Origin of the sequence: Streptomyces sp. NPDC101178 (assembly GCF_044767965.1) — a bacterium.
Classification (GTDB): domain Bacteria; phylum Actinomycetota; class Actinomycetes; order Streptomycetales; family Streptomycetaceae; genus Streptomyces.
The window spans coordinates 771,943-828,078 of the sequence record NZ_JBIWOZ010000002.1 but is presented as its reverse complement, the minus strand read 5'-3'; the positions used below and the strand labels follow the sequence as shown (position 1 = coordinate 828,078).

General features: G+C 70.7%; 50 protein-coding genes (1 of these 50 only partly in view). 29 read left to right on the top strand and 21 right to left on the bottom strand.

Features of this window, described 5'->3' with window-relative positions; all coding sequences use genetic code 11:
- Positions 1-41 precede the first annotated feature (41 nt).
- From ACIRR8_RS07820 to ACIRR8_RS07810, 3 genes are read right to left on the bottom strand one after another with little or no spacing between them, the layout of a single operon-like run.
- Positions 42-3,308 carry a type I restriction endonuclease subunit R gene (locus ACIRR8_RS07820; RefSeq protein ID WP_404060309.1) on the bottom strand — a complete coding sequence of 1,089 codons (3,267 nt, stop codon included), beginning with the start codon at positions 3,306-3,308 and terminating at the stop codon, positions 42-44.
- Positions 3,305-4,540 carry a restriction endonuclease subunit S gene (locus ACIRR8_RS07815; RefSeq protein WP_404060307.1) on the bottom strand — a complete coding sequence of 412 codons (1,236 nt, stop codon included), beginning with the start codon at positions 4,538-4,540 and terminating at the stop codon, positions 3,305-3,307. The genes ACIRR8_RS07820 and ACIRR8_RS07815 overlap by 4 nt, the downstream gene beginning before the upstream one ends.
- A complete protein-coding gene (locus ACIRR8_RS07810) occupies positions 4,540-6,189 on the bottom strand; it encodes a type I restriction-modification system subunit M (RefSeq protein ID WP_404060750.1) in 1,650 nt (549 codons plus the stop codon). The genes ACIRR8_RS07815 and ACIRR8_RS07810 overlap by 1 nt, the downstream gene beginning before the upstream one ends.
- An 833-nt stretch (positions 6,190-7,022) precedes the next feature.
- Between ACIRR8_RS07810 and ACIRR8_RS07805 the strand changes: the two genes are divergently transcribed.
- The 5 genes from ACIRR8_RS07805 (at position 7,023) to ACIRR8_RS07785 (ending at position 10,787) form a co-directional block, all read left to right on the top strand.
- Complete coding sequence (locus ACIRR8_RS07805) at positions 7,023-7,823, top strand: tyrosine-type recombinase/integrase (RefSeq protein ID WP_404060304.1); 801 nt, start codon at positions 7,023-7,025, stop codon at positions 7,821-7,823.
- 413 nt (positions 7,824-8,236) lie between these two features.
- On the top strand, positions 8,237-8,521 hold the full coding sequence (locus ACIRR8_RS07800) for a hypothetical protein (RefSeq protein WP_404060302.1): 285 nt from the start codon (positions 8,237-8,239) through the stop codon (positions 8,519-8,521).
- On the top strand, positions 8,503-8,916 hold the full coding sequence (locus ACIRR8_RS07795; protein WP_404060299.1) for a DNA-binding protein: 414 nt from the start codon (positions 8,503-8,505) through the stop codon (positions 8,914-8,916). Before ACIRR8_RS07800 ends, ACIRR8_RS07795 begins: the two co-directional genes overlap by 19 nt.
- 286 nt (positions 8,917-9,202) lie before the next feature.
- Positions 9,203-9,640, top strand: a complete 438-nt coding sequence (locus ACIRR8_RS07790; RefSeq protein WP_404060295.1) for an NfeD family protein — start codon at positions 9,203-9,205, stop codon at positions 9,638-9,640.
- A gap of 37 nt (positions 9,641-9,677) precedes the next feature.
- Positions 9,678-10,787: an SPFH domain-containing protein gene (locus tag ACIRR8_RS07785; RefSeq protein ID WP_404060292.1), complete on the top strand. Its 1,110-nt coding sequence runs from the start codon at positions 9,678-9,680 to the stop codon at positions 10,785-10,787.
- A gap of 166 nt (positions 10,788-10,953) precedes the next feature.
- Here the strand turns inward: ACIRR8_RS07785 and ACIRR8_RS07780 are convergent, their stop codons facing one another.
- Both ACIRR8_RS07780 and ACIRR8_RS07775 read right to left on the bottom strand, forming a co-directional pair.
- The gene (locus tag ACIRR8_RS07780) at positions 10,954-13,602 is read right to left on the bottom strand and encodes a glycosyl hydrolase family 65 protein (protein ID WP_404060289.1); all 2,649 of its coding nucleotides are present in this window, start codon (positions 13,600-13,602) and stop codon (positions 10,954-10,956) included.
- A gap of 99 nt (positions 13,603-13,701) precedes the next feature.
- Positions 13,702-14,916, bottom strand: a complete 1,215-nt coding sequence (locus ACIRR8_RS07775) for an erythromycin esterase family protein (RefSeq protein WP_404060286.1) — start codon at positions 14,914-14,916, stop codon at positions 13,702-13,704.
- 69 nt (positions 14,917-14,985) lie between these two features.
- Here ACIRR8_RS07775 and ACIRR8_RS07770 point away from each other — a divergent pair, with 69 nt between their 5' ends.
- Positions 14,986-15,795, top strand: a complete 810-nt coding sequence (locus ACIRR8_RS07770; RefSeq protein WP_404060747.1) for a TioE family transcriptional regulator — start codon at positions 14,986-14,988, stop codon at positions 15,793-15,795.
- 50 nt (positions 15,796-15,845) lie between these two features.
- Here ACIRR8_RS07770 and ACIRR8_RS07765 read toward each other — a convergent pair whose 3' ends face one another.
- The gene (locus tag ACIRR8_RS07765; RefSeq protein ID WP_404060283.1) at positions 15,846-16,949 is read right to left on the bottom strand and encodes a threonine synthase; all 1,104 of its coding nucleotides are present in this window, start codon (positions 16,947-16,949) and stop codon (positions 15,846-15,848) included.
- Between the two features lie 238 nt (positions 16,950-17,187).
- On the opposite strand from ACIRR8_RS07765, the gene ACIRR8_RS07760 reads away from it, so the two are divergent.
- Entirely contained in the window at positions 17,188-18,780 is a 1,593-nt protein-coding gene (locus ACIRR8_RS07760) for a S8 family peptidase (RefSeq protein WP_404060280.1), read from the top strand.
- Positions 18,781-18,857: 77 nt separating this feature from the next.
- On the opposite strand, the gene ACIRR8_RS07755 is transcribed toward ACIRR8_RS07760, so the two are convergent.
- Positions 18,858-20,267, bottom strand: a complete 1,410-nt coding sequence (locus tag ACIRR8_RS07755) for a glycoside hydrolase family 18 protein (protein ID WP_404060278.1) — start codon at positions 20,265-20,267, stop codon at positions 18,858-18,860.
- A 344-nt stretch (positions 20,268-20,611) separates the two neighbouring features.
- Between ACIRR8_RS07755 and ACIRR8_RS07750 the strand changes: the two genes are divergently transcribed.
- The 5 genes from ACIRR8_RS07750 (at position 20,612) to ACIRR8_RS07730 (ending at position 25,944) form a co-directional block, all read left to right on the top strand.
- Complete coding sequence (locus ACIRR8_RS07750) at positions 20,612-21,364, top strand: GntR family transcriptional regulator (RefSeq protein ID WP_356746936.1); 753 nt, start codon at positions 20,612-20,614, stop codon at positions 21,362-21,364.
- 253 nt (positions 21,365-21,617) lie between these two features.
- A complete protein-coding gene (locus ACIRR8_RS07745) occupies positions 21,618-21,821 on the top strand; it encodes an SPOR domain-containing protein (RefSeq protein WP_404060276.1) in 204 nt (67 codons plus the stop codon).
- A 307-nt stretch (positions 21,822-22,128) separates the two neighbouring features.
- Entirely contained in the window at positions 22,129-22,533 is a 405-nt protein-coding gene (locus ACIRR8_RS07740) for an NUDIX domain-containing protein (protein WP_404060274.1), read from the top strand.
- Positions 22,534-22,673: 140 nt separating this feature from the next.
- The gene (locus ACIRR8_RS07735; RefSeq protein WP_404060271.1) at positions 22,674-23,183 is read left to right on the top strand and encodes an ATP-binding protein; all 510 of its coding nucleotides are present in this window, start codon (positions 22,674-22,676) and stop codon (positions 23,181-23,183) included.
- Between the two features lie 193 nt (positions 23,184-23,376).
- Positions 23,377-25,944, top strand: a complete 2,568-nt coding sequence (locus ACIRR8_RS07730) for a SpoIIE family protein phosphatase (RefSeq protein WP_404060745.1) — start codon at positions 23,377-23,379, stop codon at positions 25,942-25,944.
- A gap of 4 nt (positions 25,945-25,948) precedes the next feature.
- Here ACIRR8_RS07730 and ACIRR8_RS07725 read toward each other — a convergent pair whose 3' ends face one another.
- Both ACIRR8_RS07725 and ACIRR8_RS07720 read right to left on the bottom strand, forming a co-directional pair.
- A complete protein-coding gene (locus tag ACIRR8_RS07725) occupies positions 25,949-26,665 on the bottom strand; it encodes a PspA/IM30 family protein (RefSeq protein ID WP_404060269.1) in 717 nt (238 codons plus the stop codon).
- A gap of 121 nt (positions 26,666-26,786) precedes the next feature.
- Positions 26,787-28,937: a TPM domain-containing protein gene (locus ACIRR8_RS07720; protein ID WP_404060742.1), complete on the bottom strand. Its 2,151-nt coding sequence runs from the start codon at positions 28,935-28,937 to the stop codon at positions 26,787-26,789.
- Between the two features lie 223 nt (positions 28,938-29,160).
- Here ACIRR8_RS07720 and ACIRR8_RS07715 point away from each other — a divergent pair, with 223 nt between their 5' ends.
- Positions 29,161-30,681 carry a glycosyltransferase gene (locus ACIRR8_RS07715; protein WP_404060266.1) on the top strand — a complete coding sequence of 507 codons (1,521 nt, stop codon included), beginning with the start codon at positions 29,161-29,163 and terminating at the stop codon, positions 30,679-30,681.
- Positions 30,681-32,198, top strand: a complete 1,518-nt coding sequence (locus ACIRR8_RS07710) for a DUF6056 family protein (protein ID WP_404060263.1) — start codon at positions 30,681-30,683, stop codon at positions 32,196-32,198. Before ACIRR8_RS07715 ends, ACIRR8_RS07710 begins: the two co-directional genes overlap by 1 nt.
- Here the strand turns inward: ACIRR8_RS07710 and ACIRR8_RS07705 are convergent.
- The 3 genes from ACIRR8_RS07705 to ACIRR8_RS07695 form a co-directional block, all read right to left on the bottom strand.
- Positions 32,182-33,321, bottom strand: a complete 1,140-nt coding sequence (locus ACIRR8_RS07705; RefSeq protein ID WP_404060740.1) for an RNA polymerase sigma factor — start codon at positions 33,319-33,321, stop codon at positions 32,182-32,184. The two genes, ACIRR8_RS07710 and ACIRR8_RS07705, sit on opposite strands and share 17 nt — an antisense overlap.
- A 26-nt stretch (positions 33,322-33,347) precedes the next feature.
- The gene (locus tag ACIRR8_RS07700) at positions 33,348-33,755 is read right to left on the bottom strand and encodes a YciI family protein (protein ID WP_404060260.1); all 408 of its coding nucleotides are present in this window, start codon (positions 33,753-33,755) and stop codon (positions 33,348-33,350) included.
- Between the two features lie 350 nt (positions 33,756-34,105).
- Positions 34,106-34,711, bottom strand: coding sequence for a hypothetical protein (locus ACIRR8_RS07695; protein ID WP_404060258.1), 606 nt, complete (start codon positions 34,709-34,711; stop codon positions 34,106-34,108).
- Between the two features lie 167 nt (positions 34,712-34,878).
- Between ACIRR8_RS07695 and ACIRR8_RS07690 the strand changes: the two genes are divergently transcribed.
- Positions 34,879-36,042 (top strand): helix-turn-helix domain-containing protein, encoded by a 1,164-nt coding sequence (locus ACIRR8_RS07690; protein WP_404060738.1) that lies wholly within the window; start codon positions 34,879-34,881, stop codon positions 36,040-36,042.
- A gap of 226 nt (positions 36,043-36,268) precedes the next feature.
- On the opposite strand, the gene ACIRR8_RS07685 is transcribed toward ACIRR8_RS07690, so the two are convergent.
- Positions 36,269-37,252, bottom strand: a complete 984-nt coding sequence (locus ACIRR8_RS07685; RefSeq protein ID WP_404060256.1) for a glycoside hydrolase family 6 protein — start codon at positions 37,250-37,252, stop codon at positions 36,269-36,271.
- A gap of 320 nt (positions 37,253-37,572) precedes the next feature.
- On the opposite strand from ACIRR8_RS07685, the gene ACIRR8_RS07680 reads away from it, so the two are divergent.
- Both ACIRR8_RS07680 and ACIRR8_RS07675 read left to right on the top strand, forming a co-directional pair.
- Positions 37,573-38,241, top strand: coding sequence for a GPP34 family phosphoprotein (locus tag ACIRR8_RS07680; RefSeq protein ID WP_404060253.1), 669 nt, complete (start codon positions 37,573-37,575; stop codon positions 38,239-38,241).
- Between the two features lie 175 nt (positions 38,242-38,416).
- Entirely contained in the window at positions 38,417-38,878 is a 462-nt protein-coding gene (locus ACIRR8_RS07675; protein ID WP_404060251.1) for a hypothetical protein, read from the top strand.
- An 89-nt stretch (positions 38,879-38,967) separates the two neighbouring features.
- Here ACIRR8_RS07675 and ACIRR8_RS07670 read toward each other — a convergent pair whose 3' ends face one another.
- From ACIRR8_RS07670 to ACIRR8_RS07655, 4 genes are all read right to left on the bottom strand, one after another.
- Positions 38,968-39,777, bottom strand: a complete 810-nt coding sequence (locus ACIRR8_RS07670) for a D-Ala-D-Ala carboxypeptidase family metallohydrolase (RefSeq protein ID WP_404060249.1) — start codon at positions 39,775-39,777, stop codon at positions 38,968-38,970.
- 188 nt (positions 39,778-39,965) lie between these two features.
- The gene (locus ACIRR8_RS07665; protein ID WP_404060247.1) at positions 39,966-40,181 is read right to left on the bottom strand and encodes a DUF397 domain-containing protein; all 216 of its coding nucleotides are present in this window, start codon (positions 40,179-40,181) and stop codon (positions 39,966-39,968) included.
- Between the two features lie 5 nt (positions 40,182-40,186).
- Positions 40,187-40,393, bottom strand: coding sequence for a DUF397 domain-containing protein (locus ACIRR8_RS07660; protein ID WP_404060245.1), 207 nt, complete (start codon positions 40,391-40,393; stop codon positions 40,187-40,189).
- Positions 40,390-41,229, bottom strand: coding sequence for a helix-turn-helix domain-containing protein (locus ACIRR8_RS07655; protein WP_404060243.1), 840 nt, complete (start codon positions 41,227-41,229; stop codon positions 40,390-40,392). The genes ACIRR8_RS07660 and ACIRR8_RS07655 overlap by 4 nt, the downstream gene beginning before the upstream one ends.
- 95 nt (positions 41,230-41,324) lie before the next feature.
- Here ACIRR8_RS07655 and ACIRR8_RS07650 point away from each other — a divergent pair, with 95 nt between their 5' ends.
- From ACIRR8_RS07650 to ACIRR8_RS07625, 6 genes are all read left to right on the top strand, one after another.
- Positions 41,325-41,612: a hypothetical protein gene (locus ACIRR8_RS07650; RefSeq protein ID WP_404060240.1), complete on the top strand. Its 288-nt coding sequence runs from the start codon at positions 41,325-41,327 to the stop codon at positions 41,610-41,612.
- Positions 41,609-41,854: a hypothetical protein gene (locus tag ACIRR8_RS07645; protein ID WP_404060238.1), complete on the top strand. Its 246-nt coding sequence runs from the start codon at positions 41,609-41,611 to the stop codon at positions 41,852-41,854. Before ACIRR8_RS07650 ends, ACIRR8_RS07645 begins: the two co-directional genes overlap by 4 nt.
- The gene (locus ACIRR8_RS07640) at positions 41,851-42,255 is read left to right on the top strand and encodes a hypothetical protein (RefSeq protein ID WP_404060236.1); all 405 of its coding nucleotides are present in this window, start codon (positions 41,851-41,853) and stop codon (positions 42,253-42,255) included. The genes ACIRR8_RS07645 and ACIRR8_RS07640 overlap by 4 nt, the downstream gene beginning before the upstream one ends.
- Before the next feature lie 4 nt (positions 42,256-42,259).
- On the top strand, positions 42,260-42,724 hold the full coding sequence (locus ACIRR8_RS07635) for a hypothetical protein (protein WP_404060233.1): 465 nt from the start codon (positions 42,260-42,262) through the stop codon (positions 42,722-42,724).
- Positions 42,725-42,752: 28 nt separating this feature from the next.
- Positions 42,753-43,163, top strand: coding sequence for a hypothetical protein (locus ACIRR8_RS07630; RefSeq protein WP_404060735.1), 411 nt, complete (start codon positions 42,753-42,755; stop codon positions 43,161-43,163).
- Positions 43,164-43,277: 114 nt separating this feature from the next.
- Positions 43,278-43,634 carry a hypothetical protein gene (locus tag ACIRR8_RS07625; RefSeq protein ID WP_404060231.1) on the top strand — a complete coding sequence of 119 codons (357 nt, stop codon included), beginning with the start codon at positions 43,278-43,280 and terminating at the stop codon, positions 43,632-43,634.
- An 84-nt stretch (positions 43,635-43,718) separates the two neighbouring features.
- On the opposite strand, the gene eno is transcribed toward ACIRR8_RS07625, so the two are convergent.
- Positions 43,719-45,011 carry a phosphopyruvate hydratase gene (gene eno / locus ACIRR8_RS07620; protein ID WP_404060229.1) on the bottom strand — a complete coding sequence of 431 codons (1,293 nt, stop codon included), beginning with the start codon at positions 45,009-45,011 and terminating at the stop codon, positions 43,719-43,721.
- A 157-nt stretch (positions 45,012-45,168) separates the two neighbouring features.
- On the opposite strand from eno, the gene ACIRR8_RS07615 reads away from it, so the two are divergent.
- The 3 genes from ACIRR8_RS07615 (at position 45,169) to ACIRR8_RS07605 (ending at position 48,204) form a co-directional block, all read left to right on the top strand.
- Positions 45,169-45,606 carry a MarR family winged helix-turn-helix transcriptional regulator gene (locus ACIRR8_RS07615; protein WP_404060227.1) on the top strand — a complete coding sequence of 146 codons (438 nt, stop codon included), beginning with the start codon at positions 45,169-45,171 and terminating at the stop codon, positions 45,604-45,606.
- Positions 45,607-46,455: 849 nt separating this feature from the next.
- On the top strand, positions 46,456-47,307 hold the full coding sequence (locus ACIRR8_RS07610) for a helix-turn-helix domain-containing protein (RefSeq protein WP_404060225.1): 852 nt from the start codon (positions 46,456-46,458) through the stop codon (positions 47,305-47,307).
- Positions 47,308-47,430: 123 nt separating this feature from the next.
- A complete protein-coding gene (locus ACIRR8_RS07605) occupies positions 47,431-48,204 on the top strand; it encodes a 4'-phosphopantetheinyl transferase family protein (protein WP_404060223.1) in 774 nt (257 codons plus the stop codon).
- Here the strand turns inward: ACIRR8_RS07605 and ACIRR8_RS07600 are convergent.
- Positions 48,183-48,722 carry a flavin reductase family protein gene (locus ACIRR8_RS07600; protein ID WP_404060221.1) on the bottom strand — a complete coding sequence of 180 codons (540 nt, stop codon included), beginning with the start codon at positions 48,720-48,722 and terminating at the stop codon, positions 48,183-48,185. The two genes, ACIRR8_RS07605 and ACIRR8_RS07600, sit on opposite strands and share 22 nt — an antisense overlap.
- Before the next feature lie 314 nt (positions 48,723-49,036).
- Here ACIRR8_RS07600 and ACIRR8_RS07595 point away from each other — a divergent pair, with 314 nt between their 5' ends.
- Positions 49,037-49,960, top strand: a complete 924-nt coding sequence (locus ACIRR8_RS07595) for a LysR family transcriptional regulator (RefSeq protein ID WP_404060219.1) — start codon at positions 49,037-49,039, stop codon at positions 49,958-49,960.
- 49 nt (positions 49,961-50,009) lie between these two features.
- On the opposite strand, the gene ACIRR8_RS07590 is transcribed toward ACIRR8_RS07595, so the two are convergent.
- Positions 50,010-51,554: an amino acid adenylation domain-containing protein gene (locus ACIRR8_RS07590; RefSeq protein ID WP_404060217.1), complete on the bottom strand. Its 1,545-nt coding sequence runs from the start codon at positions 51,552-51,554 to the stop codon at positions 50,010-50,012.
- Between the two features lie 246 nt (positions 51,555-51,800).
- On the opposite strand from ACIRR8_RS07590, the gene ACIRR8_RS07585 reads away from it, so the two are divergent.
- Positions 51,801-54,188: a condensation domain-containing protein gene (locus ACIRR8_RS07585; RefSeq protein WP_404060215.1), complete on the top strand. Its 2,388-nt coding sequence runs from the start codon at positions 51,801-51,803 to the stop codon at positions 54,186-54,188.
- Here the strand turns inward: ACIRR8_RS07585 and ACIRR8_RS07580 are convergent.
- Positions 54,181-54,738 carry a CGNR zinc finger domain-containing protein gene (locus ACIRR8_RS07580; protein ID WP_404060213.1) on the bottom strand — a complete coding sequence of 186 codons (558 nt, stop codon included), beginning with the start codon at positions 54,736-54,738 and terminating at the stop codon, positions 54,181-54,183. The two genes, ACIRR8_RS07585 and ACIRR8_RS07580, sit on opposite strands and share 8 nt — an antisense overlap.
- Before the next feature lie 141 nt (positions 54,739-54,879).
- Between ACIRR8_RS07580 and ACIRR8_RS07575 the strand changes: the two genes are divergently transcribed.
- A protein-coding gene (locus tag ACIRR8_RS07575) for an MFS transporter (RefSeq protein ID WP_404060211.1) crosses the window boundary here: on the top strand, positions 54,880-56,136 show its 5' portion. It continues 78 nt past the right edge of the window; 1,257 of the gene's 1,335 nt are visible here — the first part of the coding sequence; the start codon lies at positions 54,880-54,882; its stop codon lies off the right edge, out of view.

Here is a 56,136-nt window from a genome sequence, read left to right as displayed (position 1 = left end):
GACCTAACAGTCAGCGTTCGCATGCTGGTAGCGGCCGGACGTCAGGCCAGATCGTCCGCGATGACCTCAGTCTGCTTCAGAACGCGGTCGACCGCGCCCGGCTCCTCGTCCGGGGGGTAGCCGAAGAAGTTGAGCAGCAGTTTGACCTTGGCGCGAATGCGATCCTGGGCTTGGCTCTTGACGCGCCAGTCAATAGTGACGTCTCCCGCAACCTGCTCGTACAGCTTGCGGGCGATCTTGGACAGGATGTCCTGTCCCATTTCCAGAGCCTTCGGGTTGGCAGCGATGGCGTCGTAGAACGCCATCTCGTGTTCGGACAAGCCGAGCTCGGCAGCTAGCGCGCGGGACCCGGATACCTCTTGGGCCATCTCGACGAGGAGCCTTGCAGCCTCAGCGGAGCCGATGAGGCCGTTGTGATAGCGGTTCATCACCGCTTTCATTGCTTCGGAGTACTCCTTCTGCCGCGTGAGGTTGCTCGGGTGCGCTTCCTGGATTTCGCGGGCGATGGCGTCCCGCAGGGCCTTGAGCGCCAGGTTCGGATGGCGGCTGTCCCTCAACTGCTGCACGAAGCCCGCGTCGAGGTGAGAGAGATCGGGTTTGGTGAGGCCGGCGGCGTCGTAGATGTCCACGACACCGTCCGCGGCCACCATCTCAGCGTTGAGTTGCTCGATCATGCGGCGAACATCCGCTTCGGTGGCCAGGCCGAGCTGCTGCCGATGTTCCGCGGCCAGCTTCTGATAAGTCGTACGCAGGGTCGCGAAGAAGTGGACGTCGGGCAGCAGGTCTTGCACGTCGGGATGGGTGGGGCAGAGAGAGAACGCCTGGGAGAGCAGGCGGCCGAAGTGCAGGAAGCGTTGTGCGCGGGTGGGCTCGCCCGGTGGCAGAGCAGGCTCGGCGGTCTCCAGAAGGTCCAGGGCTTCACGGAGTGCTTCGCGGTGTCCGACATCCCGCAGAGCTGTGCGCCAGGAGCAGTCCCGCAGTACAGCGTCGACTTTGCTGTGCATGCCGCGTACAGACTTGACCGCCTCGGCGATGTGCGCGCCGATGGTCTCCTGCTCCTGGTCCGCCTCCGAGTACGTGGCCAGCGCGTATTTGAGTTCTCTAGCTACGCCTAGGAAGTCCACCACTAGGCCAGAGGGTTTCTCGTCCCAGGTGCGGTTGACGCGCGCGATGGCTTGCATGAGGGCGGCGCCGCGCATGCGGCGATCCAGGTACATGGTGTGCAGGGGAGGGGCGTCGAAGCCTGTCAGCCACAAGGACTGAACGATGATCAACTCAAGTTCGTCTTCAGGTTTGCCGACACGGTCTTGGATCTTCTTGAGCTGAGTCGGGGTGCGCACGTAGTCCGCAACGTCGGGCGTGTCCCTGCCGGGATTGCCGGTGAAGACCACTCGGATCTTCCCGGAGTCGTCCGGGTAGAGCTCGGTCTCAGGGTCGGGGGTACCGGTCCACTCCCCGCGGCGTTCTGCCAGAGCTCGGAAGAGGCGGGCGGCGTTACGGCGTGAGGAGCAGACGATCATGGCCTTGCCGGGGCTGCCCGTAAGTTTGATCATCTCCTGGCGGCGGATGTCCCAGTGGGAGAGGATCGTGTCGGCGATGGAGCCAATCCGTTCGTGGGCACCGATTAGATCCTCGAAGCGGGCGAAGACGCTGCGTGCCCGGGCTTGCTCTTCCGCAGTGAGCCCTTCGACGAGCCCCTCGGCCTTGGCGTTTAGCTCGTCCAGGTCTATCCCTGCAGGGAGATTGACCTTGTGCAGGATCGGCTCATAGAAGACGGGCACGGTCGCCCCGTCGTCGACGGCCTGTGTGAGGTCGTACGTGTGGATAGTCGGCCCGAAGACCTGGTGAGTGGAACCAGTCCGGTTGTCGATGGGGGTGCCGGTGAAGGCGATGAAAGTGGCGTTCGGGAGGGCGTCGCGGAGGTTTCGGGCGAAGCCATCTTCCAGGTCATAGTGGCTACGGTGGGCCTCGTCGACCACAACGATCACGTCACGTCGGTCTGTGATGACGGGATGCCGGGCGCCGGCCTTCCGTTCCTCTTCGCTCACCCGGAACTTCTGAAGCGTAGAGAAGACGATGCCCCCGCTGTCTTCTCGGCGGGTGAGTAGCTCGCGCAACTGGCTGGCCTTGGTTGCCTTCTTCGGGCTGCCGCTGACCATTTCTAGGCTCTTGCTCTGTGCGAAGGTGTCGAAGAGCTGGGAGTCCAGGTCGATGCGATCTGTGAGCAGCAGGACAGTGGGGTTTGCGACCTCGGGGATGGTGGCAGCGAGTCCTGTGTAGAAGAGCATCTCCTCGCTTTTGCCCGCGCCCTGGGTATGCCAGATGACGCCGGCCCGACCGTCAGTGGCGACGGCTGAGGCGGTGGCGGTGATCGCCTGCCTCACCGCAACATACTGGTGGGCCTTGGCAAGTTTTACGGTGTCGACCTCGCCGCCCATCCCCTCGGCGGAGAACGAGAGGAAGTTCGCGATCAGATCAAGGAAGCGATCGGGCTCGAATGCGCCGTGGATCATGCGGTCGAGCGCGAGGTCGTCGTTCCGCTCGTGCTTGCGAAGGAGAGTGCCGTCCTCCTCCGCGTGCCAGGGGGCCATGTGCTGCCAGGGCGTATGCGGGGTGCCGAGGCGGGCGGTTATCCCGTCACTCGCGAGCGAAAGGAGCAGCGTACGAAATACGCGATCGAGTTTGAGTTCGCGGCGGTAGTTCTGGATCTGGTCGTATGCAGATCTGGAATCGTCCGTGCCGCCTGCTTTCTTCAATTCGATGATGGCGAGCGGGATTCCGTTGACGTACAGGACGATGTCGAATACGAAGACGCGTCCTCGGGCTCCCTTGACGCGAACCTGGTTCGCAGCGACGAGGTCGTTGCCGTGAGGGTTGGTGAAGTCGACAGGTCGGATAGTGACATGTCGTTCCTGCTGAGTGACGGGGGTGGTGTAGGAAACCTTCACGCCAGCCTTTAGACGCTGGTAGAAATTCCAGCTCAGGCGTACCTCATTTGCGGGGAAGGTGTCGAGCAGCCGCTCGATCGCGTCCTCCACTGCGGGCGAGGGCAGCTCGGGGTAGCGCGATGTGATGGCTGCGCGCAGGCGAGGGTAGAGGATGAGGTCGTCCCACCCATTCCGGTGCCCATCCCGGGGGCGGAGGTTCTTGCCCCGGACGTGCTGCCAGCCGCGTTCAGCGAGCTGCTCGAGTGCGTGTTGCTCCCACTCCTGCTCGGACATGGCGCGGCCGGCGGCCGTGCCGATCTGTATGCCTGTCCTGGCCTCTACCTCCGCTTCCGTGGCGGCTGTTCCCCCGTCGGTGGTCATGTGGCGTCCTCCATGATGCGTTCGGCGTCTTTGACGCGGATCTTTCCGGTGAGGAGCTCGGGGAGCAGGGTGTCGCGGAGGGTGGTGAGGGTGCGGTTCTCTCGGCGGAGGACTTCAGACTGCTCCTGCATCGGGTTGCAAACCCTGTTGAACTCGGCGAGGTCGGTAGGTGAGGGTACGGTGATCTTGAGCGAGCGGATATCGCGCAGGCTAAGGTAGTCAGCCATGTCTGTCTGGCCTTTTAGTCGGCCTGCTTGACGCCAAAATTCCTTTCCCTGGAACCAATGGAGCAGGTACAGAGGGGAGACTGGGCTGTTGTTCGTGAGGCGGAAGTAGCAGACCTGTGGGCTGTAGACGAACTCTGGTTGGCCCGCTTCGATAATCGCTACGCGGCCGACAGTTCCCTTTGTAGTCAGGATGACATCGCCTCGCTGGGACACCTTCGGCCCCATGGCTGACCTGTATGAGTTGCTGACGAAATGCGTGAAACTGGGAATGATGGCCCCACGCCCGACGTCGGACACCCGAAGAATCGGGAGCCCTGGCTCGCCGTGTTCTGCCTGTTTGGTGCGGTATCCATCTCCGAGAGTCACGTACCCGCGCTTCACCAGTTCTGCCAGCGTGTGGGGTGTGCCTGCAATGGCGTGAATGATGCTGCGCTCGTGCCAGGCTGAACAGTACTCATTGAGCGTGTTGAGCTGGCGCTCATTGGCCGCGACCTTGTCGTCTAGTGCGCCGAGGACCTCGGCGATGGATCGCTGTTCGCGCAGCGACGGAACCATTGGAATCGGAAGATTCCGGACTTGATCGACACGCAAATGGGCGACAGTCGATCCGGAGGCGCGAGAGTGAAGGGTCCTCTGGACATCCGACCCAAGTAGAAGGTATTGGAGAAATCGCGGAAACACCCGATCGGTATTCGGTCTCAATAGCATGGTGCGCTGACCGAGACAGACCTTCATGCCCTCTTCAACTGCACCAACGCGGCCCACGGGGGCCTCGCGGGTGAGCACGATGTCCTCGGGTTGCGGAGTTGCGCGAGCCGTCCATGTCTCAAATACTTCACGGTTTACCTGGTATGCGTTGGTCAAATTGATTCGACCATCAGCCACGTGCGGAGTTCCGATTGCGTATCCGGCGGCCTTCTCGCCTTCTTGCGCGCGAGGTGGGGTGCGGTTCTTGCAATCCACGATTAGGCTGCACAGGTCGGCGAGTAGGAGCTGTTGCCTCATCAGATCCTACTCAGCTGCTCGTCCACGGCCTTCGCTAGGCGCTCCGATTCCGCGAACTGGTCCCGTAGCAGCGCCGTGAGCCGCGAGATTTTCGCCTCGACCGGCTCGGCGTCAGGGGCGTCCGCGACCTCCGTCGCCCCTACATATCGCCCAGGTGTCAGAATGAAGTCGTGTTCGCGCAGCTCGTCCAGGGAGACGGAGCGGCAAAAGCCCGCGACATCGTCGTACGCGGCTTCGCCTTCGACGCCCCGCCAGGAGCGAAACGTCTCCGCGATTCGCCCCAGCTCAACCTCACTGAACTCCCGCATCGTCCGCGTAGCCATGAAGCCGAGCTCTCGCGCATCGATGAAGAGGACTTGCTCAGCCCGTTCCGCCGACACCCACGGCGATCGCGCAGGCCGCTTTCCCTTCCCCTCCGCCAGGAACCACAGGCATGCTGGGATCTGCGTCGACCGAAACAGCTGTCCCGGCAGCGCCACCATGCACGCGACCAGGTCGTCTTCGACCATCGCGCGCCGGATGTCGCCTTCCCCTCCCGACCTGCTGCTCATTGAGCCGTTGGCGAGGACGATTCCGGCTCGACCGCCGACCGCGAGCTTGCTGACCATGTGCTGGATCCAGGCGAAGTTGGCGTTGCTGGTCGGCGGGGTGCCGTACTTCCAGCGCTCGTCGCCGGCGAGTAGTTCGCCACCCCAGTCGGAGATGTTGAACGGCGGGTTGGCGAGGATCACATCGGCCTTCACGTCACCGTGCTGGTCGTTACGGAAGGAGTCCGCGGGCTCTTCGCCCAGGTCCACCTCGATCCCGTGGATGGCGAGGTTCATTTTGGCGAGCCGCCAGGTCGTCTGGTTCCGTTCCTGACCGTAGACCGAGACATTGAAGCGGTTGCCGCCGTGCGTCTCCACGAACTTCTCGGCCTGCACGAACATGCCGCCCGATCCGCACGCGGGGTCGAGTACCCGCTCACGTTCCTTCGGCTCCAGCATCTCGACGAGCAGCCTTACCACCGAGGGCGGCGTGAAGTATTCGCCTCCCTTGCGCCCCTCGGCGAGTGCGAACTGCGCGAGGAAGTACTCGTACACCTCTCCCATCAGGTCCCGCGCGCCTACTCGCTTCCCGTCCAGAGAGATCTGCGATTGGAAGGTCAACTGGTCAAGAAGTCGCACTAGTTCGGCGAGAGTGGGCTCGTCGACTCGACCGCTGTTGTACATCCTCGGGAGGGTGTCCTTCAGAGGCCGGTTGAACTTCTCAATGGTCCCCATCGCGCCGTCGATGACCTCACCGACGCTCGGACCGTCTGTACTCACCTTGGCGTGCTTGAGTACCTCGTTCCACCGTGCTGTCGGTGGCACATAAAAGATGCCGGCCCCGGTGTACTGGAGCGGGTCCTCAACCGTCTTGCGGATCAGCTCTTCTGGGGCCGGACCCTCCAGTCCCAACCCGGCGAGCATGCCGCCACCCCGCAGCTCCTCCTCCAGCAGCTCCCGCTTCTCCTCCATCGCGTCCGACACGTACTTCAGGAAGACCAGGCCGAGTACGAAGTGCTTGTACTCGGCCGCATCCAGGCTGCCACGCAGCTTGTCGGCGGACTTCCAGAGGATGGACTTCATGTCCTCCGGCTTGGCTTGCTTCTTCTGGCGGGGTGGCACGGGAGGCTCGCTTCGTCGTCGTATAGCGGGGATCAGGGAGACGTGTGTCGTGGTCCAGTCTCGTACAGATCTACGCCACATCCTTCGCATCGGCGCAAGGTCGTCACCAATGGATTCGGCCACGACCTACTTGGTTCGTCTCTGCTCGTGCTCTAGCTGGCGACGCAGCTCAGGGCGGCGTGCTCCAGTCCGTTCAAGACGTCTCCATACTGGCGGCCGCCGTGAGCGGCATCACAGATCAGGCTTGGAGGTTCGCCGAAAGAGGTGGATTAGCAGCGAATGTCTGGTCTGGTTGGGAGGGCCGGGCAACGATCTTCAGTGCTGGGTTCAGGTAGCAAGGAGCATGGATGGCGAGCGTCTTTCAGAGGTGCAAGGGGGACACCCGGGATCGGAACTATCCGTGCGTGCGTCCACGCTGCGGTCACGCGTGGACCGTGCGATACCGGGAGCAGGGCGGAAGGCGGGGGCGGCAGAGGGAGAAGTCGTTTCCGCGGAGGATCGGCCTGGACGGTGCGGACGCCTTCGTCGCCGGTGTGGAGAAGGGCAAGAAGGGTCGCGTCTGCGTCGATCCTGCGAGCGGCGCCATGTCCTTGTCGGTCTGGGCTGCGGAGTGGCTGGAGCGACGAGTCATCGGTGAGGCAACCCGCTGCAACTACGAAGGGTTCATCCGCAACCATCTCGGGCCGAGCCTTGGCCGTAAGCCCCTGGCTGAGCTGGTTCGCCGGGACTTTGAGTAGTTCGTCAAGGACATCTACCGAGGCGGTGCAGGGCTGGCTGCATCGACGGTGAACGACCGGATGGTGATGGTGGCTGCCATCATGGAGGCGGCCGTCGTGGACAAGCGCATCACGGAGAATCCGGCCCGGGGTATCCGGATCTCCCGGAGGGATGCGCTGGCGGTGGACGAGGACGAAATTCCGACGTCAACCGAGGTCGATCTGATCGCTGCGCACATCGCGCCACGCTTCCGCCTCACCGTCTACCTCCAGTCCGGCACAGGCCAGCGCCCCAGTGAAGCCCTGGCCTTCTCCACCGAGTGCAGGCGGCCTGGCTACGTCAGGATTCGATGGCAGGTCAGTGCCAAGGCGCACCGTGAGGACTGCCAGACACCCTTCGTGCCGCTCAAGCATCGGCTGGAGAAGGAGTGTCGAGACGTCCCAACCGCCCTGTTCGTTGAGCAGGAGATCGACACGCACCTCCTGAAGTGGAAGCCGGTGCCCGTCGTTTTCATTGGGCAGAAGGGGAAACGGATTCGACTCGAGACCTTCTTTGCTCCACGTCAGCCTGGAGCTGGCGTGATGCCGTCCATCGCGTCCTACGGCTACCAGTTCAAGAAGGCATGCCTCTCGGCCGGCCTGGTCGATCTGGACGGCAATGCCAAGTACACGCCTCGTAGCCTGCGGCACTTCTTCGCATCCACGGCCCTGGCTAACGGTGTGCCGATCCACGAGGTCTCGCGCTGGCTGGGGCACCGTTCGGTCAAGACGACAGTCGACATCTATGGGCATTTGCTGCCCGGCGCCTGGGATCGCTGCCGGGAAGTTCTGCAGCGCGCTATGCGGCCCGCATCCCCGGATGCGATGTCTCTTCCGGACCAGCATGTGGGCTGGAGCGCGGGCAACCGAGCTGCATAGGGGTGCGACAGGTGTCTCCCCTGCGTGGTGCTGGGATAGAACGCCCGTGCTGGGATGGTGCTGGGATGACCCCTGCTAACCCGGCGTTTCCGCAGGTGGGAGCTCTGCACTACGGATTCCGCTTCAACGTGTAGCCGCTGACAGATCACTACGTCGCTGATCTGGCAAACATGCAGGTCAGATAGGGTCCGACTCTTCGGGGTCGGGCCCTTGGTTTCTTCCCGTGCTGGGATGGTGCTGGGATAGCTGACCGCTCGTCACCTGTCGTCATCCCTGGTCATCCGTACCGTGCTGGGATCGTGTTGGGATGAGATGGGGGCCCGTGCTGGGATTTGGGTGAGCGGGGCGCTGACCGAGCTGCGAAGGTAGCGCGGATGCGGCGCTTTTCCTACTCGTTTGACACAATCGGGGGCATGGCTGAGGCAACGTACAGCATCGGGGAAGGGCCGGCGACGCGGGTGAGCTTGTCGCTGCCGGAGGGGACCGCGGAGGCGATCCGGGCTCGGGTGGGCAAGCGGGAGTTCTCCGCGTTCATCGCCCAGGCGGTCGAGCGTGAGCTGCGCGGGCAGGTCCTGGACGAGTACCTGGCGGACTACGAGAGCCGCAAGGGGCCGGTCTCCGAGCCGGCTCGTCAGCGGGCGCGGCAGGTCTTCGACGAGGTGTTCGCCGAGGAGGCCGAGTGGCCCGCCGCAGACTGAGTCACGAGGGGACGCTCGTCCTCGACAGCGAGGGGCTCTCGAAGCTGCTCGCTGACGAAGAACAGGTGGTGGCTCTGATCGCTGAGGCGCGCTCGCGCGGCATGGAGGTCGTGATCAGTGCGCTCACCATCATCGAGGCCGTCCACGCCCGTGCGAACAAGTCACGCCTGAACTGGGTGCTTTCCGGGCTGAGGGTCGTCCCGGTCGGTGACGAGGAGGCGAGGGCTGCCTCGAAGTTGCTGATGAGTGCCGGGTTGCACGGACACAAGTACGCGATCGATGCGGCCGTCGCCGAGGCCGCGCTGCGACAGCGCCGCCCCGTGGTCATGCTGACTTCCGATATTGACGACATGGCCAAGCTGTGCGGCGAGTGGGTCCGGCTCGTGGCGGTGTGATTTCCCTTGGTCCGGCTCAGTAGGAGCGGGGTCCGTAGGGGCTCCCGTGACCGAGGAATGGCTTGAGGTCGTCGCCGCTGGGTTTCGGCGGCGTGGGCAGTTTCGGCGCCGAGGCCGATTCGGTGAGGTTTTGGAGGTGCGCGTCCGCGAACGCGAGCCACGCCCCGACCTCGGTTCGCTCCTGCCCGGGCGGAAGTGATGTGGCGGATCGGGCAGGGGCGGAAGCGGTTCCGTCCCAGGGCCGGCGGGTATGTGACATATAGGTCCCCCTGGGGAGGCTGATTCGATGCCTTGGCTCGCATGGTTGCTGGCCGCCGCGGCGCTGGGCGTCGCGGAATTCTTCACCCTGACCCTGGTCTTCGGGCTGCTGGCCGGCGCCGCGCTGGTCGCCGCTGTGGTGGCAGGTGTGGGCATCGGCCTGCTCGGTCAGCTCGTGGCGCTGGCCCTGGCGGCGGTTGCGGGGCTGGTTCTCGTGCGGCCTGTCGCCTTGCGGGCCCTGACCGGCTCACCCGTCACCCATGAGGGCAGCGACGCGCTGATCGGCAAGCGGGCCGAGGTCATACAGGAGGTGACCGCGACCCACGGTCTGGTCAAGGTCTCCGGTGAGGAATGGTCCGCTCGCGCGCTCGACGAAAGCCATGTGATCCCGGTGGGAGCGCTGGTGGACGTCATGGAGATCGACGGCGCCACAGCCGTCGTGTACCCGCGCGAACTTCTTCCGTGAACGCATGAACGGCTGAACACCTAGCGAGGGAGGACGCATGGATCCGGTGGTCATCCCGATTCTTGTGGCGGCGATCGTCGTTGTCTTTCTGGTGGCCGCCACGGTGCGGATCGTTCCGCAGGCGCGCCGCTACAACATCGAGCGATTCGGCAGATACCGCCGGACGCTGCAGCCAGGCCTGAACTTCGTCCTGCCGGTGGCGGACCGGGTCAACACCAAGCTCGACGTCCGTGAGCAGGTGTACTCCTCCGATCCCAAGCCGGTGATCACCGAGGACAACCTCGTGGTCAACATCGACACGGTCCTCTACTACCAGATCACCGACCCACGGGCGGCGGCCTACGAGGTCGCCGACTATCTGCAGGCCATCGACCAGCTCACCGTCACCACGCTGCGGAACGTCATCGGCTCCATGGACCTGGAGGGGACGCTCACCTCACGTGAGGAGATCAACGCCCGCCTGCGGGCCGTCCTCGACGACGCGACCGGCAAGTGGGGCATCCGCGTCAACCGGGTCGAGATCAAGGCCATCGATCCGCCGAACACCATCAAGGAGGCGATGGAGAAGCAGATGCGGGCCGAGCGGGACAAGCGCGCGGCCATCCTGCACGCCGAAGGTGAGCGGCAGGCCAAGATCCTCACGGCGGAGGGTACGAAGCAGAAGGACATCCTGGAGGCCCAGGGCACGCAGCAGGCCATGATCCTCCGGGCGGACGGCGAGTCCAAGGCGGTCGAGCTCGTCTTCCAGTCCGTCCACCGCAACAACGCCGACGCCAAGGTCCTGGCGTACAAGTACCTCGAAACGCTCCCGCACCTGGCGCAGAGCGACAACAACACGTTCTGGGTGATCCCGGGCGAGCTGACGGAGGCGGTCCGTACCGTCACCAGCGCGTTCGGCGACCGGTCGGCGATGGGATCCCCCGTGGCCGCGGAGCGTGCGGACGCGGCGGACGGCGGTACGGACGGTACGTCGGACGAGGCCGCGACGCAGGAGATCCAGGGCGACCCGACGCTCGCCCTGGACGCCGCCGCGGCCGCCGACGAGGCCGCGAAGCAGGCCGAGGTCGCGGTGAGCGACGCGAAGGCCGAGGCGGAGGCGGCGGGCGAGACGCAGATGCCGGGCCGGGGGCAGGCGTCCGGCGGCTGAGGAGCTCAGCGGCTCAGCGGTTGAGCGGTTACGAGAGGGAGGCCGGGGCGTTCGCCGCCCCGGCCTCCCTCGCTTCAGGCACTTCAGCCGCGCCGGATCCGTAGCGCGGTCCTGTACAGCACGACGAGGGCCGGGCACGCGCACGCGGTCACGCCCGCAACGCCCCCTACCGCCCCGCCTCCACCCTCAGCTCCGCCACTCCCGCCGGCTTCTCCGGGTCCTCCGAGACCACCGTCACCCGGACCTTCCGGGCCGTGTCGCCCGCCAGGTAGGGGCGCCAGAAGCGGCCGTCGACGGAGGTCTCCACCGTGTGGGAGGCAGGCGGTACGTCGCTCCAGCGCGGGGTCACCGCCGTGATCCGCAGCGGGCGCGGGCCCACATCCACCGTCAGCGTCCCCGTCGCACCCTCCGGCGACCAGGACGTCGTCGGAGAACCGTCCACCGCCGCCTCCGCGTAGAGGCCCGGCGACTCCGAGGTGGCCGTCACCGGGCGGCAGCGGGCCGCGTCGGCCGTCGGGGTCAGGTCCGGGCGGCGGGTGGGGAGGGTGAGGGACGAGGAGAGCCGGCGTGCGCCCTCCGCCGTGTGGACCGTGAACGGCGTGCCCGACGTCAGGCGGACCGTGCTCGTCCGGGCGCCGATCTCGACCTCGTACGTCGCGTCCCGGTACCGCAGCCCCGTCAGCCGCACGCCCTCACTCAGCTGCGGCGGCAGCAGCGGGTCCAGGTGGACGCCGTCCTCACGCAGGCGCAGGCCCGTCAGGCCGTGCGTGAAGACCTGGAGGAAGCCGCCCTTCCCGGTCAGGAAGTCCTCGGCCGGGAAGCCGGAGAGCGGGTCCTCGGCGCCCGACTTCTCGCCCTTCGCCTCGGAGAACAGGTCGTACGGTCCGCGCATGAAAGGCCGTACCGCCCGCTGGAGATACGTGTACGTCGAGCAGCCCGGCTCTCCGATCGCCGCCGCGTCGATCGCGTGCACCGAGTCGGTCATCGCCGGGCCGTCCGGGTCGGTGCGGGCCGCGTAGTAGTCGAGGGTGGCGGCCGCGGTGCCCGGCTCCATCGGCCACTCCAGCGGGTACATCAGCAGGACCGTGTCCGCCTGCTTGATCGTGGAGCCGTTGTACCCCGCGTACTGGAGGAAGACCTTGCGGGCGGAGTCGTACGGGATGCGGAGGCCGTCCGCCACCCGGTTCCAGCCGGTCGGGGGGCGGTGGCCGAGGAGCTGGGCGGCCCGGGTCGCGTTGCGCAGGGCCGTGGCCGCGACCGCGTTGGTGAAGACGGCGTCGTCCACGCCGTTGCTGTACTCGTCGGGCCCGGCCACGTTCTTGATCGAGTAGCTGCCGTCCGTGTTCGCCGTGGCGCGGGACTGCCAGAAGTCCGCGATCCCGCGAAGGAGCGGCCAGCCCCTGGCCGCCAGCCAGTCGCGGTCGCCGGTGGCGAGGTAGTACTGCCAGACGGCGAGCGACACATCGCCCTGGAGGTGGTTCTGGGTGAGGCAGTGCGGCGGGTCCCAGCTCTGGCACTCGGAGTCGATGCGGCCCCGGCTCGCGCTGGTCCACGGGTAGAACAGGCCCCGGTGGCCGTACTTCTCGGCGTTGGCACGGGCCGCGCCCCGGGTGCGGTAGCGGTACTCGACGACCGAGCGTGCCAGCTCCGGACGGGTGGCGAGCAGGCCCGGGAACATCCAGGTCTCGGCGTCCCAGAAGATCATGCCCGCGTAGTTGTCGCTGGTCAGACCGGCCGGGGCGATGCTGTCGGAGGAGCCGCGCCGGGTGTTGGCCAGCAGCCCGTACTGGGTCGAGCGCAGCCAGCGTTGCAGCTCCGGGCGGCCGGGGACCAGGACATCGGCGGACCAGGCCTCGCGCCACGCCGTCTCGTTCGCCGCGAAGATCCGGTCCCAGCCACGGCGGGCCGCGCGGTGGGCAGACTCGCGGGCGTCGTCGGCGGGGGCCGTGGAGGTCAGGGCGGTGTCCACGCCGACGTACTTCTCGAAGGTGTACGTCCGGCCCTCGCGGACCGGCGTCGGCCTCGGGGCCGTACGCGACTCGGGGCGCAGCGTCTCCACGACCCCCGAGCCCCGGCGCATCGTCTGCGCCACCGCGCCCTCCACGCCGGTGCCGAGCGTCCTGAAGGTGCCGTTCTCGCGCAGCGTGATCCGGCGTGCGCCCCGGTCGTCGAGGCGGCCGGTGACCGTCGCCGTACCGCTCCAGCGCGGTGTCATCCGCAGGCGTACGGCTCCGGTGTGGACGTCGGACCGGTCGGCGAGGACGTCGTACGTGAGGTCGGTGGCCCGGCCGTCCGCCGTGGTCCACCGCAGCGAGGTGCGGACGACGCCGCAGCTGAGGAAGACCGTCTGGCGGTAGTGCGAGACCCGGCCGGCCGGTGTGTCCGCGCCGAACTTCTCGTTGCCGACGCCCACCTCGATCGTCGTCCAGCTCGGCAGCGCGGCGATCACCTCGCGGCCCTCGGAGACCGCCTTGTCCCGTGCGTAGAGCCCGGAGACGAACGCGCCGTCGTAGCGCGGCGTGTAGAGCGGCCAGCCGGTCCTCTCGCCGGTGGCCGCGTAGCCGGTACCGGCGGCCGGGACGCGGTGGCCGAGGTAGCCGTTCCCGACGTACGCGTCGTAGCCCTCGGCCTCTTCGAAGCGTGTGGAGGTCAGGGCCCAGGCGGGGTCCTGGCCATCCGTCCGGCCGCAGGCGGGTACGGAGACCGGCGGCGGCTTCGGAGTGGTGGCGGCGGTTGCGTGGGGGAGGGGCGGCAGCGGTGCGATCAGGGCGGCCGCGACCAGGGAGGCGAGGACGGAGATACGCGAGAGGCTCACGGTACGAAGGTAGGGAGGCGGCCGTACGGGCGGGCGGTACGGCACGCCCGCCCCGAGAACTCGGCGTGAACGCGCCCGCCGGATGGCCCCCTCCCGGCTTCAGCTCTGCGCGAGGTCCTTGACGAAGACCAGGCCGTCCGTCTCCGCCAGGTGCGCCGGGTCCAGGCCGAAGTAGCCGAACCACGGGGACACGCGAGGTGCCGGGAGCGGCTCGCCCAAGGTGGCGGACAGCGCGCGGGGATCGATGAGGAAGCGGTCCGCCGGGAGCGCGTACAGCAGGCCCTCCACCGTCTCCGGCGGCGGCTCGTCCACACCCTGGTGCCGGATCGTGCCGAGAGCCGTGGCGAGGAACCCGTACTCCGCTCCCAGCCGCGCGCTCACGAGCGATCCGGCGCTCCACCACTCCAGCCGCTCACCGCCCAGCCGCATCGAACTCCTCTCGCGCTGGAGATGGCTGTTGTGGGCGAAGGCGAGAACCGGGCCCCGGGCGGCGAGATCGAGGAGGTTCTCGGCCATCATCCGGTCCCGCACGCCGAGCAGCCGGGTCAGGCGGGCGGGCGAGGTGTCGGCCATCCAGAAGTGGTAGCGCAGCAGGCCGGTGGCGGTGCGGCCGTACAGCCGGGCACGGTCCCAGGCCCCCCGGCCGGCCGCCGCGATCAGGTGCGGGGTCCGCTCGTCGAGCAGTGACACCAGGTCGGCGGCGAGGAGGTGGAGTTCCGCCGCCTCTGAGGAGCGGCCGAAGGATCGGGACGGGTCCGTCATCGCGGCGGGTTCGGTCCAACGGGCGTCGGGGCCGAGGAGGCGGTCGAGCGTGGCGGCGGTGCAGGGCAGCAGATGGTCCACTTCCAGCCAGGAGGCGAGAAAGGTGTGGAGCGCGGTGAGGGCCTGCCGGGGGCTCGCGGCACCGGTGATCTCCAGGGGGCCGTCGAAACCGGCCAGGCGGAGGTGGTCGGAGGCGTCCCGGCCGGTATTGAACTCCCTTGCCCAGCGGACCAGTTCACGGTTGGCGACGGACGCGCCGAATGCGTGGCTGAATCCGTGCGCCATGGCCTCGTCGAGCGTGCCGGTGCCGGAGGTCACGTACGCGTCCAGGCGCAGGCCTGCCAGGCAGTCGCTCTCGATGGCGATCGTCCGGTAGCCCTCCTGCTCCACGAGGTGCCGGAAGAGTTCGTTGCGTACGTCGAGCAACGTGTCCTCGCCGTGCGTCGGCTCGCCCAGCGCGAGGACACGAGGGCGGGAGGGGAAGAGTTTCCGGACGGCGGAGGCTTCGACGGCATGCGTGAGGTGCGCGATACGCGCGGTGCCAGGGGTCATGCATTCAACGGTATCGTTGAACTTTCGGTGGAGACTTTTGTCCGTGAGGGCCTGGAGGGCGTGGATTTCATGGAGGAAAAGCCTCAAAGTCGGGTACGCCTTCGGCCGGTCGACCTGGCCCGTCCGTACGGGCTCTCCACCCAGGCCGTGCGGAACTACGAGGAGGCGGGCGTCCTCCCGGCCGCCGAGCGCACGGCGAGCGGCTACCGCACCTACACCCCGCTCCACGCGCGCGCCCTGGCCGCCTTCCTCGCTCTCCTGCCCGGCCATGGACACCGGACGGCGACGGCCCTCATGCGGGCCGTGAACCGGGGCGCGGCCGACGAGGCGTTCCTCCTCGTCGACGAGAGCCACGCCCAGCTCCTGGAGGACCGGCGGACTCTGCGCGCGGTGGAGAACGCCCTGCGCGACCTGGGGCCGGAAGCGCGCGACCTGGGGCCGGAGGCATGCGGTCCGGGGCCGGAAGCGCGTGATCCGGGGCCCGAGGCGGGGCAGTCCGGGCCGCCCGGAAGTCCCTCCGCCACCTTCATCGGGCCGCTGGCGGATCAGCTCGGTGTCCGGCCCGCCACCCTGCGCAAGTGGGAGGCGGCCGGGCTGGTCCGCCCGCGCCGTGACCCGCTGACCGGTTACCGCGTGTACGGCGAGGCCGACGTCCGGGACGCCCGGCTCGTCCACCAGCTCCGGCGCGGCGGCTACCTGCTGGAACAGATCGCCCCGCTGCTCGACCAGGTCCGGGCGGCCGGCGGCCTCGCGCCCCTGGAGGCCGCCCTCGCCGACTGGCGCTCCCGGCTCGCCGCCCGAGGCCGCGCGCTGCTGGCGGGAGCCGTGGAACTGGACGCCTACCTGCGCGAGCTCAGCCCGCCCGGCGACAGCCCCTAGGGTCGGTCGTCAGACTGCCGCCTGCCCCGCGACGGCACTGAGGACAGCCCCTAGCCCGCCATCCCCGTCTTCACCCCCGCCCCGCACAACGGCACCACCACGCTGCCCGGCGGCCGGTTCGCCGCGCCGTCCCGGACCGCCGCCCAGCACGCCACCCCCGTCGTCTCCACGAAGAACCCGCGCGCCGCCAAGTCCTTCTGCGCGTCGCGGATCTCGTCCTCCGACACCGTCAGGAACGTGCCGCCCGACGCCCGTACCGCCGCCAGGATCTGCCGGGCGCGCGGCGGACGCGGGATCGCGATGCCCTCCGCCAGGGTCGGGGCCACCGGGCCCGTCGGCAGCAGCTCCGCCGCCCCCGCCCGGAACGCCTCCGCCAGCGGTGACACCGCCTCCGCCTGCACGGCCACGAGCCGCGGCCGGTCCGCGATCAGGCCCAGCGCGTGCAGCTCGGCGGTGGCGAGGGCCGCGCCGAGGAGCAGCGTGCCGTTGCCGACCGGGACCACCAGCGTGTCCGGGAGCCGGCCGCCGAGGTCCTCCCACAGCTCGTACACGTACGTCTTCGTGCCGTGCAGGAAGTACGGGTTGAAGACATGCGAGGCGTAGAAGACTCCCGGCTCGTCCGCCGCCGCGCGGGCCGCCAGTGCCGTCGCCTCCCGGCCGCCGGGGACGGTCACCAGCACCGCGCCGTGGGCCCGGATCTGCTCGGTCTTCTTGGCCGACGTGCCCTCGGGGACGTACACCGTGCAGGGCAGTCCCGCCCGTGCGCAGTACGCGGCGACCGAGGTGCCCGCGTTGCCGCTGCTGTCGGCCACCACCCGGTCCGGGCCCAGCCGCCGGGCCAGCTCCGCCAGCATCACCGCGCCCCGGTCCTTGAAGGAGAGCGTCGGCATCAGGTAGTCCAGCTTGGCCGAGACGGTCTCCGTGAGTGCGACGAGCGGCGTCCGGCCCTCGCCGAGGGAGGCCTCGGGGGCGGCGAGCGGCAGGATCTCCTCGTAACGCCACAGTGAATTGGCACGCCTGGAAAGCACCTGCGCACAGAGCCCTGAGGCCGGTGTGAAGTCAAGGTCCCACGGGCCCCGGCAGGTGGGGCACCGCCAGGTCAGGGCTGAAGTGGGGGACCGGGTTCCGTCCTGGGGGCAGTGGTAGGTGGTCATGGTCGCCAGGATGTCAGGCATATGGCAGGTGAATGGCGCGCGTATGGCGGGGCTCAAGGCACCCTTGTGGGTTTGCCATGGATCGGTCAATCTTTCGCTGGCAGCAGGGCATGCCGGTCGCGGACGACGCAGAAAACGGGGCGTTCGGATCGCCGATTTGTCATGCCCCTGTCGGGAGTCCCGCGCGGCTCCGGCACCACCCCCCACCAGCGCACCGCCTATGAGGAGGACCCCTCACATGTCAGTGATGCGTCACACCCCCCACGCACGTCGAAGACTCGCCGCGGCGACCGTCATAGCCACCGCAGCCGCAGTCGCCCTCGCCACCGCCGGCACCCTCCCGGCGACCGCGGCCGAGAGCGCACCCGAAGGCGTGATTCTGAACGCCGGCGCCCCGGGCACCATCAGCGACAGCTACATCGTGACGCTGAAGGACTCGGCCGCCAGGTCGGACTCCGCCCAGGGCAAGGCCCTCGCGAAGAAGTACGGCGCGTCCATCGAGCGGACCTACCGCGCGGCCCTCAACGGCTACGCGGTCGAGGCCACCGCCGCGGAGGCCAAGAAGTTCGCCGCCGACCCGGCCGTCGCGTCCGTCTCGCAGAACCGCACCTTCACGGTCTCCGCCACCCAGAACACCCCGCCCTCCTGGGGCCTGGACCGCATCGACCAGCGGAACCTCCCGCTGGACCAGCGGTACACCTACCCGGACAAGGCCGGCGAGGGCGTCACCGCGTACGTCATCGACACCGGCGTACGGATCAGCCACAGCGACTTCGGCGGGCGGGCCTTCAACGGCTACGACGCCATCGACAACGACAACGTCGCCCAGGACGGCCACGGCCACGGCACGCACGTGGCGGGCACCGTCGGCGGCACCGCCTACGGCGTCGCCAAGAAGGCGCGGATCGTCGGCGTCCGGGTGCTGAACAACCAGGGCTCCGGCACCACCGCGCAGGTCGTCGCCGGCATCGACTGGGTGACGGCCAACGCCGTCAAGCCCGCCGTCGCCAACATGAGCCTCGGCGGTGGCGCGGACTCGGTGCTCGACGCGGCTGTGCAGCGGTCCATCAACTCCGGCATCACGTACGCCGTCGCGGCGGGCAACGAGTCGACCAACGCGAACACCAAGTCCCCGGCCCGCGTCGCCGACGCCATCACGGTGGGCTCCACGACCAACACCGACGCCCGCTCCAGCTTCTCCAACTTCGGTGCCGTCGTGGACATCTTCGCCCCCGGTTCCTCGATCGCCTCGGCGTGGAACACGAGCGACAGCGCCACCAACACGATCTCCGGTACGTCGATGGCCAGCCCGCACGTCGCCGGCGCGGCCGCCATCTACCTCGCCGACAACCCGGGCTCCACCCCCGCCCAGGTCTCCGCCGGTCTCGTCGCGGCGGCCACCACGGGCGTCGTCGGCAACCCGGGCACCGGCTCCCCGAACCGCCTGCTGTACGTCGGCACCGGCAGCACCAACCCGCCGGAGCCGGGCAAGAAGTTCGAGAACACCACCAGCTACCCGATCAACGACAACTCCACGGTCGAGTCGCCGGTCACCGTCACCGGGATCACCGGCAACGCCCCGTCGGCGCTGAAGGTCCCGGTCAACATCTCGCACACCTACATCGGTGACCTGCGGATCGACCTGGTCGCCCCCAACGGCACGGTCTTCAACCTGAAGGCGTTCGGCTCCGGCGGCAGCGCCGACGACGTGGTCACCACGTACACGGTCAACGCCTCCTCCGTCGCGGCCAACGGCATCTGGAAGCTCCGGGTCGCCGACAACGCGCGGGCCGACACCGGCCGGATCAACAGCTGGGGTCTGCAGTTCTGACCCCGGTGGAGCGGTACTGAAGCGGTGACATGACGTTGGGGCGGTCGCATCACGCGACCGCCCCAACCTCACTTCTCCTAGCGGCGGTTGAGACCGCGGTCCACGGCGGTCACCAGCTCACCGTCCTCCGTGTCCCCGTCCAGCGACCAGAACATCGCGCCACCCAGGCCCTTGTCCCGGATGTACGAGGTCTTGGCGCGCAGCACCTGCGGGTCGTCGTACGTCCACAGCGTGGTCCCGTCGAAGAGCCAGGCGTGGCCGTTCTTCGTGTCCCGGTGGACCTTGAACGTGCCCGACTCGGCCAGCTTCTTGAGGACCTTGTAGTCCTCGTAGCCGTTGGCCCAGGTGGCCGGAGCCGGACCGGTGGCCGGCTGGCCGAGGCCGTTGCCGCCGCCGCTCACTCCGGTCCAGCCCTGGCCGTACGTCGGCATGCCGACCACGAGCTTGTGCTTGGGCGCGCCGCGCTTGATCCAGTCCCGCACGGTCTGGTCCACGCTGAAGTCGTTCTTCGCGTAGAGCGCCGACTGCTGGGCCGTCTTCTTCTCGCCCGACACGTGGTAGTCGTAGCCCTGAAGGTTGACGAAGTCGAAGTCCTTCATGAGCCGCTTCACGTCGAAGCCGGCGTCGATCGCCTTCGGGTTGGCCGGGACGTACGCCGACAGGTCGTAGTGCTTGGGCTTCGGCTTGTGGTGCCCGTGGCCCTTGCCCTTATGCCCGCTGTGCTTGACGGCCTTCGCCTGGCTCTTGGCGTACGCGTCGAGCTGGACGCGGAACTCGCTGATCAGGGCAGTGAAGTTCTTCTTGTCCTCCGGCCGGAAGACGGTGCCCTCGTTGGCCGCAGAGCCGGGCCACTCCCAGTCGACGTCGATGCCGTCGAAGACACCGGCCGCCGCGCCCTGGCCGCCGCGCGCGCCGTCCACCGGCAGGTTGCCCTTGATGTACAGGTCGATGCAGGAGGCGACGAGCGCCTTGCGGGAGGCCGCGGTGCGCACCGAGTCGGAGAAGTGCGTGGACCAGCTCCAGCCGCCGAGCGAGATCATGACCTTGAGGCCGGGGTTCTTGGCCTTCAGCTTGCGGAGCTGGTTGAAGTTGCCCGCGAGCGGCTGGGTGTCGGTGTCGGCGACGCCGTCCACCGAGTTCGCCGCGTCGAGCGGACGGGCGTAGTCCGCCCAGGCGTCGGCCTGGCCGGCGATGTTGCCGGTGAAGCACTTGCCCTCGGCGCTGACGTTGCCGAAGGCGTAGTTGATGTGGGTCAGCTTGGCCGCGCTCCCGCTGGTCTGCAGGTCGTTGACCTGGAAGTCGCGCCCGTAGACGCCCCATTGGGTGAAGTAGCCGATGTTCTTGTACGCGGGCCGGTGGTGGCCCTTGGAGCGGTCGCCGTTGCTCTGGCCGCGGTCCGGGCCGGCCACGGCGGCCGGGGCGGCACTCGCCAGCAGGGCGAAGGTGACGCCCGCGATGGTCAGTCGGGACAGGTTTCTTCGGGGCATGAGGCTCGTTCCTGTGCGTGATCCGGTGCGGGAGGGACGTACGGATGCGGAAGGGGTGTGCGGAGCCGTGCTGTGCACAGGAAGGTATTGGTCTGGACCAAAAACGGTCAAGAGGTGGGGAGTTGCGGTCCGCCGCGGTCGTGTCGGTCGCCGGGGTTCAGGGCAGGGACTCAGGGTGGGGATCCGGGCGAGGATCTGACCGGGAAGCGCTCTGGTGCCGTCGGTCGATCCATGCATGATCCGCTTCAGTGTCATCACATTGAGTGAAACTCTGGCCCATGCTTGCGGTGCGCAACCCACGGTTGTCAGGCTGTTGCAGACTGTCAACCTGTTGGGAGTGGCCTGTGACTTTCGGTGAGCAGCCCGCCTATCTGCGCGTGGCGAGCGATCTGCGGGAGAAGATCGTGAACGGCGCGCTGCCGCCCCATACCCGCCTGCCGTCGCAGGCCCGCATCCGGGAGGAATACGGGGTCTCGGACACCGTCGCCCTGGAGGCGCGCAAGGTCCTGATGGCCGAGGGGCTGGTCGAGGGCCGCTCCGGCTCCGGGACGTACGTGCGCGAGCGCCCCGTCCCCCGCATGATCGCCCGGTCCGGATACCGCCCGGAGAAGGGCGCCAGCCCGTTCCGCCAGGAGCAGACGGCCGACGGCGTGCGCGGGACCTGGGAGTCCCGCAGCGAGCAGGAGGGAGCGAGCGCCGAGGTGGCCGAGCGGCTCGGCATCGAGCCGGGCGACCGCGTCATGCGGACGCATTACGTGTTCCGCGAGGCGGGCGAGCCGATCATGCTCTCCACCTCCTGGGAGCCCCTTTCTGTCACCGGGCGTACGCCGGTGATGCTCCCCGAGGAGGGTCCGCTGGGCGGCTGCGGTGTGGTCGACCGGATGGCGGCGATCGACATCGTCGTGGACAACGTGGCCGAGGAGGTCGGCGCGCGGCCCGGACTCGCGGAGGAGCTGCTGGCGCTCGGCGGGGTGCCCGGCCATGTGGTCATCGTGATCGGGCGTACGTACTACGCCTCGGGGCGCGCGGTGGAGACCGCCGACGTGGTGGTGCCCGCCGACCGCTACCGGGTCGCTTATCACTTGCCGGTCAGATGAGTTGACGCCCCGTCGGACCGCCCCGCTCCTTCGTGAGCTGGGGCGACGGGGTCGAGAAGGGGGCGCATCCAGCGGATGCGCCCCCTTCGTCATGGCCGGATGTGTATCTCTTTGTGCAAAGACGCCTGCGCTGAGTGAAGGTCAGGCGTACGCTCGGGCATATGCGCACTGCGGTTTCCTGGGGATCCTTAGAAACGTGCACGCCGGTGTCGTGCATGCCGGTGTCGTGCACGCCGGCGGAGAGAGGGGCGACATGCGGGGGAGCGACACGATGAGCGACAGCGGCGCCGTGCTCCCGTGGCTGGTGATACGGCAGGACGACGGCGGCAACCGCTACCGCGTCGGCAGATACGCCACGCAGGCCGAGGCGCAGAGGGTCGCCGACGGCCTCGACGACCGCAAGCACCGCCAGGTGTACCGGGTGGAGCGCGTGGGGCAGGGCGGCGGCCGGCCCTGAGGGCCTGAATCGCTCACGCCGGGCTCCGGGGCCGCGACCGTGCTCAGGAGCCCGCTGCCACGCTCGGGAGCCACGGGCCGGGCTTCCAGGGCCCGCTGTCACGCTCGGGAGCTACGGGCCGGGCTTCCGGGGGCACGGGCCGCGCTCCGGGGCCCGCCCTCGCGCCTCCTGGGCCGCGCGCGCCGCACGCCCGCCATCGCGTCTCCGGCTCCACCGGCCCCCTCCGGCACCCGGCCGCGCAGGCGGTAGGGTCCCGCCCGTCCGGCAGGAGCGTTCCGGGCGAGGCGAGGCGAGCGAGCATGGAGCGGTGATGGCGGTGCTGATCGACACGGTGGCCTGGGTGCTGATCGAGGACGGCAGGATCCTCTGCGCCCGGCCCCGGGGCAAGGACGTCTTCTACATCCCGGGCGGCAAGCGCGAGGGCGCCGAGACCGACCTGCAGACCCTCCTGCGCGAGATCGAGGAGGAGCTGACGGTCGGCCTGATCCCGGAGACCGTCGTCCACGCCGGTACGTACGAGGCGCACGCCCATGACGGTCCCGGCGCCCCCCTCGTCCGCATGAGCTGCTACTACGCCGACCATCGCGGTGCCCTGGCCGCCAGCAGCGAGATCGAGGAGGTGGCGTGGTTCTCCTACGCCGACCGCCCGCTCGTGCCGCCGGTGGACCAACTGCTCTTCGACGACCTCGCGGCCGCGGGCGAACTGCGCTGATCCGAGGCCTGGCGGCGGGCCGGACCGGGTACGCCCGTCTGCACCAAACCCCGGGCTCTGCGGTAGTAAGTCATAAATGGTGGGTATGGGCTGATTGTCCCCATTTGCCTATGGGGTGAGTCCGTGGCCGGCCCTGGGAAGTGATCGGCGTGACCGAGACCGAAGGTGACTGCGCCGAGTGGACCTTCCCGGCCGAACCGGGTTCCGTGCGCTGCGCCCGGCACGCCGTTCGTGACGCCCTGGACTGCTGGGGCCTGGACCCGGCGGTCGGTGACATGGCGGTTCTGCTGGTCAGCGAGCTGGTCACCAACTCCCTGCGGTACGCCTCCGGCCCCATCGGCGTACGTCTGGAGCGCACGCACCCGGCCGCCGGGAGCAACGGGTCGGGTGAGCTGACCGGAGACTTCTCCACCGACCTCCGGCTCGCCGCCGCCGGCCGCTCGCGCACCACCGACCGCCGGCGGGCCACCCCCGGACTGCTGGTGGAAGTCTCCGATCCGCTTCCGGATCCACCCACCGAACGCAGTGCGGGACCCGATGACGAAGGTGGCCGGGGACTGCAGCTAGTGGCCTGTTCCGCACGCCGCTGGGGGACTCGTCGCGGAAAAAGCGGCAAGACGGTGTGGTTCGAGCTCGCTCTCCCTGGTTAGGAGTGGGGAGGGACGCACAGCGATCACCAGAGGTCGGGCAGAACCTGGCTGAAAGGGACTGAGACCTTGCTGTGATCGTGAACGCCGTGTCGGTCGGGGCCGTAGTGCTGAATACTGCGGGCAGGACCGGTCCGGTGTGTGAGCTGGAGGGGACGGTCGCGTGAGCGAAATACCTGGGACAACGGGCGACGTCGTGTGGCAGAGCAGTCCGCCCGGCTCGATCTACGACTACATCAGGGTCGCCTCCTTCTCGATCGGGGCCGACGGTCTGATCGAGCAGTGGAGCCGCCGGGCCGCCGGTCTCTTCGGCATGGCCGCCGACGAGGCGATCGGGCGAGACCCGGTCGAGGCCTTCATGCCTGCCGAGCTGCGCGTCGACGGTCACCGGAGAGTCGGCGAGATCCTGGACGGCAAGGAGTGGACGGGGCTCGTCCCGTTCCGGATGCCGGGCGAGGGCGGTGCGCACGGGCTCGCCGAGGTCTATGTGATGCCCAGTGAGACGGCGGACGGTGAGCGGGCCGCGCTCTGCATCGTCGTGGACGTCCGCGCGTTGCGCAGGATCGAGACGGACCTCGCCGCCTCGCAGGCCATATTCGGCCAATCTCCCTTCGGCTTCGTGCTGTTCGGTACGGATTTCACCGTCGTCCGCGCCAACCAGCGCTTCGCGACCGTCTTCGGCGGCGCCGCCGAGGACCACCGGGGCCGCACGGTCGACGACTACCTCCCCGGCCCGGAGGCCGACCGGCTGGCCGCCACGCTCAAACGCGTCCTGCGGACCGGCGAGTCGGTCACCGACCTCCAGCTGGTCGGCCCCACCCCCGGCGGGACCGGCCGCCGCCACTGGTCCATGAACCTCTACCGGGTGCACAGCGGCTCCGGCCGGCCGGTCGGCGTCGCGGGCCTCGCCACCGATGTCACCCGCCGTCACATCGCCGCCCGCGAGGCCGCCAGCGCCCGCCGCAACCTGGCCCTCCTCAACGAGGCCAGCGCCCGCATCGGCAACTCGCTCGACCTGGAGACCACCGCCCGCGAGCTGCTCGACGTGGCCGTCCCCGGCTTCTGCGACCTGGCCGCCGTCGACCTCTACCAGGGCCTGCTCACCGGCGAGGAGGCCGCGCCCGGCTCCTGGGCCCCACCGCACCGCGAGTCCGGCGGCGGCTCGGCCGAGCTGCGCCGGGTCGCCCACGCCAGCGCCGTGGCCGACGCCCTGCCGACCGCCGTGGCCGGCAGCGGCGCGCCGGGCCCCGGCGACCTGCCCCCCGCGCTCGGCTCCGTCCACCGCTTCCCGTTCGGCTCGCCCTGCGCCATCGCGCTGCGCTCGGGCCATGTCGAGGCGGTGCCCGGTGACGACATGGGGTTCGTGCAGTCGACGCTGGCCGTGCCGATGGTCGCGCACGACACCGTCGTCGGCCTCGTCCAGTTCTCCCGTACGAAGGGGAGCGAGCCGTTCGGTGAGCGCGACCGGGCGCTGGCCACCGAGCTGGCCGCCCGCGCCGCCGTCTGCATCGACAACGCGCGCCTCTACCGCCGCGAGCACGAGCGCGCCCTGATCCTCCAGCGCAGCCTGCTGCCCCCGGGCGACCCCGAGGCCGCCGGGCTCGACATCGCCTGCCGCTACCTCCCCGGCAACACCGCCACCGAGGTCGGCGGCGACTGGTTCGACGTCATCGAGCTGCCGGGCCACCGCACCGCGCTGGTCGTCGGCGACGTCATGGGCCGGGGCCTGCGGGCCGCCGTCGCCATGGGCGAACTCCGCACCGCCGTCAGGACCCTGGCCCTCCTGGACCTGGAGCCCGCCGAGGTGCTCTCGGCCCTGGACGAGGTCGCACGCGGCCTCGGCTCCCCGGGCGGCGGCGAGCGCAGCGAGGGGCTCGGCGGCAGCGGAGGCGCCCAGTGGCCCTCCCGTGCCGCGCAGAAGTCGCGGGAGGCGGACCTCTCCGAGGTGTATCTGGCGACCTGTGTGTACGCGGTCTACGACCCGGTCACCCGACGCTGTACGTTCGCCAACGCCGGCCACCTCCCGCCCGCCGTGGTCGAGCCCGGCCGGCCCGCCCGGCTCATCGACGTACCGCCGGGAATGCCGCTCGGTGTCGGCGGCGAGCCGTTCGAGGAGGTGGAGGTGGAGCTGGCCGAGAACGCGCTGCTCACCCTCTACACCGACGGGCTCGTCGAATCCCGCGACCAGCCGCTCGACGAGGGCCTGGCCGCGCTGCGCTCGGTGCTCACCGGTCCGCAGATGCCGTTGGAGGACGCCTGCGACTTCGTCCTCTCCACGCTCGACACCCGCCACGGCGAGGACGACATCGCGCTGCTGATGGCCCGCATCCAGGGCCTGCCGGAGGAGGCCGTCGGGGACTGGCGGCTGCCGCGCGAACCCCGCTCGGTGGGCCGCGCGCGCGAGCTGGCCCGCTCGCAGCTCATGGCCTGGGACCTCGACGACCTGGTCGACACCACCGAACTCCTCGTCAGCGAGCTGGTCACCAACGCCCTGCGCTACGGCGAGGGCGAGATCCGGCTCCGGCTGCTGCGCGACCGGACCCTGGTCTGCGAGGTGTGGGACGCCGGACTCGTCCAGCCGCGCCGCCGCCGGGCCCGCGACACCGACGAGGGCGGGCGCGGGCTCCAGCTGGTCGGCCTGCTCAGCGCCGCCTGGGGCGCACGCCGCACCCCGCGCGGCAAGACCGTCTGGTTCGAACTGGCCCTGCCGACCGGGGCACCGGCCGCCGAACTCTCCGTGGAGCAGCTGCTGAGCATGTACTGAGCGGTTACGACGACCCCGCCTTCAGGGCCGCCAGGCGCGCCTCCACCTCCGCGCCGGCGCCCAGGCTGTCCAGCTGCTCGAACTGCGCGTCCAGCGAGGAGGCGGCCAGCTCCTGCTTGCCCAGCGCCCGGGCCTCCTCGCGCCGCACCTTGTCCTCGAAGCGGCTCAGCTCGCTCGTGGGGTCCAGGACGTCGATGTTCTTCACGGCGTCCATCATCTGGTTCTGCGCCTGCGCGGACTTGGCGCGCGCCACCAGCTCGTCCCGCTTGGCCTTCAGCTCCGAGAGCTTGGCCTTCATCTGGTCGAGCCCGGTCTTGAGCTTGTCGACCACCTCGGTCTGCGAGGCGATCGTCGGCTCGGCCGTCTTCGCCTCCTGCTCGGACTGGAGCTGACGGCCCAGCGCCACCTTGGCCAGATTGTCGAACTTGTCCGCCTCCGCGCCCGACCCGGCCCCGCGCAGCTCGTCGGCCTTGCGGCTGGCCGCCAGCGCCTTCGAGCCCCACTCGGCCGCCGCCTCCACGTCCTCCGTGTGGTCCTGCTCCATCAGCCGCAGGTTGCCGATGGTGGCGGCGACCGCCTGCTCGGCCTCGGCGATGTTGCCGGTGTAGTCGCGGATCAGCTGGTCCAGCATCTTCTGCGGGTCCTCCGCCTGGTCGAGCAGGGCGTTGATGTTGGCCTTGGCGAGCTGGGTGACGCGGCCGAGGATGGTCTGCTTGGTCATGGCACGGCTCCTTGGATGTCGGGATCGCTGGTACGGGTCTGGTTCCGCCGGTCGTCCACCCGCTGCCGGGTCGTCCACCGGCTGCCGAGTCGTTCAGAAACGCTCGTTCAGAAGCGGTCGTTCAGAAGCGCCCGCCTCCGCCCCGCCGCCCCCGCGTGCCGCCTCCGCCGAAGCTGCCGGGCCCGCCACCGAACCCTCCGGACCGCCCGCCGCCGAACCCGCCCCCGTAACCCCCGCCCATACCGCCCCGCCCGCCGCCACCGAACAGTCCGCCGAGGATGATCCCGCCGAGCACCGCCCCGCCCATCCCGCCGCCACCGCCACCCCCGCGCGGCCCGCCGAAGCCTCCCGGACCGCCGGGGCCCTGGAAGCCGCGTACGTCCTGCTCGGCCAGGCTCAGCGCCTGCCGGGCCAGCGCGTCCGACTGCTGGGCCTCGGTCAAGGCGGCCTGCGGGTCGCCGTCGGCCAGCTGCCGGGCCTGTTCGTAGCGGCGCTGGGCCTCCGCGAGCCGCGTGCGGGCCTCGGCGCCGACCGCACCGCGGCTGGTGGTGATGTAGTCGGCGGCCGCGGCGATCGCGGAGCGGGCGGTGAGCAGCGCCTGGTCCAGGAGCGAGCGGGCCCGCCGCCCGCCCTCCTCCCGCTCCCGCGCCCCGGCGAGCGCCTCGTCCAGCGCCGCGTCGGCCTCCTCCACCCGGCGCAGCGCGTCGACCGGGTCGTACGGGCCTGAGGCCGTCGCCTCCCGTACGTCGGTGAGGACGGCCTCCGCGCGGGCGATCCGGCCCCGGAGGTCGGCGGTCGAGGTGGCGGGCGCGGTGCCTTCGAGGAGGCCGCGCGCGTCGGCGAGGTCGGTCTCCGTCTCGGTGAGGGCCGCGGGCAGCTTCCCGGCCGCCTCCGACAGCTCGGCCGCGCGCCGGTCCACCGCGTCGATCAGCGTGCCCGCCTGGCCGACCGCGCCTTCGGCGGCCCGGATGTAGACGGCGGCCCGGGAGTGGTCGGCGGTCCCGACCGCCTGGCGGGCCTGGTCCAGGGCCGAGGTGGCGAAGGCGAGCCGGTCCTTGGCCTGCTCGACGGCGCCCGCGACGGGCGCGGCGGCCCCGTCCCCGTACCGCTCCCGCATCCCGGCGACCGTCGCCTCGGCCCCCGACACGCGCCCGGTGAGCGTGGCGAAGGCGGTCTCCAGCGTGGCCAGGGCCTCCGGGGCGTCGCGTTCCAGGGCGCGCAGCCGGTCGAAGTCCTCCGCCACCGCGTCGAGCCCCTCGTCGGCGGCCGCGCACCGGCTGAGGATCTCCTCCAGCATCCGGCGGCGGGTCGCGTCGTCCTCGGGGAAGGCGTCGTCGAGCTGCTGGCGCAGCCGGAAGGACCGGGTCAGCTCGTCCTTGGCCCGGGCGACCGCCTTGGTGAACGGTTTCGCCGCCTCCTCGCCGAACTGCGCGGTCGCGAAGCCGAGTTCCTCCTCGCTGGTACGGACCGCGTCGTCGGTGTCCACCAGCACCTGCTTCGCCCGCGCGTCCAGCTCCTCCAGCGGCACCGGCGCGTCCGCCGCCTCCGAGGACCGCCCCCAGCCGGTCGCGGCCGGGGTGGTGCGGGTCGTGGAGCGCCGCTTGCGCCGGGAGTACGCGAACACGGCGAGCGCTCCGGCGCCCCCGACGACGACCACCGGCAGGATGAGGTCACCGGCGCCGGACGAGGGGCCGGAGGCACTGGAGCCGGGGTCGGCCGGGCCCGGGGTGATGGCGGGGGCGGTCACCGGGCGTCCGTCCAGGACGGAGACGTAGCCGTCCGCCGCACCGATCGCCGCGCCCGCCCAGTCGTTCTCCCGCAGCGCGGGCTCGATCGCGGTGGACGCCACCGTGCGCAGCTGCTCGTCGGTGAGCTCGGAGTCCGCGTCCACGGAGTAGGCGTACTGCCGGTCGTGGGTGGCGACGGAGAGCAGCACATCGTCCTGGCCGAGCCCGTTGCGGTCGGCGGTCTCGTCGCTCCAGGTCTGGCCGGAGCGCCCGGAGAAGTCGCGTACGTACACCACGAAGAGCTGGATCCGCCGCTCCGCGTAGAGCCGGTCGAGCGCGTCCTCCACGGCGGCGTCCCGGTCCTGGAGCGCGCCGACCCGGTCGGTGATCTGGCCGTCCCGGGACAGCTCCACCGGGTCCTCCGCCCGCGCCTCCACGGTGGCGGGTCCGGCGAGCCAGCACACGGCGACGAGCACGGTGAGGAGCGCGGCGAGCGGGCCGCCGAGCAGGGCCCGGCCGGTTCCGGTGCCCCGGATACGGTCCACGGATGGCGTCACGTTCGTGAGGCTATGTCCGGCTTTCGGCACCCGCGACCGGAGCTTCGGCGGCCCTCCCGCACGGGTCTGCGCTGTTCGGATGAAAGGCCGCGGCGGTCCGCGCGTCCGGGCTCGGAAGCCCCGGGCTCCTCCTACGGCATGGGCAAATGTAGAGAAACCGCAATAAGACAGGCCCCACGTGGGTGACCCGGCCGCAGCCTGGAGATGTCAGATGACCGGCCTTCAGCTCTCCGTCGTCGTGCCGTGCTTCAACGAGGCCGAGGTGCTCGGCACCTTCCACACCGCGCTGCTCACCGTCCTCGAAGGGCTCTCCACGCCCTTCGAGATCTGTTACGTGGACGACGGCAGCGGCGACGCCACCCGCGAACTCCTCGCCGCGCTCGCCGTGCGCGACGAGCGCGTCCACTACACCGCCTTCAGCCGCAACTTCGGCAAGGAGGCCGCCATGCTCGCCGGTCTGCGCAGGTCACGCGGCGCGGCGGTGGTCATCATGGACGCCGACCTCCAGCACCCGCCCGAGCTGATCCCGCGCATGCTGGAACTCCACCGCCACGGCTACGACCAGGTCATCCCGCGCCGCGACCGGACCGGCGAAGGCGTGGTGCGCTCCACGCTGAGCCACACCTACTACGCGCTGGTGCGGCGATGCATGGACGTGGAGCTGATCGACGGCTCCGGCGACTTCCGGCTGCTGTCCCGGCGGGCCGTGGAGAGCGTCCTCTCGCTGCCGGAGAGCAACCGGTTCTCCAAAGGGATCTTCTCCTGGATCGGCTTCGACACGGTCAGCTTCCGCTACCGCAACAGCGAGCGGGTCGCCGGCCGGTCGAAGTGGGGGAGCCGACGCCTGCTCAACTACGGGATCGACGGCCTCCTCTCCTTCAACAACCGGCCCCTCCGCCTCGCCATCTACACCGGCTTCTGGGTCTTCGTCTCGGCCCTGGCGTACGCGCTGTGGACCGTGATCACCGTCGTCCTGCACGGCGCGGACACCCCCGGTTACGCGACCCTCCTCACCGCCGTCGTCGCGCTCAGCGGCATCCAGCTGGTCACGCTCGGAGTCATCGGCGAATACGTGGGCCGGATCTACCACGAGGCCAAACACCGCCCGCCGTACGTGGTGCGCGAGACCGACGCGACCCGCCGGAGCCTGCCGGAGCGCCGCCTGCCGACCGGGCCGCTGGTCATCGGCGAGCCGGACGGGCCCGTCGTGGGCGGCGCCTCGCCACGGACGCGTACGGCCCGCCAGTTCGGCAGCTTCGTCCTCGTCGGTTGTGTGAACACCGCCGTTTACCTCGGCGTCTACGCGTCGCTGAACCGCTGGATCCCGTACCTCGTGGCCCATGTCCTCGGCTACGCGGTCAGCATCGTCTGCTCGTTCCTGCTCAACTCGTACGTCACCTGCCGGACGCGGCCGACCTGGCGTGGGTTCGTCCGCTATCCGGTCTCCAGCCTGGCCAATCTGGTGGCGTCCGGAGCACTGCTCTACGGCGCGGTCACCGCTCTCGGCATGGACAAGAACCTGGCCGCGCTGGCGGCCGGGGTCATCGTCACGCCGTTCTCGTTCCTGCTGGCCCGCTGGGCGATCATGTCGGGCCGCCGCACGGAGACGGCGGAGACGGCGCAGACCGCGCCGGCAAGGAGTCCGGAGAGCCCGGCGGTCCGCCAGGAACCACTGCTGACCGCCCGCCCGATGGCGGGCCGGACGTTCGCACCGAGGACGGGCGGGAAGTGATGACCGGGGAGACCCGCGGTACGACGACACCGGACGCCGACCCGAACCTCCAGCCACCTCCGCCTCCACCGACACCCCCCACCCGGCCGAGAACCGCTCCCTGGCTCACCGCCCTGGCCCTCCCGCCCCTGGCCCTGCTCGCCGCCGCCTCCTGGTTCGGCCGGTGGGTGCGGCCCGGCGCCGACGACTGGTGCTTCCTCCCGGTCGTCCGCGACGACGGCATCTCCGGCCTGGTCGGGAAGTTCTACCTCGACGACAACGGCCGCGTCGCCAACGCGCTCCTGGTCGGCGCCTACGCGAAGTTCCAGGTGGCCGGACACCAGTGGTACCCGGCCGTCAGCGGCCTCCTGATCCTCGCCGTCCTCTGGTCGGTGACGGTGCTCGCGCTGCGCCGGGCCGGCCTCACGGTCCCGCGCGGCCTGCCGCTGCTGGTGGCGGCGATGGTGACCGCGTGCTTCCTGTTCGTCACGCCGAACACGTACAAGACGTTCTACTGGCCCGCCGCCTCCGTCTCCCACACCCTGCCACCGGTCCTGGCCTGCGCGGCGCTGATCCCGCCGCTGCTCGCCCGTACCCGGCGCGGCAGAGGTTTCGCGCTCGCCGTCGCGCTGTTCGCGGGTGCCTTCGTGGCCACGCTCTCCGAGGAGACGGCGGTCGTGATGGTGGTGGTGCTGCTGGCCGCGCTGCTGCTCAGCGGCCGGATCGTTCCCGTACCGTCCCGCTCGTTCGTCCGCCGCTGGTGCGGGGCGGGCCTCGCCGGAACGGTGGCGGGCGCGCTCGTCCTGATCACCTCACCCGGCTCGATGAACCGCCGCGAACGGTTCGGCGCCGAGACCACCTCACTGCTCGCACCCAACTCGCTCGCCGCCTCGCTGCGCGCCTTCGCGGAGATCACCGTCCAGACGGTCACGACGTGGCAGTACGCCGGCGCGGTGGCGGTCGGCGTCCTGCTCGGCCTGCTGTGCCGACGCGAGGACGGCCGCACCCCCTCCCCGCCTCCCCGCCGGCCGCTCCTCGCCTGGACCGGCCTCCTCACGCTCCTGATCTCCGGCTACCTCTGCACGGTGATCGCGTACCCGGTCTTCCAGGAGCGCGTGAGCGACCCGAGCGCCAACCGGCTCTGGAACGACTACCTCCTGCTGTACGTGATCCTCCTCGTCGCCGCCGGAGCGCTGATCGGCCTCGCGGCGCGGCAGCACGTACGCCGTACGGCACCGGTCGGGGCCGTGTGCGCCGCGCTCTGCGTGCTGGTCTGCTTCGGCCCGGCCATCTCGCTGCTCAACCTGGACACCACCATGCGGGCCCGCGCGGACAAGTGGGACGCGCAGGACCGGCGGCTGCGCCAGGGCGCGGCCGACGGCGAGCAGGTGATGCCGTACCGGCGGCTCGTCGTCAGCGGCATGCTGGAGCCGTTCAGCAAGGCGGGCACCAGCTACTGGCCGGGCGGGTGCGTGGCGGACTTCTACGGCCTGGAGCGGGTCACCGACGGAACACGCGGTCCTACGGCAGCGAATTGAGCCGGGCCGCCCGCCGCGTCAGATGGTCGCGCTCGGCAGCGTTCTGCGCCTTGCGGGCGGCCTCCGCGTAGAGCTTCGCCGCCGTCTCCAGGTCCCCATCCCGCTCATGGAGGTACGCGGACACCGCCACGTACCGTGGCAGCGCACCGTCCACCTCCGCCAGCGCGGCGAGCCCGGCGCGCGGCCCGTCCGCCTCACCCACCGCCACCGCGCGGTTCAGCCGCACGACCGGGCTCTCCGTCAGCAGGCACAGCTCGTCGTACCACTCCACGATCTGCACCCAGTCGGTCTCGGCGGCGGTCGGCGCGTCGGCGTGCAGCGCGGCGACGGCGGCCTGGGCCTGGTACTCGCCGAGCCGGTCCCGGGCCAGCGCCGCCTGGAGGATCTCCACGCCTTCGGTGATCGCCGCCGTGTCCCACAGCCCCCGGTCCTGCTCGGCGAGCGGCACCAGGCTGCCGTCGGGCCCGGTGCGGGCGGCCCGGCGGGCGTGGTGGAGCAGCATCAGGGCGAGCAGCCCGGCCACCTCCGGATGGTCGATCGCGGCGGCGAGCTGCCGGGTGAGGCGGATGGCCTCGGCGGCGAGGTCCAGGTCGCCGGAGTAGCCCTCGTTGAAGACCAGGTAGAGGACGCGCAGCACGGTGGCGACATCGCCGGGCCGGTCGAACCGCACGTCGGAGACCGTGCGCTTGGCCCGGCTGATGCGCTGCGCCATCGTCGCCTCCGGCACCAGGTAGGCCTGCGCGATCTGCCGCGTGGTGAGCCCGCCGACGGCCCGCAGCGTGAGCGCGACGGCGGACGACGGCGTGAGCGACGGGTGGGCGCAGAGGAAGTAGAGCTGGAGCGTGTCGTCCGTGCCGGAGGCGGGGCCGGGTGCCGGCTCCTCCTCCACCGCGTCCTCGCGCCGCCGCCGCGCGGACTCGGCCCGCGTCGCGTCCAGGAACCGCCGCCAGGCGACGGTGACCAGCCACGCCTTCGGATCGCGCGGCGGATCGCCGGGCCAGACCCGCACCGCCTCGATCAACGCCTCCTGGACGGCGTCCTCGGCCGCCGCGAAATCGGCTCCGCGGCGGACGAGGACCCCGAGCACGCCCGGGACGATGCTCCGGAGCAGCGACTCATCCATGGGCATGGGCATGGGCATCGGTGAGGTCACTCCGCGATGGTCGGCGGCGCGGTCAGGAACGGCCGCAGCTCCAGCCACTCGTGGATCGGCTTCCCGCCCGCGCCCGGAGCGGCCGACAGCTCACCGGCCAGCTCGACGGCACGTTCGTACGAGTCCACGTCGATGATCATCCAGCCGGCGATCAGGTCCTTGGTCTCGGCGAACGGCCCGTCCGTCACCGGCGGACGCCCCTCCCCGTCGTACCGGACCCAGGCACCCTCCGGCGCGAGCGCCTGCCCGTCGACGAACTCGCCGTTCTTCTCCAGCCGGGCGGCGAAGTCGTTCATGTACTGGATGTGCGCCGTGACCTCCTCCGGTGCCCACCGGTCCATGGGCACGTCGTTGACGGCTTCCGGAGCGCCTCGGTAGTGCTTGAGCAGCAGGTACTTGGCCATGGGGTTCTCCTCGGTGTGGGGCGGCCGGCGGGGTCCGCTTCGTGGTCGCTTTCACTATGGGGACGGAGCCGGGTGCGGGTTCTCGACATCGGTCGCGAATCTTTCTTGGTGTCCCGGGGCGAGCTGACGTCCCATGGCGGACCTCTGCTCGCGGGGCGCGTCGGGATCGACGGTTGATTCATCCTTTCGGACGCTCGATCCCGAGGGGGTGCATAAGTTCCGAGGGGCGGCCGATTCGCCCCACCACAGGTCAACAGGGGCAGGCGACGGAGCCGGGCACGACAGTGGCGCGCCCGGGTTACCGGCCGCGCCGCAGTCGAGCTGTGGTCAGACCTCGGGGGAGCCCCGGGTCAGTGGAGCTTGTTGACGGCGGTCTTCGTCGTAGCGCGGAAGGCGGTCAGCGGGGCGTCCTCGAAGTCACCCATCTGGCCCCAGCGGACGAGGGTGACGGTGCGGCCGTCGCGGCCGACGGAGAACAGGTGGATGTCGGAGATGCCGATCTGCGGCTCGGCGGTGTCCAGGCTGTAGACCCAGGCGCCCTCCTCGACGGCGAGCTTGCCGTGGGAGGCGCTGGTGGCCCGCAGGCCCGGGTTCTGCCGCTCCAGCAGGGGGCCGCAGCCGGCGAGGGCCCCGCGGAGGGTGTCGACCAGCTTCACGGCGTCGGCCTCGGTACGGGCGACGGTGGTGACCTGGACGCCGTTGGTGTCGAGCTCGGTGCTGAACTCGCGGTAGCGGGTGTTCTGCGCCGGGATCTTGTACGGGGCGCAGAGGACGCCGCCGTTCTCCGGGACGCCGGTGAAGACCTGGGTGGCGGTCCACGGCGTCGACGACGGCGGCATCTGGGAGGCGGCGAGGAAGGCGGGCTGGGCAGCGGCCTGCGCCGGCGCTGTGGCGAAGGCCGCGAGGCCCAGTGCGGCAGCGGCTGCGGTGGCGAGCGCGGTGCGGAGCTTGTTCATGGTGGTGGATCCCCCGTCGGGTCGGTCGTTCGGTCAGTGCTCAACCAGCGTGGGGCCGGCGGCCGCCAGCTGCAACGATCACGCGCCCACCAGCCGTCCCGGAACCATTCCATCCCTGCTGACGTGCAAGGACGTGAAGGATGGGACGCAGGGTCGAGGGGGATGGAATGCCGAAGGACGCCGCCGTCGAGCAGTTCGCGGGGCTCGTGCGCGCACTGAAGGCGCGGGACGGGAGGAGCTACGAGGCGCTGGGCCGGCGGCTGAGTGTCAGCGGGTCCACCCTCCACCGCTACTGCTCGGGCGCGACCGTCCCGGAGGAGTTCGCCGTGGTCGACCGCCTCGCCCTTCTGTGCGGGGCGGACGAGGAGGAACGGCGGGCCCTGGAGGCGGCCTGGACCGAGGCGGACCGCGCCCGCCGCCGAGCGGCCTCGCCCACGCCCACGCCGGCCGTGTCGGCCGCGCCGGAATCGAACCCGGAACCGTCCGCGCCGGTCCCGTCCGCCGCAGATCCGTCCGCGCCGGAGGCGCCCCGCGCCCGCCCCCGACGTAGTGCACTGGCCCTCCTCGCCGCCGCCGTCGCCCTCGTCATGATCGCCGTCGCCGCCGCCCTGCTCGGCCACCCCACTCGTACGGATTCCGCCCCCGCTCCCGTTTCCACCGCTCAGGGGCGGACCGCGGCCCCCCTCCCCTTCACCTGGAGCATCGGTTCCCAGCTCTGGGAGGGCGGCTGCGGGCACACCTACCTCGTGGACCGGGCTCCCCGCGCGGTCGCCCCGCCGCCGGTCGCGGCCGACTCCGGGGCGTGGGCCGGGACGCACGGTGCCGTACACGGCGGGGAGGCGCTGGTGCGGATCACGGTCCAGGGCCGGTCGCCGTCCGACGCCGTCGTCCTCCATGGCCTGCACGTACGCCTGGTCGACCGCGCCGCGCCGGTGCCATGGAACGCGTACCGGATGGACAACGGCTGTGGCGGCGCCGTCACCCCGCGCCACTTCGCCGTGGACCTCGACCGGCCGCGCCCGCTCGCGAGGCCGGTCGACGGCCTTGACGCCTCCGGTGCCGAGGTCCGGAAGATCCCGGCCGTCTCCTTCCCGTACAAGGTCACCTCCTCCGACCCCGAGGAGCTGCTGGTCTCCGCGCGGACGGCGGGCTGCGACTGCCGCTGGTACCTGGAGCTGGAGTGGAGCGCCGGGGGCCGTACGGGGACGGTGCGGATCACGGATGGCGGGAAGCCGTTCCGCACGAGCGGGACCAGGGGGAGGCCGGCGTACGTGCACGACTCCGCCGAAGGGCGCTGGATCACAGACCCGGACTCCGGGCAGACCGGGTGACCGATGAGGCCTTTCCAACCCGTTGGCGCCGGTTACGTGTTGGACGGATGTACGGAAGGGCGAAGCTTCTGGTGGACGGATTCCACGGCGGTCCCGGGGATTCGCGTGCGATGGCGGCGTTCGATGCGCCGGTGTGGCGGCCCATCGAACGCGGCCCCGGATCGAGAGCGCGGGGCGGGCTGCTCCGTAGCTACGGCCGCGCCGGGCGGCTCACCCCGCACGGCCCTTAGTACCCGAAGATCATCTTGTACGCGACCTCCGGCAGGAACTGTCCGGCCGCCGACCCGCCGCCGACGCCGCAGTTGCCGTCCGACTCGCCGGGCGTCTTCAGCCACAGCAGCATCTCGGCGCCGCCGCCGGTCTGGCTCGGTGTGCCTATCCGGCGTCCGCCGGGGTTGCACCACTGGCCGTTGGAGCCGTTGCCGTTGCGGCTGGTGTCGACGACGTACGGCTTGGTGTAGCCGTACGACGACGAGAGCGCCGAGCTGATGGCGTTGCCGTACGCGGTGTTCTCGCCGGTGGTGAAGTAGTTCGAGATGTTCAGCGAGAAGCCGTGCGCCTCGCGCACACCGGCGCCGTCCAGGTGCTGGGCCATGGTGGCCGCGCCGATCCAGGCCGGGTTTCCGGCGTCCAGGTACGTCCAGGTGTTCGGCGCGCGGTTGCGGAACTCGGACAGCGCGCCCCGGAGCATCCCGTTGCGCTCGGCGATCTGCGCCTGGCTCAGGCAGCTGAAGTCGCCGAGCGAGTCCGGCTCGATCACCACCAGCGCGGGCCGGGTGCCGATGGCCGAGGCGAAGGCGGAGATCCAGGAGCGGTACGCGGCCGGGGTCCCGGCGCCGCCGCCGGAGTGGCCGCCGCAGGCGTCGCGGCCCGGGATGTTGTACGCGATGAGCACCGGCAGCTTGTTGACGGAGGCGGCGGCGCCCACGTACGAGCCGACGGCCGACCCGATGTCCCCGCTCCAGGCTCCGAACCAGCGGGCCATGGGCCGGTTGGCGATGTTGTCCCGGATGGCGGCGGCGCGGCCGTCACCGGGGTTGGCGGCGGCCCAGGCGGCGGGGCCAGAGTGCGGGTCGGTGTAGAAACCGCTGGTCATGCTGATCGGGCTCGCCTGGACCGAGGCGGTCGTGGCGTTGCTCTGCGTGGCTCCGAGCGGGAGGAGCAGACAGGCGAACGCCGAGGCGGCGAGCGTACGAAGAAGTCGTCTCACGAGTGCGGCCCTTCTCTGGGAGCGCTCCCATTCGACGGCGGCCGGGCTGTGGGGGCGGGAGGCGCGAGGTGGGGTGTGGTGGGGGAGTGCGCGCGATGGACCTCGGGGGCCGGGGTCCGGGAACTGCCGTCGTCAGACGAGACGTTGGCAGCGGGACACCTCGCTGTCAATGAGTCGGACACGGCGGCCGGACGGCGGTGGGTCATGACATCTGTCACCGACACCGGTGACAGCTCGCACGCGCTGCTCCGCCTCGCCGCGGATAACGTGGCCGAAAGGCCCCTGGCCGACGGTGGCCCTGTCCGACGGTGGGAAGAGACATGCCGAGCGAGATGCTGATCGTCGAAGACCTGACCCTGCTGCTGATGGACGACGCCTCCGGCGCCATCCCGACGGCGGGCACGCTCTACTACACGCAAGGTGGCGCGGTCCTGGTCGAGCTGGGGCTCGCCGGTCATGTCCGGGTCGATGAGGGCGACCAGGGGCTGACGGGTATCAGGGTGCACGCCGTCGTCGGCCGGCCGCCGGAGGATCCGCTGCTGCGCGACGCGTACAAGAAGGTCTCCGAGAAGGTACGGGGCGTCCAGACGCTGCTGATCGAGATCGGCACCGGGCTGCGCGAGCCCGTGTTCGACCGGCTCGTGGAGCGGGGCACGCTGCGCCGGGAGACGAAGAAGACACTGGGCCTCTTTCGTACGACATCGACCACCATCGCGGACACCGCGTACAAGAAGGCTCTCCTGGAGCGGGTCCGGGCCGTCCTGATCGACGGTGCGGAGCCCGACGCGCGTACGGCCTCGCTGATCGGCCTGCTCTCCGCGAGCGGATCGCTGCCGAACCTGCACCGCACCGTCCCGTGGTCCGGCAAGGTCTACCACCGGGCCAAGGAGCTGGAGCGGGCCAGCTGGGGCGCGGAGGCGGTCAACTCCGCCGTGCTGCGGACCGTCGCGGCGATCGCGGCCGGGTCGGCGGCCGCCGTGAGCAGCTGAGTGCGGCGCCGGGTCCGGGACGGTGTCAGGGGTGTGCGACCGGAGAGGTAGGCCGCCCCGCCTCAGAGTCTGACGTTTTCCAGCCAAACGGCGACGAAACTGGACGTAAGCGAGCAGGGGCCTTCCTCCGGCTCGCGGCAGACGAGGCAGCGATACCGGCAGGAGAGAAGCGAAGATGCGTGGCGTTCTGATAGGTGCCCTGGGTGGCACGGTGGTGGTTCTCGGCATTGCGGCCGCGGTGGTCGTACCGGAGGCCAAGGAGTGGTACGACGGCCGCCACGAGCAGACCTCCTCCTACACCACGGGCAAGGCGGCCAAGGCCGACCGCGACTCCGTCCCGCGCTGGCTCCCGGACGACGCCGCCTCCGTCGAGTACGCCATGCGCACCACCGGCGGCGAGCGCATCCTCAAGGCCAGGCTCAGCGGCGACCGACTGCCCGCGTCCTGCGAGCCGCTCCAGGAGAAGAAGGCTCCGGACCCGGAGATCAGCGCCTCCTGGTTCCCGTCGGACACGGCGGGCCGGGCACAGGGCCGCTGCGGCTCCTACTACGTATCGGTGGCGGACCACACGCTGTACGCCTGGCAGACGAACGGCGACTGGACGGAGGAGAACCGCCGCTCGTCCTCGGCGGAGTAGGACGCCCGCTCCCGTGCCGTCTCCGCGCGGCGGTGGTGGCCGGCTGCGCCGCTGGCGACGCGCCACCGGCCACCACCGCCGTGACGGCGTCAGATACCGCAGCTGGGCGCGGACCAGAAGCGGCCGCTGCCACCCGCGACGTGCGTGTGGTCGTTGTGGCCCGGGTAGCCGGGGCCGAGGATCTCGGTGAAGCCGTGGTTGCGGGCCGCCTGGGCGAGGGCGCAGAAGCCCTGCGATCCGGCGCCGAGGTCCGCCGCGTGGCCGTACATGTGACGGCTGTTGGCGGCGCCGCCGACCGCGCTGTTGCAGGAGACGCTGCGGAAGCCGCCGTTGACGGTCATCGGCCGGTCGCCCATCGCGTGCCGCATGGCCTGGAGCTTCCACATGGTCACCAAGGCGTTGGCGCGTGCGGTGGCCGCGCTGACCCGGCCGCCGGACCAGTCGGAGTTGCAGCGGTTCAGCTCGGCGTACGTGAAGTTGACCGGCGTGCAGTCGTCGTCCTGGAGCTGGTAGATCTTGTTGAACGTCTGCGGCCCGGCGATGCCGTCGGCGCCGAGTCCGTACGCCGCCTGGAAGCGCTGGATGGCCGCCTTCGTGGCCGGACCGTACGCACCGTCGATGGCGAGCTGGTTGCCGGTGCCCGGATAGCCCGAGACCCGGATCTGGAGCTGGCGTACGGCCTCGCCGCTCGCACCTTCCCGGAGCGTGCCGCCCCAGGTGTAGCAGGCGTCGGCCGTGCCGATGTCTCCGGAAGCCGTGGACGCGGGAGTTGTGGTGGCGGTGGTCGTGGCGGTGTCCGGTGACGTGGGGGCGGACGCGGATACGGCGGATGTGCCGCCGAGGGCGAGCGCCGCGCCTGCGAGCGTGGCGAGCAGGAATCCGGTGGGGCGTGATCGCATGAGGCTGCACCTCTTCGTGGGAGGGAGTCGGCCGGCCGGTGTGATTCCGAGCCTCTGCCGCGCCGCCGGAGCTGTCAAGGGCATGACAACTATCTGTGGTGTGGGTCTGGTGCGCCTGTGTGTCGGGACGTGTGTGCTGTCCGGAGGCCTCCGCCGCGCTCGGCGGAGGCCTCCGGCTGGTGCGGTGGTCAGATGGTGCCGAAGTCTCCGGCCTTGACGCCCGAGACGAACGTGGAGAACGCGGCGGCGGTGAGGTCGAGCGTCGGGCCGGTCGGGTTCTTGGAGTCGCGTACGGGGACGGTGCCGGTGGTGGTCGCGGTGCCCGGAGCCCACTCGACGCAGGAGCCGCCGTTGTTGCTGTAGGAGGACTTGACCCACTGCCGGGCCGGAGATTCGGTCGCCATGAGCGTTACAGCTCCTCGGACTTGAGACCTGTCACGAAGGTGGAGAACGCGGCGGCGCTGACGTTGAGCGTCGGGCCGGTCGGGTTCTTGGAGTCGCGTACGGGGACGATGCCGGTGGTGGTCGCGGTGCGCGGGGCCCATTCGACGCAGGAGCCGCCGTTGTCGCTGTAGGAGGACTTGACCCACTGCTGGGCCGGGGATGCGGTTGTCACAGGATGCCCTTTCGATGCCGGCGGACCATGTCCACGGTCTCTATCGGCGACAGAGACATGGACTGTCCCTGATGGTAGGCCCTCACCAGCGGTAGCACAGAGGCGATTTCGCGGTCGAGATAGCCCTGCGTCTCCGACTCGACGTACGAGACCAGGGACCGGTCGTCCAGCGTCAGCAGGTTCACCAGCCGGTTGAAGGGTCGGCGCTCACCGATGCTGTACGGCACGAGTTGGATCGTGGTGTCCGGCTGTTCGGAAAGGTCGATCAGATGCTGCAACTGCGCCGCCATGACCTCAGGTCCACCGATCGGGCGGTGGATGCAGCTCTCGTCCAGCACCGCCATGAGCACGGGCGGCACGATCCGCACTAACGACTCCTGACGCTTCATGAGGAGCGCGACGCGTTCCTCGGCCGCCTGGGGCGTGATGATTCCACGGGTGACGGCTCCGCCGGCCAGAGCCTGCGCGTACTCGCGCGTCTGGAGCAGGCCAGGAATCACGCCGACCTCGAAGATGCGGATCTCCGCCGCCGCGCCCTCCAGGACCACGTACTCCGGAAAGCCCTGCAACAGCACACCGTGCCTGATCTTCCGGCACTCGCGCTCGAACGAATCAGCGGTTCCGGTGAATCCCAGTGCGCCGTCAACGGCGATCGAGAAGCTGAGAGTTGGAGATTTGCTACAGGTTTCCACCCCGGAGATGTGGCGCCCGGAATATCCGCACCGCCTGCCGAGATCGTCCTGCCGCCAGCCCCGGGCCTCACGCGCATCACGCAGACGCACGCCGTAGGCCGCCTCCGGGCTGTCGAGCGCATTGAGCTTCTTGCGGTTGGCCAACGTACCCCCCAGATCCGAAACGTTGATGTCTGTCTCGACGGTAGGCCACGCTGAGCCGCCCCGGTAGCCGTTCAGTCACGGAGAGGAGCTATCAGGTGTACGGCGAGAACGCGTGCCCGAATGCCCAGGAGCCTCCCGACATCCCGGAACCTCCGGAACACCCGAAGCCTCCTGTGCTCGGGGCCCTCGTGGTCGACACCAGCCGCGCCGACCGCGTGGGCGAGTTCCGAGGAGTGGCCGGCGCCCGCTGGTCCTTGCGCCCGGTGGGCGGCGGGCGCGAGTGGGAGGCCGAGCCCGGCGACGTACGACCGGCGCTGGTGATGGAGCAGCTGCGGGCCCGTACGGCACGGCTCAACGCGCGTAGTCGGGGTGAGGTGCTGTGAGCCTTTCGGTATATGTGCGAGGCCGGGTGGCGCGGGCGCTCAGGTGGCGCCGGGCCGAGCGTGAGGCCCCCTTCGCCGAGCTGCAACGGATCGAGTCCGACCCGGCGTTCCGGGCGCTGTTCCTCGCTGAGCTGGAGGCCGCGATCGCCGACCGGGAGGCGGAGCGCGAGGCCGTGCTGGCGGAGGTCGCCGCGGCTGCGGACCGGCTGCGGAGCCTGCTGAGGCCGGAGCGTGCGGCGTGAGGGACCTCGTCTACGTGGCGGCCGTCACCGCGACAGCCGGCGGACGGGCGGTCTGGCTCGGCGGGATCGCCGTACCGAACCGCCGCCTCGTACTCCGCTGGCTCCGGCGGCAGGCGCTGCGCCTGGCCGACGGACACGGCCGGGACCTGCCGCCCGCCTCGCCGTGGCTGCGGGCGAGGGACGTCCGGCAGGTCACCTTTCACGGCTCCGACGCTCCGGAAGGATTGCGGGCGTGGGCGGGGGATGAAGGACGCCAGGGCGAGGCCATAACCGCCTTGGAGCGCGGGCTCCCCGCTCTGCTCACCGTGGCCGACCCCGCAGTGGGGCTGTGCGTCACGCTCGCCGGGTGGGCGGTAGGGTCCGGCGACCCACCGCCCCTGCACCTCAGGGAAGAGAACTGAATCCGTGCTGCAATGCACCGCCGTAACCGATGTCCCCTACTACGAGGCGCTTCTGGCGCTCACCACCATGAAAGGCGGTCCCGCGCGTCCGTCCGAGGTCCTGGATGAGGACGAGTTCCTGCTGTGCGAGCTGGGCGAGCACGACGAGTCGGCCGAGCACGCCGCGTACCTCTGGGCGGCCGACACCGTGGAGGACCAGGACCTGTGGCTGCTGTGGACGGGCAGCGGTGCGCACCGCGTCTACCGGTTCGAGGTCCGTCCGGTGTGTCCCGCGCGGCTGCGGCACCTGGCCACCGGCAAGGTCGAAACGTGCGCGTACTTCGACCACCATCCGGGCCCGCACTCGTTCTTCGTGACCGATCCGCTGGGTGAAATCGTCGCGAACCGGGAGGAGAGGAGGAGAGGAGGAGGAAGGGATGTCGGCGGTGATGTGGACGGTGACGCGGACGGAGATGTGGATGAGCCCTGAGGACGGGCGGCCGGAGGGTTCCGGTCCGATGCGCCAGTGCACGGCCGTGACGCTGTTACCGCCTCCGGAGCATGTGGTCCGGAACGCCGTTCCCGGTGAGCCGCCGGAGGCGGGGTACGTCCTGTGCGAGCTGGCCGAGCGCCACACCGCCGAGCACGCGGCCCTGCTCTGGGACGTCGACGCGAGCCGCGAGGGCGTCTGGGTGCGCTGGAACGGCGGAGGCAGCGGCGGCAGTGGCAGTGGCGGCGGCAGTCGCAGTGGCGAGCGGGCCCGGCTGGCGGGTCTGGCCTGGTGCGCGGCGGTCGACGCGCGGAGCGGCGACGCGTGCGGGCTGTTCGCCGGCCACCCGTCGGCGCACGACTTCGACGTGGTGGACCCGACGCTGGTGGAGATGGACGCGCACCTGGACGGCCATCCGGACCCGGCGGACGGGCCGTAGGGGCGCAAGGCCTCTGCCGGCGACACGAAGGCGGGCGGGCAGGCATCCCCGTATCCGGAAGGGCCACATGCTAGGCATAGCGGGCAAGAATTCCTAAACGGGAGGTATGCAACGATGCGCACGACCCTTATCCGCGTCACGACGGCGCTCGGTGCCGCAGCCGCTCTGGCCGTGTTCGGCGCGGGCACGGCCGCCGCCGACGGCCTGGGCAACTCCGGCATCGGGAACTCGGGCGTCGGCAACGCGGGCATCCACAACTGGGGCGCCGGCAACGCGGGGATCGCCAACTGGGGCCTGGGCAACGCGGGTATCGAGAACTCGGGTGCGGGTAACGCGGGCATCCACAACTGGGGCGCCGGCAACGCGGGCCTCCACAACGGCGGCCTCGGCAACGCCGGTCTCGGCAACACGGGCCTCGGCAGCCACGGCATCGGCAACACGGGCGTGGGCAGCTCCGGTATCGGCAACTGACGCACGTACTGAGCCAGCTGAGCCAGCTGAGCCGTTCGGGCCGGCCCGCCTGTTCACTGAGCAGGCGGGCCGGTCTGTTCTCGTTCAGCGGCGGCCGGTGGCTCCCGACAGGACGCGCGATCCGGCGTACTGCGCACTTGCGCCCAACTGCTCCTCGATGCGGATGAGTTGGTTGTACTTGGCGGTGCGGTCGGAGCGGGAGAGCGATCCGGTCTTGATCTGTCCGCAGCCGGTGGCCACGGCCAGGTCGGCGATGGTGGTGTCCTCGGTCTCGCCGGACCGGTGGGACATGACGACGGTGTAGCCGGCGCGGTGGGCGGTGTTCACGGTGGCGAGAGCCTCGGTCAGGGTCCCGATCTGATTGACCTTGACCAGGACGGAGTTGGCGACACCGGAGGCGATGCCGTCGCGCAGGATCGCCTCGTTGGTGCAGAAGACGTCGTCGCCGGTGAGCTGGCAGCGCGCGCCGACGCGGGCGGTGAGGTCGCGCCACCCGGTGAGGTCGTCCTCGGCCATCGGGTCCTCGACGGACACGACGGGGTAGGCGTCGATCAACTTCACCAGGTAGTCGACCTGCTCGGCGGGGGAGCGGCGTACGCCCTCGCCGGTGTAGTCGTACACCCCGTCGCGGAAGAACTCGGACGAGGCCGGGTCCATGACGAGGCCGATGTCCGTGCCAGGCCGGTAGCCGGTGCGCTCGACGGCGGCCACCACGAAGTCGAGGGCCTCCTCGGCGGTGCGGAGCGAGGGTGCGAACCCGCCTTCGTCGCCGACGCCGGTGGAGTGCCCGGCGGCGAGGAGGTCGCGGCGGAGCGTGTGGAAGACCTCGGAGCCCATGCGTACGGCCTCGGCGAAGGTGGCCGCGCCGACCGGGGCGATCATGAACTCCTGGAAGTCCAGCGGATTGTCGGCGTGGGCCCCGCCGTTGACGATGTTCATCATCGGTACGGGCAGCAGGCGGGCGTCGGAGCCGCCGAGGTAGCGGTAGAGCGGCAGCCGGTGGGCCGCCGCCGCGGCCTTCGCGGCGGCCAGCGAGACGCCGAGGACGGCGTTGGCGCCGAGGCGGGACTTGGCCGGAGTGCCGTCGAGAGCGACGAGCGCGGCGTCGAGCCCGGCCTGGTCCTCGGCCGCGCGCCCGATCGCGGCGGCCGCGAGCTCGGTGTTCACGTGGCGTACGGCCTGGTCGACGCCTTTGCCGTGCCAGCGGGCCGGGTCGCCGTCGCGGAGTTCGACGGCCTCGCGGGCGCCGGTGGACGCGCCGGAGGGGGCGGCCGCCCGGCCGATGGAGCCGTCGGCCAGCTCCACATCCACTTCGACGGTGGGGTTGCCACGGCTGTCGAGGACGGTGCGGCCGGTGACGGAGGCGATGGCGGTCATGGGAGTCCTTCCCGTTGTCACGCGAGTGGCCGGGTTCGGCCGCGGCGACGGTGGCGCGGAACCCGACACCAAAAACTCTACAGCAAGGCTGTGCAGTAATGCTGTTCAGTTAGGCTGCCCACTTCTTCCGGTCGGCTACGCTGCGTTATCCTTCGGTATGCCTCCTCCGGAATCCGCCTCCGCCTCCGCCGTCGCCGCGGAGCTGCGCACCGCGACGGGAAAGCTCACGCGCCGCGTGAAGCTGGAGGACCGGATGCCGCTCGGCCAGGTGGCCGTCCTCGGTGCGCTGGACCGCAGCGGTGCGATGACGACCAGCGATCTGGCGGCCGACCAGCGGGTCCGCCCGCAGTCGATGGCCCGGGCGGTGGGCCTGCTCATGGATCAGGGCCTGATCACCCGCCGCGCCCACCCGACCGACGGCCGTAAGGCGCTCCTCGAACTCTCCACCGCCGGCCAGGCGCTGCTGGAGGAGGAGCGCGGCCGCAGGGCGGACTGGCTGGCCCACGCGATCGAGTCGGAACTGACCGCGCAGGAGCGGGAGTTGCTGTCGCGGGCGATCGGCTTGGTGGAGCGGCTCGCGGCGCACCAAGGGTAGTGATCGCCCGGGCCGACGGCGCTCGTGACCGATGCGGTCAGGGCCTGCGGCGCAAGCGTCTGCCCCGGCAAAGGCCCGACATGCATGTGTCAAAGGTCACATTCATATGACTTGCCTCTGGAAGTGTCAGCGACACTTTCGTCCGCCTCCGATGATGACGTCGAAGGGTGACTCGATCATTGATGTGAAGGTCATTGCCCGGAAATTCCGTGGAATTACCCTGTGTGAAATATTAACGGGCTGTGATTCTAGGGGCGGAATTCGTCATTCCAGAGAGGCGCGGCGCGAGGATGATGCGGTGCGACCGGATCCGAGATCTGCTCGGGTGGCGAAGACCTGCGTGCTCCATCGGGGAGGTGTGTGCGTGAGGCGTGCATGTTGGCGCCAAGGCGTGGAGAACTCCGTTCCGGTCCGAGCTCCACTCGCGTGACCCGGTGAGAGCCGGGTTGTCCGCGGGCCGGAGCGCCGCACCCCGCTCCCTGCTCGGACGCCCGCTCTCGCGTGCTGTCGCCGCCGCCCGGTCGACGGCCTTGTCCGGTCTCCCCCCACGAGAAGGACCTTAAGGCACCCCGCAGAGGCGGTGCCTCGTCAAGTCCCGCTCCTCAGCTCCTCACCCCACAGAGAGACTGCCGTGAATACTGTCATGCTCCCTACATGCCATTGCCGACGCCGCCTGGCACGATCCGTCCCGGCCGGGGCCGCCACCGTCACCGCCAATGAGGCGGAGCCTGAGGGGTGGCTGATATGACCGCCCTGGGATCAGCGACGACAGAGACCGCGACCAGGAGCGGCGGCAGACGCCTGGCAGGCAAAAGCGCGTCCCGGCGGCGCAGTGGCGCCACCCCGGCCGTGCCGGCCAGCCCGTCGGCCCTGAGGGTCGCCGAGCTGGGCAGCTTCCTCGCCGCCCGTCGCTCCGAGGTGACACCGGAGCAGGTGGGACTGCCGGGCGGAGGCTCACGCAGACTTCCCGGGCTGAGGCGGGAGGAGGTGGCGATGCTCGCGGGTATCGGCGCCTCCTGGTACGCGTGGATCGAGCAGGGCCGCGCGAAGAACGTCTCCCTGGAGATACTGAAAGCCATCGCCCGGGTACTGCGTCTGACCGAGATGGAATTCCTCTACATGGCCCGCCTGGCCGGCTACACCGTCGCCCACCGGCCACAGGGGCCGATCGACGACGAGCGGCGGCTCGCGGCCGGGGTGGTCGACAGCTTCCTCCCCAAACCCGCCTACTTCCTGAACCGCTACTGGGACATCGTGGCGGCGAACCGGAGCGCCGAGCGGCTCCTGGGACTCGAAGGGGCCAACCACAACTACCTGGAATCACTCTTCCTCGACCCGCTCGCCCCAGCACGCTTCGCCGACTGGGAGGCCGTGGCGACGGAGGCCGTGGCGCACTTCCGCACCCAGAGCGGTGAGTTCCTCGGCGATCCCCGGCTCGCCGCGCTCACCCAGTACTTATGCGAGTGCAGCCCTGCCTTCGCGGACCTGTGGAACCGCCACCGGTTCAGCGACGGCACGGAGGTCGGTCTCGAACTGCTCCATCCGGAGCTCGGGCCGGTGCGCCTGACGCAGATCTGTCTCGACTTCACCGCGCGGCCGGGCCTCCAGCTCGTCCTCCTGGAGACGCAGCCCGGTGCCATGAGCGACCGCCTGGCGCGCTGGGGCCGGGAAGCCTCCCGGGACGTCGTCGCGCCCGCCTGATCCCGGCCGACATGAGCCGCGCCCTGTTCCGCCGTACCTGATATGTCTCCGCGCCGCAGAAGGGAGGGCGACGGTGAACCGTGACCGATGCCGCGCCCCGCGCCACCACCGGGTCGTACGGTCATGACCCTTCCGCGGCCGGTGGACGGGGCCACGCATCTGTGGCTGCTGCCCCGGCCTCCGACCGGCGCGGCGCGGGGGCCCGATACGGCGGTGCTCGACGCACGTGAACGCCGCCGCGCCGCGGAGTACCGGGACGAGGGCGCCCGACTGCTCTACGTCGGTGCCCACGTGGGGCTGCGCGTGCTGCTCGGCGCCTACACGGGCACCGATCCCCGTGACGTACGGCTGTCACGGGACGCGTGCCCCTGCTGCGGCGAGCCGCACGGCAGGCCCGTGCTCGCGCATCCGGACGTGCCCCTGCACTTCTCGCTCTCGCACGGTGACGGACTGGCCCTCGTCGGCGTCGCCGCCGTGCCCATCGGCGTGGACGTCGAGCGCATCCCGTCCCACCGGACCGCGCGGGCGTGTACCGCCGCTCTGCATCCGGCCGAGCGGGCCGAGCTCGCCGCGGCACCCGAAGGCACGTACGCCACCGCCTTCGGCCGGCTCTGGACGCGTAAGGAGGCGTACCTGAAAGGGCTGGGCACCGGCCTGGCGCGCCCCCTCGCCGCCGACTACCTCGGCGCGGACCCGGCGCGTCGGCCGGACGGCTGGCAGGTCCTCGATGTCGCCTGCGGTCCGGACCATCATGCGTCCGCCGCCCTGAGGACCGCCGGACCGGTGCGGGCGAGTGTGCGGGAGCTGCCGTCGCGGTGCCTGGAGCCGGACGGCCCGTCACCCGCGGCGGTGGCAGGGCCCGTTCCGCCGTCCGGTCACTCCGCCAGCCGGCCGTAGGCCCCCTGGTAGAACACCAGCGGTGGTCCGCTGCCCTGGGTACCGAGGCGGTGGACACGGGCGATGACCACGTCGTGGTCGCCGCCGGGATACTCCGCCTCCGTGGAGCACTCGAGCCAGGCGGGCGTGCCGTCGAGGACCGGTGCGCCGGCCGGGGTGGTGTGCCAGCCGAGGCCGCTGAACTTGTCGCCGCCACGGGTGGCGAGCCGGGTGCTGACCTCGCGCTGGTGCGAACCGAGGATGTTGACGCAGTAGCGGTCGGCGGTACGGATCTTGGGCCAGCTGCTGCTCGTCCGGGCCATGCAGAACAGCACCAGGGCGGGGTCGAGGGAGAGCGAGGTGAACGAGTTCACGACGACGCCCGCGGGAGCGGAATCCCGTCCGTGCAGGGCCGTCACGGCTACGACACCGGTGGTGAATCTGCCCAGGGTGGCGCGGAATTCGCCGGGATCGATCCGGCCGGGGGCCGGGAGGTCGGTCGGACGCTGGACTTGTGGAGGCGCGACTGACGAGGACATGAGGGCATCGTCGGCCCGACGCGAGGGGAGAGGGAAGTGCCTCTCGGTGGTATTGGTGACGGCAACACCGAGAGCTGGTGCGGTGCGGGTCGCGCGTCGTTAAGGTCGCACAGCGGAGCGGATCCTGCTCCCGCCCGACAGCGCACCGGCGTGCGACGGCGACGACCCCGTACGACGGACGATGGGAGCTCAAGGTGCACCACGACGCGCAACGGCCGGAAGTCGCACGGGGGATCGCGGGCGGGCCGGCAGAGCCGGACACCCGTGGCCGGAACCGCGGTGCGCTCGCCACGGGGGCCAGAGTGAGCGGCGGCATGAACATCAAGCAGCTCGACGCGTTCCTCGCCGTCGCCGGGTCACGCAGCTTCACCAAGGCCGCCCGTCTGCTGGGGCTCGCCCAGCCGACCGTCACCGCCCGCATCAAGGCCCTGGAGCAGGTCCTTGACGCGGTGCTGCTCCAGCGTACGGCCGATGGGGCACAACTCACGCCCGCCGGGCGTCAGTTACACGCCTACGCCTCCCGCATCGTCCGGCTCAGCGAGCTCGCTCAGCACTCGGTCTCAGGACCGGGGACCCAGGAGCCGCCGCTGTCCGTCGGCGCCGCGGAGTGCATCGTGGCGTACCGGCTCCTGCCGATGATCGAGTACCTGCACCTGCGGCACGGCGGACTCGGCGTGGCCCTGCGCGGCCTCGACGACGATCCCGTCGCCCTCCTGAACCAGGAGCTGGTGGACTGCGCCTTCTTCATCGGCCCGCGCCTCGACAGCCCCACCGTGCACCACCGGTTGCTGCGGCGGGAGTCGCTCAGCCTCGTGGCCGCCCCGTCGCATCCCCTGGCCGGAGTGTCCGTCGCCTCCGCCGAGGACTTCGCCGGGGAGACGATCGTGTGCGCGCACCGGTGGAACGGCGGCTATCAGCGGTGCTTCGAGACGGCGCTGGCCGCCACCGGCCGGCCGCCGGCCGGTGTGCTCACGCTCGGTTCGGTGGACGCGGTCAAACGTGGTGTGGGTGAGGGCGTGGGCATCGCGCTGCTGCCCACGGTCGCGGTGCGCGACGAGCTGCGCTCCGGACAACTCGGCCGGATCGGCTGGTGGGCACCGTTCGACGTGTACTCGCAGTGCGCGTGGCGTCCGGGCCTGGAGGAGGACGTGTCCTTCGCGACCGTCCTCGACGCGGCCGGGCAGGTGCTGGCCGAGGACCGGACGCACGACGCCCCCGTGCTCCGTTCCGCGTCCTGACCGCTCCACCGGCCGGGCCGAGCGCTTCACGGCCCGGCCGGTGACGGTCTCAGCCGGTGTGCGCGCTGCCGAGCTCGGCCGTCAGGGACGCGCGGTCCACCTTCCCGTTCGCGTTGAGCGGCAGCGTGTCGAGCACCGTCAGGGACGCGGGGATCATGTAGGCGGGCAGCCGTGCGGCCAGCCGCTCCAGGGCGGCGGCGGTGTCGTCGAGCCCTCCGGTGCAGGCGGCGGCCAGTTCCACTTCGCCGGCCACGCCGGGCAGTGCCAGGACGACGGCCTCCACGACATCCGGCAGATCCAGCAGAGCGGACTCGATCTCGCCCAGCTCCACGCGATAGCCGCGGATCTTGAGCTGGTGGTCGAGGCGGCCGAGATGGACGAGCGCCCCGTCGAGGAGACCCACCCGGTCCCCGGTGCGGTACCAGTGATCGCGCGTCAGCGGCTCCTCACCGTCGTGGACGACCGCGACCCCGTCCACCATGCGCAGGAACCGGCCGGCGTCGTCCGCGGGGTCCAGGTACCCGGGGAAGCGCTGCGTCCCGCGCACCACCAGCTCGCCGGTGTCCGCGGGCCGGCCGCTCTCGTCGAGGACGAGGTGCTCCTGGCCCGGGTACGGCGTACCGATGGGGACCGTGCCGTTGGCCGGGGCCGGCCAGTCGGCGGGATCGGCCGGCAGGCGGAACTCCGTCCAGGTGACCGTCATCTCGGTGGGGCCGTAGATGTTCTCCAGGACCGACTGCGGTGCCGCCGCGTGCCAGGCCCGCGCGTGCGGCAGGGTCAGCGCCTCGCCGCAGAACAGGCTCCAGCGCAGCGTCGGCATCGAGTCCGGACGCAGGGCCCGCAGCCGCATGGCGATGGACGCCACCGACGGGACGGAGTTCCAGTGGGTGATCCGGGCCCGGTTGACGAACAGCACCGGCGTCAGCAGTTCCTTCTTGTCGGGCACGACGAGCGCCGCCCCCGAGCCCCAGGCCGCGAACATGTCGTAGACGGACGGGTCGAAGGTGAGGTCGAAGGTCTGCGAGACGCGGGAGCCGGGCCCCAGCTCGTAGCGGGGGATGACGTGGCCCAGGTACGCGGAGACGTTGCGGTGCGCGATCGGAACACCCTTGGGGCGGCCGGTGGAGCCGGAGGTGAACAGGATGTACGCGAGGGAGTCGGGGCCGGCGCCGGACGGCGGCAGGTCCGGCACGGGGCCGGTGCGCAGCGCGGCGATCCGCTCGGCCGGCAGATCCACCGACGAGGTGCCGAGATCGGTGCCGTCCTCCGTGATCACGAGGTCGAGCCCGGCGTCGGCGGCGATCGTCGCGTTCCGGGCGGGCGGCCAGGCGGGGTTGAGCGGCACGACGACGGCACCGAGCCGCTGCACCGCGAGGTAGCCGGCGTAGGCGGCCGTACTGCGGGCGGCCAGCAGGCCGACCCGCCGAGGTGTCCCGCCGTGCGCGGCGACGAGTTCGCCCGCGATGCGGGCGGCGAGTGCGTCGAGTCCGCTGTACGTCAGCGTCTCTCCCGCGACCTCCAGCGCGATCTCCCGGTCGCCGTGGCGGGCAACGGAGTCGGCGAACCAGTCGTACATGGTCCAGGTGGCGTTCATGAGTCCGGTCCTCTTCCGTGGCGCGGTGTGATGAGGGGAAAGTCCCGGCTCTTCGCGAAAGGGCGGTGAAAATGGGCGGCCGGAGACGTGGAGAGATTGTTTTTCCGCGCGTGGCCGTGCGTCAAGAGGAGAGTGCGGCGCCGTACGAAGGCGATTCATTTTCCGAATACGCCGTTTGCCGAGGCGGCGGGCAGGTCGGAATGATGGGGCCCGCTCAGGACAACTCTTTCCTTCCGGTGAGGACCCATGACGCAGAAGCTCGATATCCGGCCGAGTTCGCCGCTTCAGGAAGCGCTGTGGTGGGTGCAGCACCGGGGCGGACGCCAGGACCTGATGAACCTCACCTGGCGGCTGCGGACCGGCCGGCTCGATCCGGAGATCCTGGCCGCCGCCTGGCGGCACGTCGTGGACCGGCACGAGGCGCTGCGCAGCGCCTTCGAGCGGCGGGGCGAGAGTGTCGTACGGATCGTCACCCCGGCGCCCGTCGAGACCCGGCCGCAGGAAGTGACCTGGGAGCGGGCTCCCGGGGACCGCGAGGCGGAGTCGCTGCTCGACGACCTGGCGGCGCGCCTGCACGCGGTGCCCTTCGACCTGCACGAGGCGCCGTTGATCCGGCTGATGGTGGTGCGCGCCGGCGATCTCGACGAACTCCTGGTCACCGCCCACCACTCCGTCATCGACGGCTGGGGCATGCAACTGCTCCTCGACGACCTCCGGAGCGCCTACGCCACCGTGCGCGACGAAGGTGCCGCGGCGCTCGACCCCGCACCGGTCCCCGTCCCGGCCGTGACGGCGGGATCCGGAGCGTCCCCGCACGAGAGGGCCTACTGGACCGAGCGGCTGCGCGGGGCGTTGCCGGCGGCACTCGCCCCGGTGCGCTCCAGCGCCGCCGCCCGTTCCGGAGCGGTCCTGCGGCACACCCTGTCCGCCGGGGCGCGTACGGCCGTGAAGGCCACCGGCCGACGCGTGGGGTGCACGGAGTTCGCCGTGCACCTCGCGGCTGTCCGGACCGTGCTGGCCAGAGGCGGTGCGGAGGGGCTCACCGTGCTCGGTACCGTCGTGGCGAACCGGCTGACCCCGGCGGACCAGCGCAGCGTCGACTACCGCGCGAACACGGTGCTGCTCGCCGACGAGATCAGCCCGCAGGACACCTTCGACGAGGTGGTGGGCCGCGCCCGCGACGGGCTCTGGGGGAGCCTGCCGTACCAGCACGTGACCTACCCGGAGGTGTTCGCGGCGCTGGCCGAGGACGACCGGGCCGCACTCGGCACCGTCCCGCCGGTCCTGGTGACCCACCACGGGGCGATCGGCTCCGGCGTCGTCCTCGGCGACGAACCCGCCCGGCTGCTGCCCAGCCCGTCGACCAGCGCCCGCTGCCAGCTGCTCATGGGTGTCTTCGACGACGGGGACGAGAGCGTCCTGGAGCTGGAGTACGACACCTCCGCCCTGGACGAGGACGCGGTGCGCACTTTCCTCGCGGATGTCGAGAGCGTGCTCGTCGGAACGGCCGACGGTGGCCGCCGTGTCGCGGACCTCGGTGTGGCCACCCGGGCGACGGCCCGGCCGGCCCGCGCCGCCGGGCCTGCGGGCGTCCCGTCGGACGGTGACGCGGCGGAGACCACCGGAACGGTGCTCGCGCACTGGCAGCGGGTGTTCGGCCGCCCGGTCGGCCCGGACGACGACTTCTTCGACCTGGGCGGGCACTCCCTGCAGGTCCTCGAACTGGTCGCCCTGGTGGAGAAGAGCACCGGGAGCGAGCTCGATGTCACGGCTTGGCTGGAGGAGCCGACGCCCGCCCGCATGGAGCGGCTCACGGCGCCGGAGCCGCTGGAGGGGACCGCGTACGCCGAAGGATCGGCCACGCCCGGTGCGGCGCGGGCGACAGTGCTCCGCGCCGGGACACCCGGAGGCCTGCACCTTCATCTCGTGCACGGCGCCGGCGTGGGCGTGCTGCCGTACCGCGAGCTGGCCGGCGCGCTCCCGGCCGACTGGCGGATCACGGTCGCAGAGGACGACGGAGTCGCACCGGCCCGGGTGGGGGACATGGCCCGGCACTACACCGACCGGCTCCTGGCCGACGGAGTGCCGGACCTGCTGGGCGGCTGGTCGATGGGCGGGCTGCTCGCGCACGGGATCGCCGCCGAACTGCGCGCCCGCGGGGAGCACTGCCCGCCCTTGCTGCTGCTCGACCCGCCGGTGCCCGGAGACGTGCCGGAGGGCGGCGCGGACGGATTCGCCCGAGCCGCGTTGCGCGGAGCCCACTCCGTGCTGCCGACACCCGACCGGATCGGCCTCGGACCGAGTGATGACCGGGCCATGGAGACCCTCGCGGTGCTGCTGAGCCTGGCCACCGGCGAGGCGGTGGGGGAGGCGCTGCGGGCGCGGTACGCCCTGCACGCCCGGCACGTGGCGGCGATGGCGGCACACCATGACGCCCAAGTCGTCGATGTGCCCGCGCTGCTCGTCGCCGCCGACCTCACGGACGAGGCCGTCGGCCGCTGGCGGCGCTTCGTCCCGGACGCCGCGAGCGTGCGGGTGCCGGCGGACCACTACGGCATGCTCACCGGTGGGGCGGCCGAGGAGGTCGCCCGACTGGCGGCGACGCTGCTGCCCTCGGGAGTCGCGGTCAGCTGACGCCCGGCCCGGCCGCCTGCCGGGCCGCGTACCGGCGTGCCTTGGCGCGGTTCCCGCACACCCGCATCGAGCACCAGCGGCCGCTGCGGTTCTTCGAGGTGTCCCAGAAGACCCAGGCGCACGCGTGCTCGGCACACCGCTTGAGCCGGACGGCGTCGCCCGTGAGGGTCAGCTCGCTCCAGGCGACGGCGAGCGCCGCGAGCGCCGATCGGGGCGCCGGGAGCTGCGGGGCCGGAATCAGCGTCCCGGGCGCGGTGCCGTCCGCCGTCACCACGACGGGCAGTTCTCGCAGCGCCTCGTCGGCGGCCCGCTGGACGGCGGGGTCCGGCTCGTCGCCGACGTGGGCGCCGAGCACTTCCCGGATACCGGCCCGCAGGCGCAGGCCGAGAGCGTGGTCGCGCGCGTCGAGCCGGGAGCCGCGCAGCAGCTCCTGTCCGCGCAGCCAGCTGTCGAACTTGCGAACGGTGTCGATCTCGTCGGTGCCGGTCTCGACATCGACCGTGTTGACGAATGCCTGGATGAGCTGGGCGGACGCCGGTGTGTCGCGCATGAGCCACCTCCCGGTATCGAACTCCAGCCTACATCGCCTAACCGGCAATCGTCTTTACCGGTAGCGAACATGTGTGGTGCCGTGCCAGAATCGGCCTCCTGAGGATCACCAGTAAAAGCGTTAGACGGTTAGGGGAGACTGATGACCGAGCAGAGCCTCGACACCAAGAAGGCGCCTGAGGAGCCCCCTCCGCCCGCACCGTCCCTCACGAAGGCCGGCCCCGACCCCGAGCAGCCGAGCCTGCGCCGCGGCAACCGCAACACCGCCGTCCTGCTCGCCTTCACCGCGGTCACCAACCTCGCCGACGGTGTCACGAAGATCGCGCTGCCCCTGCTCGCCACCCAGGCCTCCGCCTCTCCGGCGCAGGTCTCCGCGGTGTCCCTCACGCTCACGCTGCCCTGGCTGCTCGCCGCCCTCCACGTCGGCGTCCTGGTGGACCGCCTCGACCGGCGCCGGCTGCTCTGGGGGGCCAACGCCTTGCGCCTGATCGCCCTCGGCTCCCTGATGCCGCTCGCGGCGAGCGACGGCATCACCATCCCCGTGCTGTGCGCCGTCGGCATCACCCTCGGCGTGGCCGAGGTCATCGCTCTGACCTCGGCCTCCGCGATGATCCCGGCGCTGACCCCGCCGGAGGGGCGCGAGAAGGCCAACACCTGGATCGCGGGTGCGGAGACCGTCTGCAACGAGTTCGCCGGCCCCTTCGTCGGCGGCCTGCTCCTCGCGGCCGGCACCGGCATCGCCCTGGGCGTCACCTGGGTCTCCTACCTGGCGGCCTCGCTCATCATCGTCCTGCTCGTCGGCCGCTTCCGGGCGGTGCGCGACGAGGCGGCCGAGGACGCGGCACCCGCCACCGTCCGCACGCAGATCGCGGAGGGGCTGCGCTACCTGTGGCAGCACGTCCTGCTGCGCACGATGGCGCTGATCCTGACCGTCCTGTGCGCCTGCTGGGGCGCCTGGCTCGCGCTCATGCCGCTGTTCGCCACCACCGTCATGAACCTCGACTCGCGCCAGTACGGCATCCTGCTCAGCGCCCTGGGTATCGGCGGCCTGGCCGGTGCGCTCTCCGTCACCTGGCTCAACCGCTTCTTCGGCCGCCGCTGGGTCATGTTCGCCGACCTGGTGGGCACCTTCGCGATGATGGCCGTGCCCGCCCTCACCACCGAGCTCTGGGTGGTCGCCGTCGCCGCGTTCCTCGGCGGCATGGGCGGCACCCTGTGGACGGTCAACGCCCGCACCATGGCGCAGCGCATCGTCCCCGACGCCATGCTCGGCCGCTACGGGGCGGTCAGCCGGCTGTTCAGCTGGGGCGCCATGCCGGTCGGCGCCGGTCTGATGGGCCTGATCGCCGAGTGGTTCGGCATGGAGACCGCCTTCGGCGTCTTCGCCGTATCGGTCGTG

What these genes read in the sequence shown, in the direction of transcription:
- ACIRR8_RS07680 (WP_404060253.1), top strand. Translation starts at nt 37,573, where the DNA reads ATGCCGAGCGAGATGCTGATCGTCGAAGACCTGACCCTGCTGCTGATG.
- ACIRR8_RS07770 (WP_404060747.1), top strand. Translation starts at nt 14,986, where the DNA reads ATGGAGGAAAAGCCTCAAAGTCGGGTACGCCTTCGGCCGGTCGACCTG.
- ACIRR8_RS07595 (WP_404060219.1), top strand. Translation starts at nt 49,037, where the DNA reads ATGAACATCAAGCAGCTCGACGCGTTCCTCGCCGTCGCCGGGTCACGC.
- ACIRR8_RS07670 (WP_404060249.1), bottom strand. Translation starts at nt 39,777, where the DNA reads ATGCGATCACGCCCCACCGGATTCCTGCTCGCCACGCTCGCAGGCGCG.
- ACIRR8_RS07785 (WP_404060292.1), top strand. Translation starts at nt 9,678, where the DNA reads ATGGATCCGGTGGTCATCCCGATTCTTGTGGCGGCGATCGTCGTTGTC.
- ACIRR8_RS07745 (WP_404060276.1), top strand. Translation starts at nt 21,618, where the DNA reads ATGCGGGGGAGCGACACGATGAGCGACAGCGGCGCCGTGCTCCCGTGG.
- ACIRR8_RS07665 (WP_404060247.1), bottom strand. Translation starts at nt 40,181, where the DNA reads ATGGCGACCGAATCTCCGGCCCGGCAGTGGGTCAAGTCCTCCTACAGC.
- ACIRR8_RS07615 (WP_404060227.1), top strand. Translation starts at nt 45,169, where the DNA reads ATGCCTCCTCCGGAATCCGCCTCCGCCTCCGCCGTCGCCGCGGAGCTG.
- ACIRR8_RS07605 (WP_404060223.1), top strand. Translation starts at nt 47,431, where the DNA reads ATGACCCTTCCGCGGCCGGTGGACGGGGCCACGCATCTGTGGCTGCTG.
- ACIRR8_RS07725 (WP_404060269.1), bottom strand. Translation starts at nt 26,665, where the DNA reads ATGACCAAGCAGACCATCCTCGGCCGCGTCACCCAGCTCGCCAAGGCC.
- ACIRR8_RS07705 (WP_404060740.1), bottom strand. Translation starts at nt 33,321, where the DNA reads ATGGATGAGTCGCTGCTCCGGAGCATCGTCCCGGGCGTGCTCGGGGTC.
- ACIRR8_RS07775 (WP_404060286.1), bottom strand. Translation starts at nt 14,916, where the DNA reads ATGACCCCTGGCACCGCGCGTATCGCGCACCTCACGCATGCCGTCGAA.
- ACIRR8_RS07625 (WP_404060231.1), top strand. Translation starts at nt 43,278, where the DNA reads ATGCGCACGACCCTTATCCGCGTCACGACGGCGCTCGGTGCCGCAGCC.
- ACIRR8_RS07630 (WP_404060735.1), top strand. Translation starts at nt 42,753, where the DNA reads ATGCGCCAGTGCACGGCCGTGACGCTGTTACCGCCTCCGGAGCATGTG.
- ACIRR8_RS07800 (WP_404060302.1), top strand. Translation starts at nt 8,237, where the DNA reads ATGGCTGAGGCAACGTACAGCATCGGGGAAGGGCCGGCGACGCGGGTG.
- ACIRR8_RS07755 (WP_404060278.1), bottom strand. Translation starts at nt 20,267, where the DNA reads ATGCCCCGAAGAAACCTGTCCCGACTGACCATCGCGGGCGTCACCTTC.
- ACIRR8_RS07585 (WP_404060215.1), top strand. Translation starts at nt 51,801, where the DNA reads ATGACGCAGAAGCTCGATATCCGGCCGAGTTCGCCGCTTCAGGAAGCG.
- ACIRR8_RS07765 (WP_404060283.1), bottom strand. Translation starts at nt 16,949, where the DNA reads ATGACCACCTACCACTGCCCCCAGGACGGAACCCGGTCCCCCACTTCA.
- ACIRR8_RS07710 (WP_404060263.1), top strand. Translation starts at nt 30,681, where the DNA reads ATGACCGGGGAGACCCGCGGTACGACGACACCGGACGCCGACCCGAAC.
- ACIRR8_RS07590 (WP_404060217.1), bottom strand. Translation starts at nt 51,554, where the DNA reads ATGAACGCCACCTGGACCATGTACGACTGGTTCGCCGACTCCGTTGCC.
- ACIRR8_RS07715 (WP_404060266.1), top strand. Translation starts at nt 29,161, where the DNA reads ATGACCGGCCTTCAGCTCTCCGTCGTCGTGCCGTGCTTCAACGAGGCC.
- ACIRR8_RS07790 (WP_404060295.1), top strand. Translation starts at nt 9,203, where the DNA reads ATGCCTTGGCTCGCATGGTTGCTGGCCGCCGCGGCGCTGGGCGTCGCG.
- ACIRR8_RS07820 (WP_404060309.1), bottom strand. Translation starts at nt 3,308, where the DNA reads ATGACCACCGACGGGGGAACAGCCGCCACGGAAGCGGAGGTAGAGGCC.
- ACIRR8_RS07815 (WP_404060307.1), bottom strand. Translation starts at nt 4,540, where the DNA reads ATGAGGCAACAGCTCCTACTCGCCGACCTGTGCAGCCTAATCGTGGAT.
- ACIRR8_RS07695 (WP_404060258.1), bottom strand. Translation starts at nt 34,711, where the DNA reads ATGAACAAGCTCCGCACCGCGCTCGCCACCGCAGCCGCTGCCGCACTG.
- ACIRR8_RS07700 (WP_404060260.1), bottom strand. Translation starts at nt 33,755, where the DNA reads ATGGCCAAGTACCTGCTGCTCAAGCACTACCGAGGCGCTCCGGAAGCC.
- ACIRR8_RS07580 (WP_404060213.1), bottom strand. Translation starts at nt 54,738, where the DNA reads ATGCGCGACACACCGGCGTCCGCCCAGCTCATCCAGGCATTCGTCAAC.
- ACIRR8_RS07690 (WP_404060738.1), top strand. Translation starts at nt 34,879, where the DNA reads ATGCCGAAGGACGCCGCCGTCGAGCAGTTCGCGGGGCTCGTGCGCGCA.
- ACIRR8_RS07600 (WP_404060221.1), bottom strand. Translation starts at nt 48,722, where the DNA reads ATGTCCTCGTCAGTCGCGCCTCCACAAGTCCAGCGTCCGACCGACCTC.
- eno (WP_404060229.1), bottom strand. Translation starts at nt 45,011, where the DNA reads ATGACCGCCATCGCCTCCGTCACCGGCCGCACCGTCCTCGACAGCCGT.
- ACIRR8_RS07760 (WP_404060280.1), top strand. Translation starts at nt 17,188, where the DNA reads ATGTCAGTGATGCGTCACACCCCCCACGCACGTCGAAGACTCGCCGCG.
- ACIRR8_RS07675 (WP_404060251.1), top strand. Translation starts at nt 38,417, where the DNA reads ATGCGTGGCGTTCTGATAGGTGCCCTGGGTGGCACGGTGGTGGTTCTC.